The 51,466-nt window shown below is 58.3% G+C and carries 71 protein-coding genes and 1 tRNA gene (2 of these 72 running past the window's edge); 23 read left to right on the forward strand and 49 right to left on the reverse strand.

Going from position 1 to position 51,466, the window contains the following annotated elements; all coding sequences use genetic code 11:
* Nucleotides 1–128, reverse strand: partial view of a hypothetical protein gene (locus LOY38_RS19450; RefSeq protein ID WP_258696637.1) — the 5' portion only. It extends 58 nt beyond the left edge of the window; only the first 128 of its 186 coding nucleotides appear in the window; its start codon is at nucleotides 126–128; its stop codon lies off the left edge, out of view.
* A gap of 95 nt (nucleotides 129–223) precedes the next feature.
* On the opposite strand from LOY38_RS19450, the gene LOY38_RS19455 reads away from it, so the two are divergent.
* On the forward strand, nucleotides 224–610 hold the full coding sequence (locus LOY38_RS19455; RefSeq protein WP_258696638.1) for a hypothetical protein: 387 nt from the start codon (nucleotides 224–226) through the stop codon (nucleotides 608–610).
* Nucleotides 611–621: 11 nt separating this feature from the next.
* Here LOY38_RS19455 and LOY38_RS19460 read toward each other — a convergent pair whose 3' ends face one another.
* The gene (locus LOY38_RS19460; protein ID WP_258696639.1) at nucleotides 622–1,335 is read right to left on the reverse strand and encodes a TIGR02391 family protein; all 714 of its coding nucleotides are present in this window, start codon (nucleotides 1,333–1,335) and stop codon (nucleotides 622–624) included.
* 97 nt (nucleotides 1,336–1,432) lie between these two features.
* Between LOY38_RS19460 and LOY38_RS19465 the strand changes: the two genes are divergently transcribed.
* Genes LOY38_RS19465 through LOY38_RS19475 form a run of 3 tightly spaced genes read left to right on the forward strand, consistent with a single transcriptional unit; the run spans nucleotide 1,433 to nucleotide 2,462 of the window.
* On the forward strand, nucleotides 1,433–1,720 hold the full coding sequence (locus tag LOY38_RS19465) for a hypothetical protein (RefSeq protein WP_258696640.1): 288 nt from the start codon (nucleotides 1,433–1,435) through the stop codon (nucleotides 1,718–1,720).
* Nucleotides 1,721–1,767: 47 nt separating this feature from the next.
* Nucleotides 1,768–2,100 carry a hypothetical protein gene (locus tag LOY38_RS19470; RefSeq protein WP_258696641.1) on the forward strand — a complete coding sequence of 111 codons (333 nt, stop codon included), beginning with the start codon at nucleotides 1,768–1,770 and terminating at the stop codon, nucleotides 2,098–2,100.
* Nucleotides 2,097–2,462, forward strand: a complete 366-nt coding sequence (locus LOY38_RS19475) for a hypothetical protein (protein WP_258696642.1) — start codon at nucleotides 2,097–2,099, stop codon at nucleotides 2,460–2,462. The genes LOY38_RS19470 and LOY38_RS19475 overlap by 4 nt, the downstream gene beginning before the upstream one ends.
* A gap of 348 nt (nucleotides 2,463–2,810) precedes the next feature.
* On the opposite strand, the gene LOY38_RS19480 is transcribed toward LOY38_RS19475, so the two are convergent.
* Nucleotides 2,811–3,374, reverse strand: coding sequence for a hypothetical protein (locus LOY38_RS19480; protein WP_258696643.1), 564 nt, complete (start codon nucleotides 3,372–3,374; stop codon nucleotides 2,811–2,813).
* 120 nt (nucleotides 3,375–3,494) lie between these two features.
* On the opposite strand from LOY38_RS19480, the gene LOY38_RS19485 reads away from it, so the two are divergent.
* The 6 genes from LOY38_RS19485 to LOY38_RS19510 all read left to right on the forward strand — a co-directional run bounded on the left by LOY38_RS19485 (nucleotide 3,495) and on the right by LOY38_RS19510 (nucleotide 8,402).
* Nucleotides 3,495–3,707: a hypothetical protein gene (locus LOY38_RS19485; protein WP_258696644.1), complete on the forward strand. Its 213-nt coding sequence runs from the start codon at nucleotides 3,495–3,497 to the stop codon at nucleotides 3,705–3,707.
* A complete protein-coding gene (locus tag LOY38_RS19490) occupies nucleotides 3,707–4,819 on the forward strand; it encodes a tyrosine-type recombinase/integrase (protein WP_258700760.1) in 1,113 nt (370 codons plus the stop codon). The genes LOY38_RS19485 and LOY38_RS19490 overlap by 1 nt, the downstream gene beginning before the upstream one ends.
* A gap of 1,258 nt (nucleotides 4,820–6,077) precedes the next feature.
* Nucleotides 6,078–6,749: a hypothetical protein gene (locus LOY38_RS19495; RefSeq protein ID WP_258696645.1), complete on the forward strand. Its 672-nt coding sequence runs from the start codon at nucleotides 6,078–6,080 to the stop codon at nucleotides 6,747–6,749.
* Nucleotides 6,750–6,770: 21 nt separating this feature from the next.
* Nucleotides 6,771–7,268 (forward strand): PAAR domain-containing protein, encoded by a 498-nt coding sequence (locus LOY38_RS19500; RefSeq protein WP_258696646.1) that lies wholly within the window; start codon nucleotides 6,771–6,773, stop codon nucleotides 7,266–7,268.
* Between the two features lie 133 nt (nucleotides 7,269–7,401).
* Nucleotides 7,402–8,007 (forward strand): hypothetical protein, encoded by a 606-nt coding sequence (locus LOY38_RS19505; protein WP_258696647.1) that lies wholly within the window; start codon nucleotides 7,402–7,404, stop codon nucleotides 8,005–8,007.
* Nucleotides 8,004–8,402 carry a hypothetical protein gene (locus tag LOY38_RS19510; protein WP_258696648.1) on the forward strand — a complete coding sequence of 133 codons (399 nt, stop codon included), beginning with the start codon at nucleotides 8,004–8,006 and terminating at the stop codon, nucleotides 8,400–8,402. The genes LOY38_RS19505 and LOY38_RS19510 overlap by 4 nt, the downstream gene beginning before the upstream one ends.
* A gap of 88 nt (nucleotides 8,403–8,490) precedes the next feature.
* Here the strand turns inward: LOY38_RS19510 and LOY38_RS19515 are convergent, their stop codons facing one another.
* From LOY38_RS19515 to LOY38_RS19685, 35 genes are all read right to left on the reverse strand, one after another.
* Complete coding sequence (locus LOY38_RS19515; RefSeq protein WP_258696649.1) at nucleotides 8,491–8,961, reverse strand: lysis protein; 471 nt, start codon at nucleotides 8,959–8,961, stop codon at nucleotides 8,491–8,493.
* A 32-nt stretch (nucleotides 8,962–8,993) separates the two neighbouring features.
* Nucleotides 8,994–9,527, reverse strand: coding sequence for a glycoside hydrolase family 19 protein (locus tag LOY38_RS19520; protein WP_258696650.1), 534 nt, complete (start codon nucleotides 9,525–9,527; stop codon nucleotides 8,994–8,996).
* A gap of 55 nt (nucleotides 9,528–9,582) precedes the next feature.
* Complete coding sequence (locus LOY38_RS19525) at nucleotides 9,583–10,632, reverse strand: phage late control D family protein (protein WP_258696651.1); 1,050 nt, start codon at nucleotides 10,630–10,632, stop codon at nucleotides 9,583–9,585.
* A 95-nt stretch (nucleotides 10,633–10,727) separates the two neighbouring features.
* Complete coding sequence (locus tag LOY38_RS19530) at nucleotides 10,728–10,934, reverse strand: tail protein X (RefSeq protein WP_258696652.1); 207 nt, start codon at nucleotides 10,932–10,934, stop codon at nucleotides 10,728–10,730.
* Nucleotides 10,909–11,754, reverse strand: coding sequence for a phage tail protein (locus tag LOY38_RS19535; RefSeq protein WP_258696653.1), 846 nt, complete (start codon nucleotides 11,752–11,754; stop codon nucleotides 10,909–10,911). The genes LOY38_RS19530 and LOY38_RS19535 overlap by 26 nt, the downstream gene beginning before the upstream one ends.
* A 12-nt stretch (nucleotides 11,755–11,766) precedes the next feature.
* Complete coding sequence (locus LOY38_RS19540) at nucleotides 11,767–14,259, reverse strand: phage tail tape measure protein (RefSeq protein WP_258696654.1); 2,493 nt, start codon at nucleotides 14,257–14,259, stop codon at nucleotides 11,767–11,769.
* A gap of 144 nt (nucleotides 14,260–14,403) precedes the next feature.
* Nucleotides 14,404–14,715 carry a phage tail assembly protein gene (locus LOY38_RS19545; RefSeq protein WP_258696655.1) on the reverse strand — a complete coding sequence of 104 codons (312 nt, stop codon included), beginning with the start codon at nucleotides 14,713–14,715 and terminating at the stop codon, nucleotides 14,404–14,406.
* Between the two features lie 11 nt (nucleotides 14,716–14,726).
* Nucleotides 14,727–15,230 carry a phage major tail tube protein gene (locus LOY38_RS19550; protein ID WP_258696656.1) on the reverse strand — a complete coding sequence of 168 codons (504 nt, stop codon included), beginning with the start codon at nucleotides 15,228–15,230 and terminating at the stop codon, nucleotides 14,727–14,729.
* A gap of 12 nt (nucleotides 15,231–15,242) precedes the next feature.
* Nucleotides 15,243–16,409 (reverse strand): phage tail sheath family protein, encoded by a 1,167-nt coding sequence (locus LOY38_RS19555; protein ID WP_258696657.1) that lies wholly within the window; start codon nucleotides 16,407–16,409, stop codon nucleotides 15,243–15,245.
* Between the two features lie 102 nt (nucleotides 16,410–16,511).
* Nucleotides 16,512–16,916 (reverse strand): phage tail assembly chaperone, encoded by a 405-nt coding sequence (locus LOY38_RS19560; protein WP_258696658.1) that lies wholly within the window; start codon nucleotides 16,914–16,916, stop codon nucleotides 16,512–16,514.
* Between the two features lie 2 nt (nucleotides 16,917–16,918).
* Nucleotides 16,919–18,529, reverse strand: coding sequence for a phage tail protein (locus LOY38_RS19565; protein WP_309475854.1), 1,611 nt, complete (start codon nucleotides 18,527–18,529; stop codon nucleotides 16,919–16,921).
* A 22-nt stretch (nucleotides 18,530–18,551) separates the two neighbouring features.
* Nucleotides 18,552–19,163 (reverse strand): phage tail protein I, encoded by a 612-nt coding sequence (locus LOY38_RS19570; protein WP_258696660.1) that lies wholly within the window; start codon nucleotides 19,161–19,163, stop codon nucleotides 18,552–18,554.
* Complete coding sequence (locus LOY38_RS19575; RefSeq protein WP_258696661.1) at nucleotides 19,160–20,047, reverse strand: baseplate J/gp47 family protein; 888 nt, start codon at nucleotides 20,045–20,047, stop codon at nucleotides 19,160–19,162. The genes LOY38_RS19570 and LOY38_RS19575 overlap by 4 nt, the downstream gene beginning before the upstream one ends.
* Nucleotides 20,044–20,370, reverse strand: coding sequence for a GPW/gp25 family protein (locus LOY38_RS19580; protein ID WP_258696662.1), 327 nt, complete (start codon nucleotides 20,368–20,370; stop codon nucleotides 20,044–20,046). The genes LOY38_RS19575 and LOY38_RS19580 overlap by 4 nt, the downstream gene beginning before the upstream one ends.
* Nucleotides 20,371–20,375: 5 nt before the next feature.
* A complete protein-coding gene (locus tag LOY38_RS19585) occupies nucleotides 20,376–20,591 on the reverse strand; it encodes a hypothetical protein (protein WP_258696663.1) in 216 nt (71 codons plus the stop codon).
* Nucleotides 20,592–20,645: 54 nt separating this feature from the next.
* A complete protein-coding gene (locus tag LOY38_RS19590) occupies nucleotides 20,646–21,221 on the reverse strand; it encodes a phage baseplate assembly protein V (RefSeq protein ID WP_258700761.1) in 576 nt (191 codons plus the stop codon).
* Entirely contained in the window at nucleotides 21,221–21,736 is a 516-nt protein-coding gene (locus tag LOY38_RS19595) for a hypothetical protein (RefSeq protein WP_258696664.1), read from the reverse strand. The genes LOY38_RS19590 and LOY38_RS19595 overlap by 1 nt, the downstream gene beginning before the upstream one ends.
* Complete coding sequence (locus LOY38_RS19600; protein WP_258696665.1) at nucleotides 21,711–22,094, reverse strand: hypothetical protein; 384 nt, start codon at nucleotides 22,092–22,094, stop codon at nucleotides 21,711–21,713. Before LOY38_RS19600 ends, LOY38_RS19595 begins: the two co-directional genes overlap by 26 nt.
* Entirely contained in the window at nucleotides 22,094–22,408 is a 315-nt protein-coding gene (locus tag LOY38_RS19605) for a hypothetical protein (RefSeq protein WP_258696666.1), read from the reverse strand. Before LOY38_RS19605 ends, LOY38_RS19600 begins: the two co-directional genes overlap by 1 nt.
* A 66-nt stretch (nucleotides 22,409–22,474) precedes the next feature.
* Entirely contained in the window at nucleotides 22,475–24,535 is a 2,061-nt protein-coding gene (locus LOY38_RS19610) for a ClpP-like prohead protease/major capsid protein fusion protein (RefSeq protein ID WP_258696667.1), read from the reverse strand.
* A complete protein-coding gene (locus LOY38_RS19615) occupies nucleotides 24,474–26,003 on the reverse strand; it encodes a phage portal protein (RefSeq protein WP_258696668.1) in 1,530 nt (509 codons plus the stop codon). Before LOY38_RS19615 ends, LOY38_RS19610 begins: the two co-directional genes overlap by 62 nt.
* Entirely contained in the window at nucleotides 26,000–26,218 is a 219-nt protein-coding gene (locus LOY38_RS19620) for a primosomal replication protein PriB/PriC domain protein (RefSeq protein ID WP_258696669.1), read from the reverse strand. Before LOY38_RS19620 ends, LOY38_RS19615 begins: the two co-directional genes overlap by 4 nt.
* Complete coding sequence (locus LOY38_RS19625; RefSeq protein WP_258696670.1) at nucleotides 26,209–28,293, reverse strand: phage terminase large subunit family protein; 2,085 nt, start codon at nucleotides 28,291–28,293, stop codon at nucleotides 26,209–26,211. The genes LOY38_RS19620 and LOY38_RS19625 overlap by 10 nt, the downstream gene beginning before the upstream one ends.
* Complete coding sequence (locus LOY38_RS19630) at nucleotides 28,256–28,810, reverse strand: terminase small subunit (RefSeq protein ID WP_258696671.1); 555 nt, start codon at nucleotides 28,808–28,810, stop codon at nucleotides 28,256–28,258. Before LOY38_RS19630 ends, LOY38_RS19625 begins: the two co-directional genes overlap by 38 nt.
* 180 nt (nucleotides 28,811–28,990) lie before the next feature.
* Nucleotides 28,991–29,728: a hypothetical protein gene (locus LOY38_RS19635; protein WP_258696672.1), complete on the reverse strand. Its 738-nt coding sequence runs from the start codon at nucleotides 29,726–29,728 to the stop codon at nucleotides 28,991–28,993.
* A 27-nt stretch (nucleotides 29,729–29,755) separates the two neighbouring features.
* The gene (locus LOY38_RS19640; protein ID WP_258696673.1) at nucleotides 29,756–30,100 is read right to left on the reverse strand and encodes a phage holin family protein; all 345 of its coding nucleotides are present in this window, start codon (nucleotides 30,098–30,100) and stop codon (nucleotides 29,756–29,758) included.
* Between the two features lie 223 nt (nucleotides 30,101–30,323).
* Nucleotides 30,324–30,725: a hypothetical protein gene (locus LOY38_RS19645; protein WP_258696674.1), complete on the reverse strand. Its 402-nt coding sequence runs from the start codon at nucleotides 30,723–30,725 to the stop codon at nucleotides 30,324–30,326.
* A gap of 53 nt (nucleotides 30,726–30,778) precedes the next feature.
* Entirely contained in the window at nucleotides 30,779–31,168 is a 390-nt protein-coding gene (locus LOY38_RS19650; RefSeq protein WP_258696675.1) for an antiterminator Q family protein, read from the reverse strand.
* A 4-nt stretch (nucleotides 31,169–31,172) separates the two neighbouring features.
* Nucleotides 31,173–31,493, reverse strand: coding sequence for a hypothetical protein (locus LOY38_RS19655; protein ID WP_258696676.1), 321 nt, complete (start codon nucleotides 31,491–31,493; stop codon nucleotides 31,173–31,175).
* Nucleotides 31,465–32,793 (reverse strand): site-specific integrase, encoded by a 1,329-nt coding sequence (locus LOY38_RS19660; protein ID WP_258696677.1) that lies wholly within the window; start codon nucleotides 32,791–32,793, stop codon nucleotides 31,465–31,467. The genes LOY38_RS19655 and LOY38_RS19660 overlap by 29 nt, the downstream gene beginning before the upstream one ends.
* Nucleotides 32,790–32,999 carry a hypothetical protein gene (locus LOY38_RS19665; protein WP_258696678.1) on the reverse strand — a complete coding sequence of 70 codons (210 nt, stop codon included), beginning with the start codon at nucleotides 32,997–32,999 and terminating at the stop codon, nucleotides 32,790–32,792. Before LOY38_RS19665 ends, LOY38_RS19660 begins: the two co-directional genes overlap by 4 nt.
* Complete coding sequence (gene dnaB / locus LOY38_RS19670) at nucleotides 32,999–34,378, reverse strand: replicative DNA helicase (protein ID WP_258696679.1); 1,380 nt, start codon at nucleotides 34,376–34,378, stop codon at nucleotides 32,999–33,001. Before dnaB ends, LOY38_RS19665 begins: the two co-directional genes overlap by 1 nt.
* The gene (locus LOY38_RS19675; protein ID WP_258696680.1) at nucleotides 34,371–35,078 is read right to left on the reverse strand and encodes a helix-turn-helix domain-containing protein; all 708 of its coding nucleotides are present in this window, start codon (nucleotides 35,076–35,078) and stop codon (nucleotides 34,371–34,373) included. Before LOY38_RS19675 ends, dnaB begins: the two co-directional genes overlap by 8 nt.
* A 183-nt stretch (nucleotides 35,079–35,261) precedes the next feature.
* Nucleotides 35,262–35,684: a phage regulatory CII family protein gene (locus LOY38_RS19680; RefSeq protein ID WP_258696681.1), complete on the reverse strand. Its 423-nt coding sequence runs from the start codon at nucleotides 35,682–35,684 to the stop codon at nucleotides 35,262–35,264.
* 50 nt (nucleotides 35,685–35,734) lie between these two features.
* Nucleotides 35,735–35,989: a helix-turn-helix domain-containing protein gene (locus LOY38_RS19685; protein WP_258696682.1), complete on the reverse strand. Its 255-nt coding sequence runs from the start codon at nucleotides 35,987–35,989 to the stop codon at nucleotides 35,735–35,737.
* Nucleotides 35,990–36,072: 83 nt separating this feature from the next.
* Between LOY38_RS19685 and LOY38_RS19690 the strand changes: the two genes are divergently transcribed.
* Nucleotides 36,073–36,939, forward strand: a complete 867-nt coding sequence (locus LOY38_RS19690; protein ID WP_408980636.1) for a S24 family peptidase — start codon at nucleotides 36,073–36,075, stop codon at nucleotides 36,937–36,939.
* Nucleotides 36,940–37,031: 92 nt separating this feature from the next.
* The gene (locus tag LOY38_RS19695; protein ID WP_258696684.1) at nucleotides 37,032–38,450 is read left to right on the forward strand and encodes an ATP-binding protein; all 1,419 of its coding nucleotides are present in this window, start codon (nucleotides 37,032–37,034) and stop codon (nucleotides 38,448–38,450) included.
* Nucleotides 38,451–38,571: 121 nt separating this feature from the next.
* Here the strand turns inward: LOY38_RS19695 and LOY38_RS19700 are convergent, their stop codons facing one another.
* Nucleotides 38,572–38,883 (reverse strand): DUF1654 domain-containing protein, encoded by a 312-nt coding sequence (locus LOY38_RS19700; protein ID WP_258696685.1) that lies wholly within the window; start codon nucleotides 38,881–38,883, stop codon nucleotides 38,572–38,574.
* 460 nt (nucleotides 38,884–39,343) lie between these two features.
* Here LOY38_RS19700 and LOY38_RS19705 point away from each other — a divergent pair, with 460 nt between their 5' ends.
* A complete protein-coding gene (locus LOY38_RS19705) occupies nucleotides 39,344–39,706 on the forward strand; it encodes a hypothetical protein (RefSeq protein WP_258696686.1) in 363 nt (120 codons plus the stop codon).
* A gap of 81 nt (nucleotides 39,707–39,787) precedes the next feature.
* Entirely contained in the window at nucleotides 39,788–40,129 is a 342-nt protein-coding gene (locus tag LOY38_RS19710; protein WP_258696687.1) for a hypothetical protein, read from the forward strand.
* 349 nt (nucleotides 40,130–40,478) lie between these two features.
* On the opposite strand, the gene LOY38_RS19715 is transcribed toward LOY38_RS19710, so the two are convergent.
* A complete protein-coding gene (locus tag LOY38_RS19715) occupies nucleotides 40,479–40,781 on the reverse strand; it encodes a hypothetical protein (RefSeq protein WP_258696688.1) in 303 nt (100 codons plus the stop codon).
* Nucleotides 40,782–40,886: 105 nt separating this feature from the next.
* Between LOY38_RS19715 and LOY38_RS19720 the strand changes: the two genes are divergently transcribed.
* Entirely contained in the window at nucleotides 40,887–41,291 is a 405-nt protein-coding gene (locus tag LOY38_RS19720; RefSeq protein ID WP_258696689.1) for a hypothetical protein, read from the forward strand.
* Between the two features lie 14 nt (nucleotides 41,292–41,305).
* Here LOY38_RS19720 and LOY38_RS19725 read toward each other — a convergent pair whose 3' ends face one another.
* Together LOY38_RS19725 and LOY38_RS19730 are read right to left on the reverse strand one after the other, a co-directional pair.
* The gene (locus tag LOY38_RS19725; RefSeq protein ID WP_258696690.1) at nucleotides 41,306–41,488 is read right to left on the reverse strand and encodes a hypothetical protein; all 183 of its coding nucleotides are present in this window, start codon (nucleotides 41,486–41,488) and stop codon (nucleotides 41,306–41,308) included.
* Between the two features lie 74 nt (nucleotides 41,489–41,562).
* Nucleotides 41,563–41,958: a hypothetical protein gene (locus tag LOY38_RS19730; protein ID WP_258696691.1), complete on the reverse strand. Its 396-nt coding sequence runs from the start codon at nucleotides 41,956–41,958 to the stop codon at nucleotides 41,563–41,565.
* 58 nt (nucleotides 41,959–42,016) lie between these two features.
* On the opposite strand from LOY38_RS19730, the gene LOY38_RS19735 reads away from it, so the two are divergent.
* Nucleotides 42,017–43,639 (forward strand): DNA cytosine methyltransferase, encoded by a 1,623-nt coding sequence (locus LOY38_RS19735; RefSeq protein WP_258696692.1) that lies wholly within the window; start codon nucleotides 42,017–42,019, stop codon nucleotides 43,637–43,639.
* Nucleotides 43,640–43,650: 11 nt separating this feature from the next.
* Here the strand turns inward: LOY38_RS19735 and LOY38_RS19740 are convergent, their stop codons facing one another.
* Nucleotides 43,651–43,836, reverse strand: coding sequence for a hypothetical protein (locus LOY38_RS19740; RefSeq protein ID WP_258696693.1), 186 nt, complete (start codon nucleotides 43,834–43,836; stop codon nucleotides 43,651–43,653).
* Nucleotides 43,837–43,929: 93 nt separating this feature from the next.
* Between LOY38_RS19740 and LOY38_RS19745 the strand changes: the two genes are divergently transcribed.
* The 4 genes from LOY38_RS19745 (at nucleotide 43,930) to LOY38_RS19760 (ending at nucleotide 45,757) form a co-directional block, all read left to right on the forward strand.
* Nucleotides 43,930–44,364, forward strand: a complete 435-nt coding sequence (locus LOY38_RS19745; protein ID WP_258696694.1) for a hypothetical protein — start codon at nucleotides 43,930–43,932, stop codon at nucleotides 44,362–44,364.
* A 433-nt stretch (nucleotides 44,365–44,797) separates the two neighbouring features.
* Entirely contained in the window at nucleotides 44,798–45,130 is a 333-nt protein-coding gene (locus LOY38_RS19750; RefSeq protein ID WP_258696695.1) for a hypothetical protein, read from the forward strand.
* Nucleotides 45,127–45,519, forward strand: coding sequence for an ASCH domain-containing protein (locus tag LOY38_RS19755; RefSeq protein ID WP_258696696.1), 393 nt, complete (start codon nucleotides 45,127–45,129; stop codon nucleotides 45,517–45,519). Before LOY38_RS19750 ends, LOY38_RS19755 begins: the two co-directional genes overlap by 4 nt.
* 49 nt (nucleotides 45,520–45,568) lie before the next feature.
* A complete protein-coding gene (locus tag LOY38_RS19760) occupies nucleotides 45,569–45,757 on the forward strand; it encodes a hypothetical protein (RefSeq protein WP_258696697.1) in 189 nt (62 codons plus the stop codon).
* A 41-nt stretch (nucleotides 45,758–45,798) separates the two neighbouring features.
* Here LOY38_RS19760 and LOY38_RS19765 read toward each other — a convergent pair whose 3' ends face one another.
* Nucleotides 45,799–46,080 carry an excalibur calcium-binding domain-containing protein gene (locus LOY38_RS19765; RefSeq protein WP_258696698.1) on the reverse strand — a complete coding sequence of 94 codons (282 nt, stop codon included), beginning with the start codon at nucleotides 46,078–46,080 and terminating at the stop codon, nucleotides 45,799–45,801.
* Between the two features lie 110 nt (nucleotides 46,081–46,190).
* Between LOY38_RS19765 and LOY38_RS19770 the strand changes: the two genes are divergently transcribed.
* The 3 genes from LOY38_RS19770 to LOY38_RS19780 all read left to right on the forward strand — a co-directional run bounded on the left by LOY38_RS19770 (nucleotide 46,191) and on the right by LOY38_RS19780 (nucleotide 47,860).
* Nucleotides 46,191–46,469: a hypothetical protein gene (locus tag LOY38_RS19770; protein ID WP_258696699.1), complete on the forward strand. Its 279-nt coding sequence runs from the start codon at nucleotides 46,191–46,193 to the stop codon at nucleotides 46,467–46,469.
* A gap of 66 nt (nucleotides 46,470–46,535) precedes the next feature.
* Complete coding sequence (locus LOY38_RS19775; RefSeq protein WP_223538687.1) at nucleotides 46,536–46,748, forward strand: hypothetical protein; 213 nt, start codon at nucleotides 46,536–46,538, stop codon at nucleotides 46,746–46,748.
* Nucleotides 46,748–47,860 (forward strand): phage integrase Arm DNA-binding domain-containing protein, encoded by a 1,113-nt coding sequence (locus LOY38_RS19780; protein ID WP_258700762.1) that lies wholly within the window; start codon nucleotides 46,748–46,750, stop codon nucleotides 47,858–47,860. The genes LOY38_RS19775 and LOY38_RS19780 overlap by 1 nt, the downstream gene beginning before the upstream one ends.
* An 87-nt stretch (nucleotides 47,861–47,947) precedes the next feature.
* Here LOY38_RS19780 and LOY38_RS19785 read toward each other — a convergent pair.
* The 5 genes from LOY38_RS19785 to pheS all read right to left on the reverse strand — a co-directional run.
* Nucleotides 47,948–48,024 (reverse strand) — tRNA-Pro (locus LOY38_RS19785).
* Nucleotides 48,025–48,113: 89 nt separating this feature from the next.
* On the reverse strand, nucleotides 48,114–48,470 hold the full coding sequence (locus LOY38_RS19790; RefSeq protein WP_003179985.1) for a MerR family transcriptional regulator: 357 nt from the start codon (nucleotides 48,468–48,470) through the stop codon (nucleotides 48,114–48,116).
* A complete protein-coding gene (ihfA, locus tag LOY38_RS19795; RefSeq protein ID WP_002553164.1) occupies nucleotides 48,451–48,753 on the reverse strand; it encodes an integration host factor subunit alpha in 303 nt (100 codons plus the stop codon). Before ihfA ends, LOY38_RS19790 begins: the two co-directional genes overlap by 20 nt.
* Before the next feature lie 3 nt (nucleotides 48,754–48,756).
* Nucleotides 48,757–51,138 (reverse strand): phenylalanine--tRNA ligase subunit beta, encoded by a 2,382-nt coding sequence (gene pheT / locus LOY38_RS19800; RefSeq protein WP_258696700.1) that lies wholly within the window; start codon nucleotides 51,136–51,138, stop codon nucleotides 48,757–48,759.
* Between the two features lie 26 nt (nucleotides 51,139–51,164).
* Nucleotides 51,165–51,466 carry the 3' end of a phenylalanine--tRNA ligase subunit alpha gene (gene pheS / locus LOY38_RS19805; protein WP_007905876.1) on the reverse strand. It continues 715 nt past the right edge of the window, so 302 of the gene's 1,017 nt are visible here — the last part of the coding sequence; the start codon falls outside the window, past its right edge; it ends in the stop codon at nucleotides 51,165–51,167.

Here is a 51,466-nt window from a genome sequence, read left to right on the forward strand (position 1 = left end):
ATGATCTGTCGTAAGCAAATGACGACCTCCAGTTTCTGCTTGTCGTCGGGAATCCCCAACCGCTTCAGCATCATTTGAGCGTCTTCCTCGATTGCAGCGAGTGCATCGATATCGCTTTGCAGTCTCATGCCGGTCTCCCGTCTGGCTGAATTCGACATAGATACATAGACCACAAACTCACTTCACGCCAGCCGGCGAGGCAGGCGCTTGTTTGGAGAAACTCATGAGCACATTCGCAGTGTTTGGCATGACCCGCCCTGTCGCCTTCGCCGAAGCAAAAAAGCGCATCAAAGGGACCCGCAAGAATCTTCAGGCGCCAGGCGGCGTCGAGCAAATCCCGCTTGCTGAATGGCTAGTCTTGGTCGAGAGGAAGACCGAGCAAATAATGGGGGGTACGGTTCGGCAACTATCCCCGCTGTTTGATGCGCCTCAGTACGCCGAGCAGTTCATCGAGCTGGCCCGCAAGACGCTCCAATGCCGCGATATGCGGATCAGGTCAAAGGCAGTGCTGACCGACACCAAGGGTAAGCCGATCATCAACCCTAAAACGAAGGCGCCAAAGGTCGGCTTTGCTGAATGGCCACCTAAACAGGAAAGCCAAGCCGCCTGAGACGCCCTCACCTATTGCGCTGGAGTCTGTGCGTTTGCGGTTAAAGACGTTTCAGCCAAAAGCTCCAAATCCTTAATCAGCGTGTTTGCCATTTCCACAACGCCCCGCGCTTGAGAAAATGTTGGCTGATAGTCGCCATGATTTAGCTTGTTTCGATATGAGGCATAAAAACCCGCTACCAAATTGCGATAGGCAGTTTTTTCATCCTGCGGTAGCACTACCGGATTGGAGCCCAGGCCTTTTGTGAAAATGTCGTTCACCAAGTTTTCCCCGTCAGTTCCATCTGGGATTCCAAATATCCTTCGAAGGCGCGAAGAGAGCACTGGAAAGGTTGCTCGAATCACTGAGGCATAGTCTTCAATTTCGAAAAGCCTTGATGTTGCCTGCGCCAGGCGAGCATCTAAATGATCCGGGGTGGACGCCTGGAGCAACAGAAAGTCGGCGAAACTGGGCAGGTCTCTGTAAACAATATCGATTGCATCACTCTTACTAAAAACCTTCTCGCCGCGCCTCAAATACCTTTCCATGAAAGTCATATGCCGACCAAGGGCGCGACAGTTGTCCCATCCAGGGTCTGTCGTATCCACCAGCGGTTTAATTCGATTTGCGAAAAACTCAAACCGCCTCAATAGGCTGGGCTCATCCTCTTCATCCCAATTCTGAAGAATTTCCAAAGCACTTTTATATGCCTGGTGATACTCATTGAGTTGACTAATTCCGACCATAGCGTCTCCCCATTCCGGCACGTGCCGGGCAATCAACCAATAGCCCAAAAACACCTATCACGCCACCGCCCGGGCATGACCCGGCATAGGACGCCCCATGCCCACAGAAAACAATGCCACCGCCCGCGACGAGCGACTGGTCACCCTTCCGTTGTGGATTATCGAGGCCGTGCGCGCCGAGGTGCGGCTTGAGGTGCATGTCTGGACGGAGATGGAAAAGCGGGTTGAAGAATCGTTGGCTCGCGACGACCAGGTGCTGCCCTGCGATGTGAAGCTTCCACCCTGCACACTGTTCTGCAAAGGCACCAAGGTCAGCACGCTTATGCTCGGAATCCAGCAACGAGCCAGTTACCCGGCGCACGCCCGAGAGTTCGTAAAGCAGTAACTCCCTCCCCCTTCAAAGTCAGCCGCTATAGCGGCAAAGGAACAGTCATGCCCGAAGAAACTGTTTTGATTGATTCGCTTCCGGTCCATCGCGATACAAACGGCTGGTGGTCGCACCCTGGCTACCTCTCGGAGTTCGACGACGAAATCACCGAAGAGCAGTTCAGCGACTGGTGTAACCGCCACCAGGTGGAAACGAAGATCACCTACATGGAGAGCGACGTATCGACCGACGTGTTCAACGTCTACATGGAAGAAGGCCAGGTCGATTGTTCGGCGTGGGAGATCCAGCATCCCACCGAGCCGGGCTGGTTCATCCTGTCGATCCATGACGCCGAGGATGGCCCTGTCTGCATCTGGGGCCGGCGGGTGACGTCATGAGCGGCTGCGGCTACGAACATGGCGACTGGGAGTGTCGCGAAGGCGGGTTTCTGTTTGATGCTGGGTCTGGCGAAGGCTGGGACCCGCAAGATGAAACGTACATTTGTCCGCACTGCCGGACGCGGGACTACCTAGATGCGGCGAAAGATGACGCCGAGTCGTGCAGCAAATGGTCAAACTGCGGATCAAGCGGGACCGGTCTGGACATTTGGGCCGGCGCCGAATCCAGGGCACTGATTGCAAATGAGCCGGCGGCTCGAAAAGCGCTGAGTGAAATTGGTGTGGTGGGAACTCTCGTTACAGACCAGAGCACCGATGGATATTCCGTCGTGCTCTGCAACACGCAGCAGGTGACGCCATGATCCTCCTACCAATCGCAGCGCCGCTCTACATGCTCTGGCTCATCTACAAGGGGCCGAGGCGATGACGCACCTAGCTATTTGAGATCTGAGAAGCGGAACATCAATCGCCGCAACTAACTTAGTAGCTCGCTCTATTTATCAGTAGTAACTTCGTCATTAAACCGGTCTTCAAATAAGGACCATTGATGAAGTAAGTAAGCGATTTTAGGATGGGACACGGGCGCCCGAGCACGAATATCTTTTTCTACCAGTGTAAGCTGGTTGAAAATATCCGTCTTTCGATTACGATAATATTTCCACTTTAGGAAAATACTTATTAAATCAAACGCAGGCAACCCATCAAACCCTCTAGTTGCTTACTCCATCATATTTCATACCAGAAAAAATACTATTCAGAAAACGATAAGCACTTTCAGAAACAACAACTCTAGGATAGCTTGCCAGTTTGCTCTCGATTGCATAAGCCTCGTTCATAGCCGACCCAAACAAGGCCCCACCTCTCTTATGCACTAGCTTTCCAACTGTCATCCCACCACGCATTAACATGCCAAGGTTGAAAAAAAACGCAATTTTAATTATAGCGAGAGACCGAAATAACAGCTCACAAGATGCTGGATTGTTCATTGGTGCAGAAATAACAAAAGAATCAGAAAACTGCGTAACCACCAAATCATAATCACTATCTAGCCGAGCTATAACTTCATCCCCATAAATCTCGCCCGCAGAATTTAAGCCCCTGCCAGTCATATAAGGAACACTTCCATACATAAATCTTTCGAAGCCACCATCTCTGAACTCTTCGAAAACTTCGAAAAGCCTTTTCCTTACTTCGTCCTCCTGCTCCGATTGATCAATTGCATCTTTGAAGCCCAACAAGTCAATAAAGCAGATTAAACGCTCTTGGTACTCCATAGATACTCCTCAAAAAACATCACTTTACATGAATTTTATGATGAGTTTTCAAGCCCAAAGCGAATAACCGACTCTTTACCCCCCTCACCTTCTGCCGCCACGCGCGGCATGGAGCATCCAATGAAAAAAGAACTGATCAAGATCAGCGAGTTTCAGCGCCGGCGCTGGGGCGAAAACGGAACCCCACCCTGTCCCCAGGCGATCCGCAATCATATCCGCAACGGCATGGTCCCCGGCGAGCAGATAGGGAAACTCTGGTACGTTGACTGGACCGCATTCAACCGCTCGGACGGGAACGACCTGGTGGCGATGGTATTGAAAGGAGCTGCATGATGGTCCCACGGCCGCGCAACAAGGCGAACAAGAACCTCCCGCAGAACCTGTACTTCGATTCGCGGCGCTCGACCTATCGCTACCGGCGGCCTACCGACGGTAAGTGGTTTCAGTTCGGCAGCGACCGAATCAAGGCGATCGACGCCGCGAAACAGTTGAACCTGGAGTTCATACGCGGCGCAGACCTGATCGGCGCCGTGATGGGCAGTTCATCCGAGTCATTCGCTGGCTTCCTCGATACCTACGAGCGCGACGTTCTACCACCGCGCGAACTGGCAAAAGGAACTCTGGGCCTGTACGCGGTGCATTTTCGGCGTTTCCGGAAGCACTTCGAAGGAAAGGGCATCGACCAGATCACCATCCGCATGATCGCGGAGATGCTGGACACCCTCACCCCCCGCACGGCCAACCAGTGTCGGGCCCTGCTGATCGACATCTTTAACCACGCAGCGGCCAAGGGTCTTTGCCCAGATAATCCGGCGGCCAGCACCATCAACCGGATCGAGAAGAAGCAGCGCAAACGGCACACGATTGAAGGCCTGAAAGCTATCCGGGAGAAATCGCCGGTCTGGCTGCAGAACGCAATCGACCTTGCACTGATCACCGCGCAACGCCGCACCGACATCCTCAACATGCGATTCGATGGTGTTCGGGAAGGGTATTTGTATGTGGTGCAACAGAAGACGGCCAAGGCCAGTGACGCGGCGTGGATCCGGTTCAAAGTGACCGAAGAGCTTCAGACCGTGATCAGCCGATGCCGGGATGATATCGCCTCCCCTTACCTAGTCCATCGCCGTCCCGATCGCCTGAAACAGAAACAGGCGCAGACGAAGGATCACTGGACGCAGGTTGAAGAGCGGTATTTGACGCGGGCCTTCAAGGAGGCTCGGGAGTTGGCGGGTTGTTACAAAGGATGGAAGGAAGAGGAAATGCCGGGCTTCCACGAAGTGCGAGCGCTGTCGCTGCACCTGTACCAAAAAGCCGGAAAGGACGGGCAGAAAATCGCTGGCCATGCGAGCGAGAGCATGACCAAGAACTACCAGAAAGACCACGCAGAAATCGTCTGGTCGGAGGCAATTCCAGACCTGAATATCAGCGAAATCACCGGGTAGTTTTTGTGAGTTAGCAGCGGATTTGGCACCGACCAGGACCTTGCAAGAGATTCCGAGCTGACCGCTAGAGGCCGCGGCCGACGGATCTTTCGAGGGTTCAGCGGCACTCAATCGGTGCCAACTACCTGCAAAATGGTTTGTCACCAAACCAGCAAGAAATCGGGTCAATTTGAGGTCTGTTTGGCACTGCGGTTTGGGCCCAAAAACGTCGAATTTGGAGGTATGAGTCAGGCTCTCGGACGCGATGGTTTGATTCCAAATCGGCCCCTGGGCCTTGTGATCAAAGGGCTCGGCCGGCGACTAGAGACCTTCCACAGACCTGGCGATTGCCCAACCACCCTCCCCGCCCCCCCCGCGCTCTGTTCCGTTTCCCTAGCGCACAATCGGAAGTCCGGCTTTCGCTGCTTCCGTTTGTCTTCAAAGGCACGGCCCGCGTGACGTACAGCCGGTTTCGATGATTTGGGATGGTGACCTTTAAGAACGAAGAATCGGAACTGAGCTTCCAGGGTTTAGCGTCGCGGAGCGGGTGAGGGAAAACGCCCTAATTGCCCGGAAACAAGGCGTTAGGCAAGACCATCTGACATGCGAAAAAGCTGAGAAAGGAAGAGAAATATCAAACAGTATTGGTGCCAAAGGCAGCGCGAAAAAGGGCCAAAAACGGCGTGAACTCACACAAAGGCAGCGCGAAAAAGGGCCAAAAACGGCGTGAACTCACACAATTTTGAAGAGAAAGCAGGCATGAGAAATCGAGAAGTCACGCAAATGTCACGCACATGAAAAAGGCCAATGCTGTGAACATTGGCCTAAGTCATTGAATTATATGGTCGGGACGGAGTGATTCGAACACTCGACCCCTAGCACCCCATACTGGGGGCATAAAACACCTAACCTATTGTTTTTAAATAAATAAATGCCTTATTCAGTCGGGCAAAATATCCGTACTTTTGTGCTTATGCAAACGAGAAACCGTGGCCTCCAGCGGTGGTTTTGCGCGCCCCCCTCCCCCGGCGTCCTGCCGACCGAACACAATCACACCTCCCCCGCACCACCGCGGATGAACCTGCGTCACGAATGGGGCAACCACACCAGACGCTCCGCGCCAGGCTCGAACGCCAAGGCGGTACGGCCCACGAAATCGGCGATCATTGACTGGTTGTCAACCTAAACATTGTAAATATTGTTGAGCGCGACTTCTGCCTAGGGCATTCTTCGCGACGCACATTTACATGGACGGTAATATTTGATGCGCCCTGCACCTATGGATGTGCCCATCCCCTGCGCCTGCACACTCGATACCTCGCTTCATCCCAGCGGCCTAAAAACCTCATTACGCCTTTATGGGCTAGTTCGCATCGTCGGTTTCAGCGACATACCTGCGAGCACGCCGGTTGAAATTCTTTGCGCGGCGTCCGGCGAAGGCAAGGCGATTCGGGCCTTCGTTTCAAGGCTGGACGCTGAGTTGGTTGCCAGGTCAATGCCTGACTCAGGTTATCGTGTCGTACCGCTGGCACAATTCGACCCCACTGGATTTATCCAGCAACACCAGGGTTGGCTGACCGTCCACATCACCTGTGGTTTTTCCTCGCAGCGCGACACGTTACGACTTGCAGATGGTGACTTGCCAAGCTTGGGCTGGTTTATTTACGCCCAGACAGGCCCCTGGAGCCCGGGGCGCTTCATCCACTGGGGCGAAGAAGTCGCCGAGATATTGCTCAGTACCTACCGCAGCGTCGGCATGCCCAATTACAACGCTTGGCTCAACCAGCTTGATGGCTATTCCACCCAGGCCATGGACAACTGCGTCGAAATCGCCTGGCAGGCGTTATTGGCTTGCCGTCCCATGCGCGAAAACCACCGAGCACTGTTCAACCCTAGGGATGAGTGCTGGCGCTTTTCCGACTCGCCCATCGACCCTTATTACCCCATTTGAAACCTTGAAAAGGAACTTCCCATGAGTGGCAAACCTGCTGCCCGAGTTACAGATCCCACCAATTGTCCGCTTCCGGGACATGGCACGAATCCGATTGCCAGTGGCTCCCCCAATGTGAATTTCGATGGCCTTGCCGCCGCTCGCATGACCGATAAATCCGCATGCGGGAGCCCGATCACCGGTGCCGTCAGCTCGACGGTTCTCATCAATGGACTGAATGCCGCTACTCAAGGAAGTACAGGTGGCCACGGAAACGTGGTTATGGGTGGATCCGGCACGGTCATTATTGGCGACACCTTCGTACCAGCCCCCTTCAGCGGCCTGCTGCCGATGCCAGTGCACTTCAGCGACAAGTTCAGACTAGTTGACCAAGACTCGGGCGAGCCTCTACCCAATCTTAATTACGCCATCCAGCGCGCTGACGGCAGCATGGAACACGGTGTAAGTGATCCGATGGGGTATACGCATGTAGTGAGTTCGCACCTGTCCGAAACAATCAAACTGTTTCTGGAGGACTAAGGCATGGCAGCAGATGCCCTTCATACAACCGACTGCACACAATCTTCCCCAGACCAAAGAACAAGTTTCATTATTTCTGTTTGCCCAGAGGGGCAGACAGTGAGCGTCAAAATCTATATTGGTGACTTTCATCATGGCTGAAGTGGTTAGCAAGAATGGCAGAAAAATGTCTCCCGTAGCCACAAGAGCGGTGACGCCCGTCAAAGACTCCACCCCAAAAACTGTATCGCTGGACGCAAAGAAACAGGTAAGACGGGCCGAGAATGAGGAGTATTTGAAGAATAAAAACGTGAAGGCATTTTTGGTTGCCATTGCCGAATCTGAAGGCGGTAGCTACCACGCGAAATATGGTTATGGCTGGGCACCGGGTTTTAAAACTGGAAAATGGACTTTCACTGATGAGTCCACCCATCCGGGGGCAGGTCACGGCGGAAAAACTACGGCATCGGGCATGTATCAAATTACCATTGCCACTTGGCGCGAGTATGCCGAAAAGATGGGACTCACCGACTTTACGCCTAATACGCAAGACCTTATCGCGGTCGACATTCTGCGCACCCTCGGTGTGATCGACAAGATCAAGGCCGGCGACATCCCGGGAGCAATGCCGAAGGCGGCAACGAGGTGGGCGGCACTCCCCGAAGGGCCTGGTAAGAAAAATCATTATCCGCCGCAACCGTATGCCGAGTATCCAAAGTTTTTGGAGAGCTACAAATCGGCTGGAGGGACTGTCAAATGAAGTTTTCAATCCTCGCGCTCGTCGCACTTTATTGCATTGGCACCAGCGCAGCGTTTGCCGATGGCTCACAGGCGACAAGCGACAGGCGCGGGCCGGCAGGCATCGCCGTCGGTGAGCCCTTGGTCGCGGCCAGGGCCAAGCTGATCAAACAAGGATGGAAGCCGACGCGGATGCATACCACCGACGGCTATGAATATAGTGGCGTGGAGCGGGAGCTGGCTGCACACAAGTTCTTCGAGGTCGATGTCTGCTCTTTTGATAGTTCGCGTTGCATCTTGTTCTACTCAAAGAGCGGCACCTGTCTGCGCGTCGACACCATTGGGGAACAACTCAATGACATGACGGTTACGCGATGGACCGATGAGTGTCCTGACGCGCCTCCAAAAACCAAGTAAGCGCGGCGCGGGATAGCAACCGACCATTTTGAATGGGGCGACATTTGCCAGTACCTGGCCCCGCGCCGAAAATTGCGGTCATTCAACCTCAGTGTGATACCCCCCTCACATACGCTTGGCACGCAGCCAGGGCAATCAATCCCCGGTCGCCTTCATCGGTGATGGCGACAATTCGTTGAGCATGCGCTGGGTCAAGTTGGGCGCGCGCTCCTCCATGAACCACGCCGCTGGCTTCGGTACCGGCTGGCACTGAACAGCCACTGGCTGGATCCTCAGAAAGGAGGACTGACAGCCGCAAATCAGAAGTGGCAAGACGATCGCGCAGGCGGTCCTGGTCTTTTTGTGCATCGCTCAATTTCCTGTAGTGGGTTTGTTCGCTGACCGACAGACGCTGCTCGAGGGCCAGACGCTTGTCCTGCTCGGCCAGTTGCGCGGTGGCGGCTATCAGGGTCAGTTGATTGAGGGTTTCGGCTTGCAACCGCGCCTGCTCGGCCAGTTGCTTCCCGTAGCGCCAGCCTTGTAACTGCCAAGTACTGCCGGCTCCGATCAGAACCAGCATCAGTGCGCCGACCGCCTTCCACGGGACCGCAATCACAACAGCACCGCCCGCGCCCGCGACCAGATTTCCAGCCGGTCCTGCAAACCGTTCAATCCGCCGTTGATGCGTCGGGTTATGCTGTTGAATTGGTCCCGGTCGGCTAAGTCGTTCAATCCGTTCTGTTTCCAGAACCACGCCGCGGACATCGCAGCGTGCTGTGGTATTTCCAGCAGTTCGGGCTGCGCAATCAAGTCCAAGCCCAGCGCCTCACCGCATGCCGCGTAATTCGCCCGACCAGTGACCTGAATCAGGCCTCGCCCTCGGTATTTTGAGCCGTCACCGGGCTTGGTGTTGCCCAAGTCTTTCCGGCCTTCGTAACCAGACTGGGCTGAGGTTGGTCCCCAGACTTCGCGAACGTTGCGCAGTTGACCAGACTCATGGCCGATCTGGGCAATGAATGCGGCGATGCGCTTGCTACCGACGATCTGGTAGCGCTGCATGGCCGTATTTAGGACGGGTACAAAAACGCCGGCTTTGGCGCCGGCCTTCGGGAAGATCTGCAATAACTGTTGTTGTGTGAGAGACATAAAAACTCCATGCATAAAAAAGCCGCACTCGGCGGGTTATGGGTTCTCGGTAGCGTTACTTCAGGGATACGACTTTGACCGGCTTGGCCTCCTTCTTCTTTTTCTTGCCTTTGGCGTTGGCCTTGCCATTCTTGCCGCCGTTGCATTCGACGGTGGTCGACCAGCCGGCTTGGGTGTAGGTCTGTTCCACCGAGTCGGCCAGATATTCACCGTCGAGGCCGATCTTGAAGCCCTGGGCGATCACCGGGCGCTCGGCAAACAGGTCCGTACGGCCGGGCATTTCGAAGCGCACGCCGGCGGTCGAGCGATTGAACGCCGCCAAGCGTGCCTTGGCCGCTGCTTCGGCCGCCGTCTTGTTCGGGTGAATGTGCCGATCGGTATGCACCGCCGGCAGTCCCGCCGGCGCGTCGTCGTTCTCCAGGGACACCACGACGACTTTTCCGGTCTTCTTGTCCTGGTGCTTGGCCCCGACCGCCTTGTGCGAATCACGATCCTCGAAGTTGAACTGCCAGCGGCTGACGTCTTGGCGCGTGATCACGATCGGCGCGAAGGCCTTACCGCTCGCACTCTGTCCGCCCTGACGCGGCATCACCAGCAACTTGCCGTCAGCGACCTTCGCCGTGCAGTCGTACTGCTTGGCCAGTCGCGTGATGAAATTGAAGTCGGATTCGTTGAGCTGGTCGGCCCGCGCCACCTTCGTACTGACCGGACACACCGGCGACCAGCCGTTGCGCGCGGCCACGTCGGCGACGATCTTCGACAGCGGCACGTTTTCCCAGCTTCCGCTACGAATGGTCTTGCCGCTGCCGCGCATGTCGCTGGCCTTACCCTTGATCACGATGGTATCCGGCGGTCCGGACACAGAGACACCGTCCGCCACGTAGCGGCCCAGCCGGACCAGCGACGTCTCAAGGTAGCCCAGGTAGATCTCGATCCCCACGCCTTTGCGCGGCAACGTCACCCGCCCGTCGCGATCGTCAATGCGCAGTTCGAATTCGTCGGACTCCATGCCGGTCTTGTCGGTGACACTCAACTGAATCAGCCGGTCATTCAACAGCGCCGTGATGTCGTTGCCGTCGGCCACAATACGGAATCGGGGGGTCATGGATTTTTTCCAAAAGAAAGCCCGCACGGGGCGGGCCAAGTCAGCGGAGCGTTACGCGTAACGCGAGAGGTCGCCGGCGGCGCCGGCGGACGGGATCAGTCCCACAAGGTGATTGCCTCGGCCACCGGGTGCGCCAGATCCGGCAGGACGATCACCACGCCGGCACGGTAGGGCTGTTCCTCGTCGGCCAGCCCCTGATTGGCATCCAGCACCGCCTCGACGCAGCCATTCAGGTGGCCGTAAAAGTTGTGACAGATGGTATCCAGCAGATCCCCGTCAGACGTTCTGCATGTCGTCGCCATAGCGCACAAACTCCAAGGTAAAGGCCTGCTTGCGCGGAATGCCGCCGGCCATCAGCGAACTCTGTTCCTCGTCCACACTCTTGAGGCACCAGGTTCCCAGCACGTCGCCATACCCCGTGGTCAGGGTCAGCGGCTGAAGCTGGGCGCCGAGTGCGCGCAGGGTGTCGAGCTGCTTTAGCCCACCCTTGAAGCCCGGGAAGATCGCCCCCTTGAGGGTGATTTTCTCGTCGCCGATGCCCACCGCCTGCTGCGCCGGACGCCGCGACAGGCGCTCCTGCGAGGCCCAGCGGAATTCGGTCGAGCGGCGCAGCTCGTCAAAGGCGGCCGTGTCCAGGTTGAAGGTGTACTGCGGCGCCTTCGGATCTTGCGGCTGGATGATCAGCAGGTGCGGGAACGGCTTCACCGCTTCCGGCGCCGGCGTCTGATCCGTGGCAAAGGCGCCGGTGGGCAGGATGTTGGCCAGCGCCGGGCTGGCCTTGCCGGCAATCTTGTTGATGGCCGTGGCAGCCCGGCCGGCCTGTTCCTTCAGCACCCCCAGGCGCTCGTCAATCTGTGCGGCCGCGCGGGTGGCCGTGCCGTACATGGCCACCACTCGACCAACCTGCGCCTGTGCCGCATTGACCCCACGCATCACGCGCTGAAGCTTGGCCCCGATCGCCGGCCCGACAAAGGGCAGGCCCTCCAGCTCGGACGCGGCGCCGGTGATTTCTCCGATCGCGCCATTCACCGGCGCCATCATCCCATCAAGGCTGCGCCGGCCCGTCTCGCCGGCCGTGGCCAAGTACTTCATCCCCGATTGCAACTGCCCCAATGCTTCCATGAATCCCCCTGATTAAACGTGCGGCGCATCAAACAGCTTGCGGTTTTCCTGCTGCTTGGCGAGGTCGCGGTAGTGCTGATCGAGCATCGGCTTGAGCTTGTTGTAGAGCGCGTTGGCGTCCTGCACGTCGCCCTGCACGGTCAACGAAAACGGCGCTTGAATGTCCACCCTGGCTTCGATGTTGGCCGGCGGCGCAGCGGTCGGCGCTGGCTTGGCCAACGGCCCGGCCTTGGCGTCGGCACTGGCTTCCGGCAGCAGCATCGAGCGCCCGGCATCGCCGATCTGCGCCGACGCGGCCGGCGCCGGCGTCTGACCCGGCAGCGACATCATCAGCGGCGCCGCCCCCGACGGCTTGGTGAACGATTTGGCGATGTCGCCCATCACCGGCGGGATGTCCTTGCCGGCATTGCTCATCATCAGCGGCCCGGCGGCCGGCATCCGCTTCAGCTCGTCGGGCGTGCCAAACATCGACTTGCCGATCGCACCACCCAGCGCGTCACCGCCTTGGCTGCCGAGATATCCCCCAATCAAGCCGCCTACAAAGGTGCCAATCACCGGCAACACCGCCGTACCGATCGCCGCTCCAGCGGCGGCACCGGTCAGCGTGCCTGCCAACCCACCCGCCGCCGCGCCGTAGCCTTCAGCCTTCTCGTCCTGCGTTTCTGCGTTCTGGTAGGTGTCATAGGCCTTGAACCCGGCGTCAGCGACAGCGAACACCGCCGCCCCCTTCACGACGTTGCCGACACCTCGACCCATGCTGCCACCCCGGCCTCCCTTGCCACCACCCTTGCCTTTCTTGCCCTTCTTGTCGTCGCCGGCATCGAGGTCGCCGCCATCCAGCCCGCCGGCACCACCGGCCGGCAGGTTGGTCACAATCACCTTTTGCGGAATGTTCGGATTGCCCATCAGTGAGCCGCGGCCGATATTCATCAGCCCCTTGGCCATCTTGAAGCCACTCACCGCCGCCGACAGACCGATCAAGCCGGCAGTGGCCAGACCGATGCCTGTTACCAGCCGGGGCGATTCGTCCGCCAGCTTCGCCAGCCCGCCAGCCACGGACGTGATGCCGCCAACCACCGCATCCGTCACCGGCCGCATGGCATCGCCAATGGCACGCATGGAATCATCAAGGCCTTGCACCATCTCGGCCTGTTTCTGCGCCGAGGATTCCCGACGCTCAGCCAGGTTCTTGTCCAGAATCCCGGTCGCGCTGGCCGACTCCTTTTTCAGCTTGTCGTACAGATCCTTGTTCTGCATGTACGCGGTCAAGGCGCCCTTGACCTGCATGTCGGCGAACAGGTCGCCGGTACGCAGCGCCGATTCAAGGGAGGCGATCATGGCCTTGGCTTTCTCCGGATCAGACTCCTTGCTGATCGCGGCCGTGGCTTTCGCCATTTCGGCGGCCTTCTTCGGGTCGGTCGCCTCGATGTACTTTTGGGCCAGCGCAAAGCTGGATTCCAAGGTGGACTTGCCATTCTGCAGGCCGGTGTTCATCGATCCCTGATAGTCGATGCCGGCCTTCTTGTACGCCTCGACGGTGTCACCGGAGCCGATTTTCTCCATCCAGTTCTTGAGGTTGTTGGCCGCTTCATCCGAACCGCCGGCGGTCTTCATCTGCACCTGAAGCATCGACCCCAGTTGCGTCACCGAGTCCATGCCGGTAATGCCCAGCTTGCCCATGCCCGCCAGCAGCTCAGGGAACCAGCGCGCCATGTCGGCCGCCTCAAAGCTGCCCGCCTGCCCTTGGTAGGCGATCGCCTCCAGTGCCTTTTGCATGACCACGGGGTCGGTGATCTTGGCGTTCTGCCCCAGGGCGTTGATCATCTTGGCGGTTTCGGTGCCGTCCGATCCCTGCCCGACGGAGAACTTGGCCGCCGTTGGGGCATAGGCCAGCGCCTTGTCCAGCTCCATGCCGGCGCCCACCAGGGCGTTCACCACCTCGGCCACCTGATTGCGCGCCATGCCGGTGTCGCGTGACGTGTCGATCACGGTCTTGGACAGCGTCGCCTCTTCGGGCGTGTTTGCAATGTTGGCCTTGATCGCAATGTCACGAATGATCGCGCCATAGTCCGCGCTGATCTTCGCCGGTATGACCATGGCCGCCGTGGCCGCCGTGGCTTGGCCGATGCTGCTTTTCATCTGCTGCTTGCCGGCGTCGAGCTGCATGTGGCCCTTGGCTTTCAGCTCGGCCGCGCGCGCCGTGTTGCCCATCTGGGTGTAAGCCTTGCCCAGATTGCGTACCTCGACGCCCTGCTTCTTCAGGGCGGCCAGATTGGCCTCCAGTCGCGTGCGCAACTTGTCGGCGCCCTTCTCGCCCTCCCTGTGCGCCTTCAGCCACTCTTCACGCAGGCGCATGGTTTCGCCGATAGACTTTTCCAGCACCCGGGCTTTTTTCCCGGTTTCTTCCAGCTTCTTGATGCGGCTGGAAACGTCCTTGAAGGCCGCCCCCACCGTGGAACTGACGGCGCCGCCAATAACCAGCCCGAGCGCAAGTTTATTGCTCATGTGCGTGCCCTATTCGTCGAGTCGAAAGTGGCTCAATCCGTGAGCCACCACAGCATCCGATCAAAGCTCATGGCCTCGATCTCGGCGGCAGAGAAACCTGTCTCTCTCGCCAAGCGCTTGGCCGCGATCCTTTGCGTTTCGGCGTTAAAGTTCGTCCTCTTCGACCAGGCGAAAATAGCCCGCCTGCAAGCGGTTGTAATTGCGCAGACTGAGCGCCGCAATCTCCGGTTCGGTCGCCATCAACAGGCTGCACAACATGTTGATTTCGATCTGCTCGTAGTCGCCCTTCGCCGTCGCATTGGCGGCGCGCTGGTCGCGTACCGTCGGCGCGCGCATGGTCAGCTTGTCCACCTTGACGCCACCAATCTCGACGGCGCCCACCATGCTGATTACTGCACTCTCGTCGCTGACAGCCAGCCACTTCGGGGTCTTTTTGCTTGCATTTTCTTGAGTCATTTTCTGAGTCCTTAGAGGCCGAGGGCCGAACGTTCGGCGGCCAACTGGTCAACGCCATCGACAACCATGATCATGTTGAGCGGATCGATCTCGTACATCACACGCCCGTCGATTTCGAGCTTGTAGTAGGTGATCTTTACCCCGTGCTTGATTTCGCCAACGGTGGCGGGCTTCCAGTCGCCCATATCCACCTCTTTCACGCCACCGCGCAGGGTGACAATCACCGGCACCACACGGCCTTTCAGATCCGCAAACGCACCACGGAACACCAGACTGGTCGCCGTCTGGTCAGCCAGACCAAAGAACTTCAGCGACTCGCGGCGCACGCCGTTGGTGGTAAATGCTGACTCCAGCTTTTCCATGCCCACGGCGAATTCGATCGGGGCGAACATGCCGCCGCCCTGATAGTCCTCGACTTTTTGGGTCAGCTTGGGCAGCGACAGGGTCGGCACGTCGCCGGAGAAACTGACGCCGTCCACAAACAGGTTCATGTTCTTAAGAACTTGAGGAATCATCGGTTAGCCCCCTTAGGCTTCAAGCACTTCGGTCAGCCACTCGTTGGTGACCTCGATCAGGAAATTCGGGTTTTCGGCCGGCGGCACGTCGGTGAAGCGGATACGCCAATACACCTTGCCCTGCTCGATCTGGCTGGCCGTGTTCATTTCGGTGTCCGGATAGACTTCGAAGTTGATGATCGCGCCGGCGTTCTTCTGGTCGCGCATGAACGCCTGAAGGCCTTCGGTGACGTCCTTGACGTAGGTCTTGGTGATCGAGCGGTCGACTGCCCACTTGTGGCCCGCCTGAATCGCATCCATGAGGATGTCGCAGGTACGCACGCGGGTGACGAACGCCCATTTCGGATCGCTGGACAGCGTGCGGTTGCCCCACAGACGGAAACCGCCGTCGCGAATGATCGTGGTGATGTTCGCGTTGTTCAGCAGGTTGGCCCGGCATGTTTCGTCACCGTCCAGGTACTCGATCGGGCGAGTGGTGCCGGTGATGCCGACAAACTCCTTGTTCGACGGCGACGCCCAATAGCCGTAAGTCGCATCCGTCCAGGCAAACAGACCCGCCGTCCACGCCGAACCCGGTGCGTCGATCGTCGCGCTCTCGATGGTGTCCCAGAACTGCACCCCCGGATCGACCAGAAACAGCCGCTTGCTGCCGAAGTTCAAGGCATAGGCCATGGCGGCCTCATCGGTGGTATTCGGCCCGTCGATGATCGCCATCGCGCGCAGCTTTGCGGCCAGCGCATCCATCGCGGTCGCCACCGCCTGGGTCGCCGAATGCCCCGGGGCGATCAGCAGCTTGGGCTGGGCGTTGTGCTTGCTCTTGCCGTCCAGCAGCGCCTGAAGGCCGGTACGCTGGCCATCGGCGAGAACGCCACCGATGATGGCCGAGGTTTGCAGCGCAGCGTCCTCGAGCTTGGGCACGCCGACAGCGACGATCACCGCCTTGGCCCGCACGTAGATTGCAGCCGCCGCCTTGGCGATGGCCGAGCCTGCACCGAACGCCGCGATGGCTTCGCGCTCGGAGGTGATCAGCTTCAGCTCGCCGGCCTTGGCCGTGCCGCCGCCGAGAATACCGGGGATGAAGGTGTCGCACAGACCAATGATCGAGGACGACGGCAGCGAGATAGTGCGCGCACCGGTTTCGATCAGCGTGGTCGTGACGCCGTGAAAAAAACCACTCATAAGGGTCAATCTCCAGAAACGAAAAAGCCCCGCATAAGCGAGGCTGTGAGGGTGTTCGTGTTACGCGTAACGGAAAAGAAAACGCCCCGTCAGTGCGGGGCGTCAGGGGACAATGATTGTTGCGAGCCAGTCCGGCGCGACGGGCCGGCCCGCACTCTCGGGAAACGCTGAACCTTCGGGCCAGTCGCGCAACTGCTTGCGGTACACAAGCAACGCCGAAAACTGCTCAGTTGCCAGCGTCGTCGCCTCGCCCATGTCCTGTTCATCACGATGCCGGGCGACCAGCCATTCATTACCCGCCAGTTCACTGTCACGCCAAAACCGCTCGCTGGCGGCCAGGGCCTCCGCAGAAAGGCCCGCAGGAGGCGAAAAGGTGCCGCTACTAAATGTCCAACCCAGCCCGACAGCCGCCGGGCAGGCCTTCCAGACCCATGACGCGTGATAGCGACCCGCCGGATCAATGTCGGTCACCTCAATGACGCGACCGCTTTCAATATGTGCCCACATACTCACCACCTTATGCTGACGGAGCCGGCCGCACCGGCACCAGAAAGACCGCCGTTGTCCATCCGCCCCCCACCGCCACCGCCCGGACCTTGGCCACTTCTGAGCGGGGACTGACCGACACCAGCCGCGTCGACCGCTGCGCCGGCGCCACCTGGCCCGCCACCGCTGCCCGGAAAACCATACGATGTCGCATTTACCCGGCCGCCGGATTGACCATCGCCCAAGCCCCAATTTTGATCCCCACCCGTGCCCACGCCACTTTTACCACCGCCACCGCTGGAGTCACCGCCACCGCCCCCAGTGGCCGACATGAAGCCGCCGAATGAGGAACCGCCACCGGCAAGGCCCGGACCGCCACTCACGCTGTAGGAAACTCCCGCGCCGCCAGCGCCGACCGTGATCGTAATGACGGCACCCGGCACCAGCGTCACCAAGCCTTCAGCCACCCCGCCACCGCCACCGCCCGGACCGAAGAGCTGGCTGTTGCGCCCACTCCCCCCCGCCCCTTTGACGATCGCGTATCCCTTTGTCACACCCGCCGGAACCGTCCACGTATAGACCCCCGCTACAGCCCAGGAAAGAAACCCCCGGTAGGGCAAATCGGCAATCGCGGCGCGCGTCGCGTCAGTCGGATGAACGTGATCAGAGCGTGCCACACGCTTCGACACGCCCGGCGCTGCCGCGCCATCAACCTTCGGGTTCTCGTCAGACGCTTGACCCAGCACAAACTCGCAGGAAGCAATCTGTGGCGACCCGGTGTCCTTGGCGGCCGTCGGCGTCTCGGGAACACCGGTCAGTTTTGGCGATGCCAGCGGCGCAAACCCGAAGGTCACGTTTTGAAAGGTCAGCGCCGTGGTGCCCAGCACAATCACGGCGTCGGTGATTAACTGCCAGCGCGTATCGGCCAGCGTGACCCCTTGCTCGACGGACACCAGTAACGCCGAGGTCACTTCGGCATTGGTGTCAGCATCTAGAGCCCGCGACCAAGCACCCGCCGCCACCACATACAGGCCGTTGTCTTTGGCCGTTGTCTGGTTCTTCACCAGCACTCGATCACCGGCCACCACTGCGACCCCATCGACCGTCTGAAGACCTGACAGCACGATGTTCGCGGTAGTGGCCACGCGCACCGATTGTTTGCTGTCGAGCTTGTACAGTTCTTCCAGAATTCTGGAGTCGACGTATTCGCGCGTTGCCAGCACAACACTCGGATCGATTTTCAACTGAATGTTGGCGGTGCCATTGGTGATGATGTGCATCCGCACCACCTGGTTGCGGCCCGATCCCTGGGACAGCAACGGCTTATAGCTGGGAGCCGGGTTGGCCACGGCTGAAAACACGCCGTCCTTGTCTTCCAGCGCCAACTCTCGCATCCACCAGCCACCCACATCCGGTGGTAGAACCACCTCGGCGATCAGAATGTTCGAGTCCGTCGGTGACACACGCAGCTGATTGAGCTGGGCGCGATGCACCTGATGGATCAGCGCCGTCTGCGTGGGACTTGGAACTGGATCGGTGCCGTTTGCATCACCGATCAACAAATACTTGGGCTCCCACGGAATACCCAGCGCGTCGCAGTTGGTTTTCTTTGCCGCCCCTAGATTCGTGAGCATGCCGCCAAAAATAGTGTTCGTATCAACCATGGGGGTACACGTCCAATTCGTCGAGTATGTAATTGCTCACGCCGCTATAACCCTGAATCACCACGTCGATATCCGGGTTGCTCCATGGGTAAACATCGATCTCATCGCCGTCATAAACGGCGAAGCCAACGTAAGCGTCGCACCGGGTTTCAAGAATGATGTCCAGCCCTGTCAGGTGCCGACTCACAGGCTTGGCGTCGTCAATCAGGCGCTCAAGCTCCTGATACATTTCCTCGGTGATCCCGGTATCCAGCACGCCGACCTTCAGCGCAAAGGTGCCCGGCACCCCCTCAGGCACAGTCTTGAACCACTCGACAATCTCGATCAGATAGCCCAGCGGCTCGACCACCCGACGCAGCGCGCCGATCGTGCCCTTGTGCTTGTGGATGTAGAACGAGGCCTTGATGGCGGCGCGCTTGGTCGCTTCAGACCACCGATAATCCCAGCGGTCGACCGACCATGCCCACGCCAGATGCGGCAGCAGATGAACCGGACAGGTGTCGGGGTTGTACAGCGTGCGCAGCGGGACAATGGTGCGCTCATAGAAAGCCGCCTCAATCGCCCGCTCCAGTGGCGTGCTATTGCTCGGCAGCAGGCTTTTCATGTCGCCCCCGCCATCGTTACGCTGTAACCCGTGCAATAAGCCGCCTGCGCCTTCGTAGGCGCCAGATCAACCCAGCCGGGCAGCTCGACCCGCGAAACGCCGGCAACGTGCAACTGGGCGTCTACGGCCGACCGTGCCACCTCGACCCCCAGCCGTTTACGCGGATTGATCCACGCCGCCAGTCGCTTGATGGCCTCGGCCAGACTGGCATCCCCTTCAGGGCCGGCGCTGCTCATATGCAGAATCGCATCAATGCGGTAGTCGAGGATTTCCGCACTTTGCACCTTGACCCGATCACCGACCGGGCGGGTATCTTCATCGTCCAATGCCGCCGCGACGATGGCCAGCAGCTCGGCGCCGGCCTCACCCTTACCCTCGGTACTCAGTACCGTTACCGTAACGTTGCACGGGGCCGGGCTTTCAGCGGTGGCGTCGGCCACCAACCCCGAGGCGTTGCGCGTGTGCAGGATGTAGCTGTTACGCGGGCCGGCCGTGGTCAACCCCTCAAAGGCCAACTGGATGCGCTCGCGGTAGGGGTCGTGTTCTTCCATGACCTCGGGCACTGGCGGCACAGCCGTCAGATCCTCGGCCTGAATCACCAGGCGTGGCAGATTGACGTTGGCCCCAAGCTGATCGAGGTCACTCCCGGTCGAATAGGCCAACAGTTGCGCCTTGGCCGCGTCGTTGACCCGGGCACGGTTGCCGAGCTTGATATACGCCCCGACCTCCAGCAGCTTGACCACCGGATCGGACTCCAGGTTGGCCGTCCAGTTGTCGCCCATGTGTCCGCGAAAGATGCTCAGGCAGTCGTCATAGGTCAGCTCATAATCCAGCGGCTCCAGCACGTCCGGTGCCGGCAGCGCTGACAGATCCAAGATACTCATGCGCTCACCTCGACCACAAAGCTGTCGCCCAGGTACTCGCCGGCAACAACCAAATCAATTTTCCCGCCCAGCACGGCCACCACGCGGACACTCTCCAGCTTCACGCGCGGCTCCCACATGCCAATCGCGCGCGCCGCCTCAGCCTGCACCGAGCTTTTCCAGCCGGCGTTTACCGGCAAATCCACGTAGGTGCGCAGCTTGCTGCCGTAGTCCGGGCGCTCCCGACGACTACCCAGCGGCGTGCCGAGAATGTCGGGGATGGCCTGAAGCACATGCTCGATGCCGGAAATGGGCTGGCCGGTGTGGCGATCCATTCCGATCATCTACGTCACTCCAGGGCTTCAAGTTCGGGATGGGCTTTCAGGTAACTGACAGCCTGCTCATCGGATGCCGACACCTCGACAATGGCCTTGGCCACCGGCAGCGTGCGCTCCGTTCCGGGGATGCACAGGGTGCGCGAGGTAAAGAGCTTGTCGCTGAATTTCAACAGCAGATCCGCCGCCGGCGATTGGTCGGCGACAGGTGTTGCAGTGGTCTTGGCCATGTTTCCTCCGGGCACAAAAAAGCCCGCACTTGGGCGGGCTGGTTGAATGATTGATTAATGCGTGTGGTGGTTGTCGCTATTACCGGCCGCCATGATGTTGCCGGCGCCGCCGATGTTGCCCGTTACGAGTAACGGCCCGTCGATCTTCACCGGCCCTTTGATATTCACAGTCGCCTCAAGGTCGATCGTTCCAGACTTCACCGTCACCGCGTTATCCGTAACGACGACTTCTGTGCTCCCTACCTTGATCGTCACCGTGCCGGTCGGCAGGGTGACGGTGTAGCTCTTGGCCTGCCAGTCGTAGACCAGCGAGCCGCCATCATCGAAACGCCAGACCTCGACGTGGTCGCGATTGTCGGGCTGGCCGCCCGCATCGCCGTACAGCCCGGGTACAAAGGTGCCCATGCCGGCCTGTCCGCTGGGGTTGAACAGCACGCCCTGCTCTCCTAGGCTCGGCGCCCGCCAGTGTCGTGCCTTGCCGGCCGCGAGGCTGTGCCAGCGAACCCAGGCACTTGTCCACTCGCCATTCGACACCCGCACCGCCGGCGCCGCCAGATCCACCCCCACCACCACGCAAGGCATCAACATGGCCGCAATCATGCGGTCATGCTCAGCCAGTGCGTAGGCAATCATGGCGGGGATTCCGGCGGAAAGAACTCTTCTTTTGAAGCGTCAGCGAGGCCCAGCATCAGCGAGCCCGGCGGCTCGTCCGGCCATGGCCATTCGAACTCTCCGACCTCAAAGGCCTGCGTCCATTGCACCGACCACATGACAAACTGCTCAAGGTCTTGCGCAGGCGCCTCGGGCTGGGCGTGGATGTTCTCCGGCGGGCCGGTGACAATGTCATCCAGCCCCCAATACTGATAATTCAGAATCACGGTCAACTGTGACGCCAGAATGGCCGCCTGTAGCGAAGCCTTCGGCCGTGTCGCGTCGATCAGAATGCACGACTGAAAACGGCCGATCAGCGCCGTTTTTCCTTCGCCGCGCTGATCGCCAAGGGTCATATCCGTCAGCCCGTACAACAGCGCCGGCACATCGACCATCTGCCCCACTTCAGGGAATTCCTCGACGTGCAGAACTTTGGGCATCGCCGCCTTGATCGTGGCGGTGATGGCGCTATGTAATGTCGTCAGTTCGCTCACTGCTCACCCCCAACACCAGATCAACCATGCCCGCGCCGTCAGGCTTCAACCGGCTGACCTTGTAGCGGCCACCGCCCAAAAGGGCCGGCAGTTCGACGGTAAGAAAGTCCCCCGCCTTGACCCCGACCACATCAATCACACGAACCGTCAGCGTTGGCTCAAGCACCGCATCGGCGTTGATGGCCGACCCCAAACGCACCGCCCCACCCTTGCCACCGCCGATTTCGGCACCGACAAAAGGCGAGGCAAATGCCCCCTTGATCGGGCGGCCGTCGGCCAGCGTCGCCGGGTCGCCCAAGCGCTCTACCAGCACTGCGTCCATACGTGCCGCCAGCTCACGAAAGCGCCAGGCGCTCATCACTGGATCAACAACGCAGTGGCGAAGCCGCCAGAGGGATCAGAAGTCAGCTTGCCGAACGGCACCGAGTCGGCGACGGCCGGGGCCACCAGCACGCCCGCCAGAACATTAACCTTCTGGCCCAGCTTCAGCGCGCCGTCCACCGGCAGGCGCCATTCTTCGGCGGTGATGCCCACCATCTTGGCGCCCTTGGTGCCAGTCGACGTGGGAATCACCACCATGTCGTTCAGCACCAGCGGCACGCCCGCGAATGCCCCGGCAGTCGGGGCGATAAAATCAACGGTCATGCCTGTACCGGCGTAGTTCTTAGCCATGGTCAATTTCTCCTATACATAAACAACAAACCCCGCACTTGACGGGGTTTCGAGAGGATCGGCGAGTTACTTGCCGAGGGACTTGTTCAAGCCGCGAGAATCGAGCGGCGCCACGCCGGCATCGATCCGCACCTTGCTGACTACGCCGTCGACGGAGAAGCCTTGGGTCTGCTCGATGTACGGCTGATCAACGCCATCCAGATACGCGACCTCAATGGTGTCGCTGCCCTGTCTGGCGGCCATGTACCACTCGATCGAGGAAACATCATCCAGACGCGGCTCGGCGATCACCTCGGCGAAGTTGCGAATCGGGTTGTCGATGCCGGCATTGCTGTCGGCACCCGGCACCGAGGCGGAGCGGATCAACTGATTGGTCTTGTCTTCCAGGCACACCGGCACCAGCACATACGCCGGACGAATGTTCAGGGTGCGCGACTTGACGCCTTCGGCTGCCGGCGACTTCTGCAACGCCATAGCGGTCTTGGCCGCACTCAGCGCCTCGATCGACATGGCCGAGACGGCGCCTTTGAACAGGTTTTTCCGGGTGGCGTCGTACAGCGCCTTGCCGTCGCTCAACGCCGGGCCGGTGGTCAGTACGTCATAGACCAAATCGCCGATCGTGCCGCGCGCCGCCAGACCCATGCCGTAAGGCACGGTGCTGAGCTGATCGAGGTCATCGTTGATGATCGCCTGACGGGTGATGCCGAACAGCTCGCCGTAGGTGGCCAAACGGATCGCCTCACCGCGATCGCTGGTAGTGATGTACTTGTACTCCGCACCCGGGCGAACTTCACGCAGGCTGCCGAAGGCGCCGAGGCCCACACGCTTGACGGTCTTAAAGTCGCTGAGACGGCCTTTCTTCGTCCACTTGTCGAAGGTTTCCGGCGCTTCGTCCCAGCCCAACAGCACCGACTTGCCGGCGATGTCCAGCAGGATGTTGCCGAAGTCGCTGGAATCGTGAGTAAACGCCAGACCCACCATCTGTATCGGGTTATACGACGCCACGAGAATGCCGCGATCGGTAAGCGACGCCCGGGCCAGCTCGCGCAGGCTCATGTAGTTATAGGCGTTGTCCTTCTGCACCTCGGCCTGACCGATGCGACTGGCGATCGATGCACGCACCGAGTCACCCACCAGATTGCCGTTGGAAATGTGGCCGTGAATGATTTGCGAACCGGTCGGAGTGGTGCCGGCACCCATCGCGGCCAGCAGCTTCGCGTTGGCCGTTTCGATCGAGCAATTCACGTCATTCAGGCACTCGGGCAGCAGCGCCGCGTGAGGCGCAGCAAACGGCGCGGCAAACGCGGCAGTGATCGCCGTGCGACGCGCGCCCTCATCGGCCAGCGCCTGAGCGCGGATCTGGTCAACCGTCTGATTCGCCGGTGCCGGTGCTGGAGCGGTCGCTGGAGCCGGGGCAGGTGCTGGAGCCGGCAAAGTGACCGAGCCGCGCGGGGTCAGCAGTTGTTTGAAAGCTTGTGGCATGTTGGTGAACTCCTGCATGCGGTGCGAATTGATTTGAGCGAACGCTTTGAGCGGCTCAAGAATTTTGTCTGCGAAACCGGCTTCCACCGCTTCGCTGCCGAACATCCACGTTTCCGCGTCGAGCAAGGCGTGGACTTCTTCGGCGGTCTTGCCGGTAGCCTCGACATACGCCTGCACCAGCGAACCCTCGACCTTATCGAGCAGCTCGGCATAACGCCGCATGTCCTCAGCATCACCGCCCTGAATCCCCCAGGGCTTATGGATCATGATCGCCGCGTTTTCGGGAATGCTTCGCGTGTCGGCGGCCATCAAAATCACACTACCCATTGAAGCGGCGAGACTGCCCACCACCGCGTCAATGCGGGCCGGGTGATGTTTGAGCATGTTGTAAATCGCGATCCCGTCGAACACCTCGCCGCCGGGTGAATTCACATACATATTGATTTGTGACACGTCACCGAGCGCTTTGAGGTCTTTGGCGAACTGCTTGGCGGTGATGCCCCAGGCGCCGATTTCCCCTTCAATGCGCAGCTCACCGATGCTCGCCGACAGCGCGCGCATCGAGTACCAGCTTTCACCGGCGTCAGTCGTCGTCGCGACCGACCCCCTTGGCCGCATCAGCGGCAGGTTTTCGCGTTTGTTCATTGGTCTGATTTTTCCCGTAGAACTTGTGATAGGCGTCCGAGCTGAAGACCAGCCCTTTATCCCGGTTGGTTTTAATCTCCGCTTCGCGCGAACGCTTCAGCTCCTGCGGATTGCGCTGACGTGCCCGGGCCACTTCGGCCTCATCGGCAAAGCCACTCTCAACCAACAGTTCCCATGCCGTAGCCTCATGAACCGGGTTGATCCACGGCATCACCGGGCCTTGATAGATCGCCCCGTAAACGGTCAGAGGATCGACGTCATACGGCACCTTGATCACGCCGCTCATGATCGCCACGCGCAGCCAGTTGCGATAAACGCGACGGCACCAGTAGTCGATAAACTCGTGCTGCAACAGGTCGTAACCCAGCTGAGCCTCAACCAGCTCCTGACGCTGCGCCGAATAGGTGCCGTCGTAGCTGCGCGCCAGACTCGAATATCCAATCCGCGCACCGGCAGCGACAGCCTTTAGCTGCCCGTTTCGAAAGCCCTCAAGGAAAGGGTTCGGCCGATCGCTTTTGATCATGCCGACCTCTTCGCCCGGCAACAGGGTGTCGATCACCATGCCCGGTGACATCTGGAACGTGCGGGCTGTGCCATCCTTCGGGGCCACATAGTCGTCTGGGGAACCCTTCTTGATGTACATGGCCAACGCGGCACTGATTCGCGCCGCGACCCGCTCGCTTTCCTCGTAATCCTTGATATCCGCGAGGCGGGTAATTACAGCGTGTAGCAGCGGCTGGCCCCGGTTTTGACCGATGCGTTTACGGTAAGCAATGTGAATCATCTGCTCAGCCGGCACCCGCTTGGTGTCGAGCGACAGCCCCCGCCCCAGCGAATCGCCAGGATGCTGTTTCAGCAAGTGAAACGCCGTGACCCGACGCCATGAATTGCGCTCAATACCTTGGACGATGCCCTGTGATTCGTCGTTTTTCTCCCAGGGCAGGAAGTCATTCTCAAGCAGTTCCAGCGAGTACGGCACCGCGTGTAGATGCTGAAAGTTTGGAATTCCCCCTACCAGCTCCTGAGCCAGCGCCTCACCATCGCGCAGCCATGTGCGGCAGATGATTCGTTCCATCTGCGGCCGGGACAACTCGCCGGCGGCTTCCGGTTTCAGCGACCACTCCGCCCAGTGCGATTTGATCAGCGCGGCAAATTCAAGATGCACATCACCGGTCAAGGTCAGCGGAATCGGCTCGACGGAAATGCCCGGGCCACCCACCACACGTTCTTCCAGCCGGTCAAACAGCCCGGTGACAATGTCGTGGTTTTGATCCAGTGCCCGGCACTGGTCGCGCATCGACTTGCCGGCATGCTGCAACGCACGGTTTGCCCCGCGCGTCTCGCGCTTGGCCTTGTGCGTGCGGCTTGGCTCGGCCGCCTCGAAAGCGCGAATAACGTGCCGGGCTTTCAGGCGCTCCATGACCATATGCGGGAAGAACGGCGCCAGAGCCTTGTCCAGCACGTTCACGGGAACACCGCCAACGCGTGCCCGGGCCGGCCAGTGTCCGCCGCGTTCTGAGCGGCCACACGGCGCTCCCAGAACAGCCGACCTTTCTGGATGTCGGCCAGATCCGACATCACCACCTTGCGGCCCTGAAAAAACGTCTCTTTGCCATCCAGCACGGCAATCTCTGCCGCCAGATAGCGATCCACCATGTCTTGCGCCGTGGGTGCTACAGCCATGCGCCTTGTCCTTTCGTGATCCACGCGCCGGCCTCGTCCGACGACGATGCAGGTTGTGGGGGTGATGGTTCAGCCGTTACGGGTAACGGCGCAGGTTCTGCGGCTTCCGGCTCGTCGTCCGGCTCGGGGTCATCCTCGGCCGGCGGCACATGCCACACACCGCTCGGCAGTTGCCGCGCGAGTAAGTCCAGATCCAGACCGAAGCGCGCCTGACTGATGCGCAACGCGGCCAAGGCATACACCAGACAGTCGAGCGCTTCGTTTCGGCGACCGCCCGCGTCCCAGCGCTGCACGCGCCGATGCTTGACGATCACCCACTTGCGCCGCTCGGCCGTCAGTTGCCGCAACTCGTCCTCGCCACACAACTCATCGTTGGCAGGCAAGTGAAGACAACCAGGAACACGAATCCCCGGCGCGTCTGGCTGAATCGTCAGGCGGTTGTAAATCAGTTCCTTGGCGTTATCCGTACCGACCTCAACGAGGTAAATCCGGCCGCCCTTGACCTTGGTCTTCTTGCGGGGCCACGTCGCGATCGGCTTGCCGTAGGTCGATGCACCAAACACCGGGATGATCCAGTTCACCCCGTGCTTGATGCTCTCTTCGCGCACTTCGTCCGAGTAGTGCCCGCCCTGATCCCAACACGCCCGCTCCAGCGTCATCACCGTGCCATCGGCGCGGACGAAACGCTTTTTCAGCTCAATGCCGACCTTCTTGCGCAGCTCGACACTGGCCGGATCGCCCTGCAGGACGAACTTGTGGATTAACCAGGCTTCCTCACCCGCGCCGAATCCCCAAAACCGACCCTCGTAACGATCGTCTTGAGTGTCGATGCCACCGAAGATGGCGACTACCCACGGCGGCACTTGGGCATATACCTCGCGGCGGGCCTGTAGGTGCTGCCATTCCAGTTGCTCGCCCTGATCTTCCTCCCAAGCCTCGCCCAACGTGGTGTTGATAAAGGTCTTGAGCTTGCCCCGGTCTTTTTTGACCTTGATCCATTCGCTGACGACTTCCGCCCAGGTGACAAACTCCGAATACACCGTCCAGATATGGAACGTCACCGAGCGCGGCGCCTGCATGGCCTTGCCCGCACTGGTGAACCACTCCATGCCGTCGCGCGTCCAGATACCGGAACGCTCGCAGATGTAGCGACCGCTGGCCGACGCCGCGATCATTTCGTGGTATTCGAACGTGCAACCGTGGCCGGACTCGCACGCATACCACGCCTTTTCGACCTGCTTGAGGTCGTTCAGCAGCCACTTGATGCCGAACGGCGTATCGGGGTCGCCCCACTTCAGATGCTGTTCCGTCTGGCAGTGCGGACACTTGATGTTGAAGCGCAGCAGGTGCGGCGAATCATCCGCCGCCCGCGTGATCTGACAGCCCTCACCCGTCGTTTCCTCGCCTTCAACAGCGGGCACAATGGTGGTCGGTGTAGATCCTCGAATCGACTTCTTGAACGTCGCGCCTTCCAGACGCTTGTCGCCCAGGATGGTCGGGGCGCCCTCGCCTTCAATGTCCGCGTCGAACTTCGACAGTTCGTCGTAGATCACCTCGTCCGGGCTTTTCTCGCGGTAGTTCTTCGCCGCTGTCCCGCCGAGACACCACAGCATCTTGGCGTTATCGAAACGCTTTTCATCGAGCGTGTTATCTCGATGCTTCATGCCCAACCATGGGGCCAGCGCCTTCACCACCGGCACGTCACGGATCATCGTTTCGATGTGCCGCTTCATCATGCCGTCAGCGTCGCCGTCAGTCGGGCACCACGTCAGCACGTTGCGTTTCTTGTGCTGGATCTTGTAGCCCATGTTGGCCACAAGCATTTTCGTATAGCCGACCCGGGCCGATTTCAGCACGTTGACTTCACGAATCAGGTCGTTGCCCATCGCGTTCAGAATCGCGACCTGAAACGGGGCGGTGGTCCATTTGCCTTCTTGGTAGGACGATTCCGACGACAGATAAAAGTGTTTGTCTGCCCATTCCGTCGCGGTCAGCGGCGGCTCTTTGTAAAGCCCCTCAAGACCTTTACGGACACTGTCAATCAGCGCCCTCATCCAAGGAATCGACGAACTCATCAAGTAACTCCGGCAGTTTGTCCGCCAACTTGACGGCGTCGTTTCGCGCTATGGCGACCTCGCGCTGTACTGCCTCAAGGTGCCGCACTTCGATGTCCGGGCATTTGCGCTTTACCTTGGCATGCACGGTGTCGAGCGTTGAGCCGAGCATTGCGCTCAACTTGCCCAGGGCGAACACGGCAAAATCGACCGGCACCAGCTTTTTCGCCTTGACCTGATTTCGCATTGCCTGCCCGTCGGCTTGCTCGGTTGTCAGGCGCAATTTCTGCTGCGCCTGTTTGTACTCAATGAGCGGATCAATCGGATTGCCGTCATCGTCTACAGGTTGTTCTTTCGCGCCCTGATGCTTGAGACGATTTGCCAACACCGACTTGGCATCGAAAAACGCCTCGCGACCGATACGCTGCACCGGCTCAACCTTCCATTTATCAAAGGCCTGCACGGTAATTCCGAGGCTCGCGGCCATGCGCGACTTGTTCAGCCACCCCGGCTGCTGAGCAATGGAATTCGTTTTCATGATCTAAACAACAACCTCAATCCAAAAATGGGTCATATGTAGCGAAGCAGCGGGGCCCGAATTACCCCCTATGGGGGTGGGGTCCGGGAGTACCTTTTGGATTTGCCCCACCCCCCCTGTCAAGCGAAAAACCAACGGAAAGCGGCCTTTTTTCGACATTTTTTCAGCCTCGACGCCCGATCAGCGCGCCGTCGCCCGCGCATCGGCGAATGCCTGGGCGAACTCGGCCGCGTGATGCGCCTTTACGATGTTCTCGCCGATCTTGAAGAACGGGAAAATGACGCGGTAGCGCGGGGCGGAAGCACTGAAGACAAAGACCGGACGAACTTCATCGCCCTTGCCCATCACCTTGCGCTCCCACACTGCCCGCGTGCCGTCGACCTCACCGGAGAAGAACCGATGGGCATTGCCCTTGCGCTTGCTTCGTTTGCTGCCCGTGGCATTGGCCTGATAGCCCGACCGCGTCTCGGCCGCACCCAACCCCGACAGGATCTTGGTCATGGTGCCGCGCGAGACGTTGCCGTACTGATTCATGAATGGGGTGGTGGGCACCGCGTACTCACTGGCCTGCATGATGCCGCGAGCGATCAGCGCCTTCTCGAAACGCTTGTGGGGCCGAATGCCGCCGCTGACCGCCTGCTGTAGATAGGCATCTGCCGGTACACCTGACGCCCATGAGTCCTTGAAATAGACCTCGGCCGCCTTAACCTTGGTTGCCTTGTTCACAAACAGGCTGTTCATCGTGGTAGGGGTCGGCCGATCAAGCCTGGCCTTCATCACCGGCAACATGCCCTTCTTGACCCGCTGAGCCAGCCGGGTCGCGGCCAGCATCTGCACAAACGGCAATTGCCGATGCTCGATGTCGTCCAGTTCCCAAAGAAGGGGAGCTGAATCCAATCCAAAGCCTACTTTGAACACTGGATCGCCCTCCCCTCATTCAAGGCCTTACTGATCGCGCACATTGTTCGTTGTCGATGGGCTGCTAACACCCGCCTTCCTTGCCAAAAACTGCGTGTAGAGGCCGCCCGCAACATCAGCACCAATAACCGCGATGACTATGCCGAGTCCGGCTGCCAGGTACAGGTTGCTCCAAAGGGCCATTGCGAGCAGCAAAGTGGCCATACCCAAAAGACCAGATGCCAGAAAGCGCAAAGCCACGCGCTGCAGGATCTGACGCAGTCCAAGATCGCTACCTGATGCCCTTAGCATCTCCCCAGACAAACCGGCCATGCTCAACAACACCAACAGCCAAAGGGGCACATCGGCGAGAGCTTGATGCTCTGTGTTCATCTGTCGTCCTCAAATAGGTTCGGCCTCCATGTCACTGTCATCCGCGCAGGGCAAAGAGCCAGGCATGGGGCCGAAAACGAAAAAGCCCCGCTCAATGGCGGGGCTTGTAAGTAGGTACAAAAAACCCGACTCGATGGCCGGGTTTTTGAAAGCGTCTCGCTGCGTTCACAGCAACACACGCTGCTATAAAAACAAATCTATTCCGCGCGGAAAAGCTTTTTTATCAACGACCCCACAGCCTGTCGCGGCCCTCCTGCGTGATCACATATCCATCCGAACCGTTTGACTCAAGAAAGCCTCGCTTTACAAGCGAATCAACTGTCCTCGGAGGGTAAATTTCTACCTCGTCAGGGTTCTGCAGTGATCGACCATCAGCAAAGATTGTGTAGCCTAATACAGCAGAAGCGAGCGCTGTCTCTTGAAGGTCTGTCAGTCTGATCCTGGAAGCTGGGGCCGACGGTGGCACCAATGGTTCCACCTGCGAAACCTGTGCCGCTTGCTCCACCTGCTCCAGCTCCCCCTCTCTCCAGTCACTAGCCTCGACATTCCCGGTCTTTTTTCTAAACCGAAGCACTACAAAAGCAATCGCGACCAAAACCAGTACACCTTTTACATACGCATCCATGTGAATGTCTCGATGTTAAAACACTGATAATAGCCAGCAATAGGCCATCAAGGTCAAGCGGCCACCCTCATGTCACTTACCGCGCAGTCAACCCATGCCGCTCCTGCTCTGGCCAACTCCCGCGCCTTTCCTTCACTGATACCAAAGTGTTTTCCCACACGTACCATTGGCCATTTTGCACCGTAGTACAGCCAGATAACGTCACCCATTTGTTGATCTCGATGCGCAAGTTTGGCTACGGCATTGTCGATAGCAATGGCCCAATCATCAGTAATGCAGTAGTTCTTGCTTGCTGCTGGCTGTGCCACCGCTTGGCGCATCAGCGCTAAAGTCGGGGATGTGTAGCCATGCATCCCCATCCCATCCATCCGCCACCAACCCCATTGTTCGAGCAGGTATTCGGTGTCTCCCAACGGACGACCTGCTGGCTTACGAATCATCATGCTCTCAATCCCCTGTGTAGTTTGTGCCGCCCGCCCCCAGGCGGTTCGCTTTATCGTTTTGGCTTTGGAACCCGTCCAACTGGCTAGGACTTTTCAGAGCCAAAATTTCACGCTGAGCATGCTGCAATTTGAAACTCAACTGGGTCACCAACTCGTCGGAAGAAAGCACCAACTTGCTGCCCCTAACAACCCAACCTGAGCCGTTGCAGTCAGTGCATATCAGCTCATAAAACAGCCCTTTCACAACCGCTTTTCCCTCGCAGATCGAGCAGGACTCCAGCTCGACCCGTTCTCGCTTAAAGCCAGGCACTCGTCCCTTCTGCATGATTTGAAACCTCGCCCTTAACAAATTGCGGAATTGACTCGCAGGCCACGCTATTCAAGGCGTCTACGAGGTTTTGCGAATCTTCATATCTAACGCCTGTCTGCTCATGAATCGCCTTGAAGCCGCGCCCATCTAACCAGTTGTGCCACTTCACCAGCGCCAGTCGACGCTGTTCCTTGGCCTGGGTGTTGATGTAGGTCGAAGCGATCTTGCCGAGGGAATGGTTCAACAGCATCTCGCCGATATGGCCGTCGACGCCCAGGTCGGTCCACGCGGTACGGGCCACCTTGCGCAGGTCGTGACTGGTCCAAGCGCCCTGCCCCAGCCGGGTAAACACGGCACTGGCCTGGTTGTCACTCAGCACCTTCCCTCGACGGGAAGGGAACAGAAATGGACCCTCGTAACCTTGGGCGGATTGTTGATCACGGTAGCGGCGAAGCAACGCGCATACTTGGTCGGTCAGTGGTACTCGAAGCTCGGTCTTGCTCTTGGTGTGTTCGGCCGGCAGGAACCACTCACGTTCAGGCAGCGTAATGTCGGCCCAGCGCGCCTGGCGGGTTTCGCCAATACGGGTGCCGTGGCACAGCATCATCAGGGCCAGCATGGCGTCACCTGGCGCACTCTCGAAGCGCTCGGTCAGCTGCGCCACCAGCTCGGGCAACTGGACATCGCGCAGGCGGGCCGGTTTCGGCAGAATGCGTGCTGTGGTGAAGTTGACGAACTTGAGTTCTGCCAGCGGGTTGGCTGGGATCAGGTCCAGCTTACGGGCCTGACGAAAGGCCACAGCGAGCAGGCGGTACAACTGCTGGACGTACGACAGCGACAACTCTTCCTGAGCCGGCCACATCAGCAGCTTGTCGAGGGTCTGGGCACTCACATCGCGAATCAGCAGATCCCCCAGGCGCGGCTTGAGCTGGCAACTGATGGCCGACTTGCCAGCTGAACGACGCTTGGCTGAGAGTGCGCGGGAGCGGGCCATGCGGTCGCCAAACCAGTCCAGCAGCTCGCCGACGGTCACCCACCCCGAAACGCTGGCAGCACCATCGGCCGCCACTCGCAAGCGCACCGCCGGTAAGGCCGCAACTACCTGCTTGGTGGAAAGGTCGGGAAAGGCGCCGATGCGGTGCCACTTGCGTTTATTCAGCAGGTACCAAGACCCGCGCGCACGATTCTTCGCATAACGAAAATGCAGCGCGGGGTGACTGGCATCACGCAGGTCGCGCACATGCTCAAGCTTGGCGTTGCGCTGAATTTCGGCGTCTGACAGCTTCACGGTCAGGGTTTTGATCAGGACGTTCAATCGGTCGCCTCCGGTTGGGCGAGACGGTCGACCACCTCGAACGTTGAAGGCCACATCCACGCACCATAACGCTTGGCCATGGCCTCGTCGGCGAACAGCGCCAAGGCCTGGTCTGGTGTGCTGCTCAAATCCATTTTGAAAGAGCAGCAGAACACCGCGAAGCGGTAGGTGGACGGCTCGGGAACAGCGAGTCGCTGAGAATCCATCAGAACGATTCCTTTTTTCGGTAACGGTTGGCCAGGCTGGTGACCTTCTCCGGCTGCTCGACAGCCTCCGGCTTCCACCCGGCAGCAAGGTTTTCAAAGCGGTTGTACTGCCCAAGAAATGCCGTGCGGACCGTGCCCATCTCGATGTCGCGGCCCTTGCCGATGATGATTTCGGCAATCCCCTTGGCTTCGGTGTTTTCGTGATAGACCTCGTCGCGATACACGAACAAGATCACGTCGGCGTCCTGCTCGATGGCGCCTGACTCCCTCAAGTCCGAGGGGATCGGCCGCTTGTTCGGGCGCTCTTCGCATTTGCGGGAGAGCTGACTCAGCAGCACGACGGGAATGCCCAACTCCTTGGCAAGCAGCTTGCAACCGCGACTGATGCTGCTCACCTCTTCAGTCCGATTGCCGCCCTCGCCTTCTAGCAGCTGCAGGTAATCGATCATCAGCAGGTCGAGGCCGTAACGCAGCTTGTGGCGGCGAGCCAATGAGCGAATGCGCCCAATCGACGAGCCCGCCCGGTCGGCGATGTACAACGGGGCACGACGCAGCACTCCGGCCGCCGCGGCGAGTTCGGTGCCGTGGCTCTGGCACGCCGTTCCGTTCTTCACCAAAGTGAGCGGAATACGACCCTCCGAAGCCACGGCCCGATCCAGCAGCTGACCCTTGTTCATCTCCAGGCTGATCACAAGTGATGACTTACTTTGGCGTACGGCCGCATCGACAACAAAGCCCATCGCCAGCGTGGTCTTGCCCATGGCGGGACGCCCAGCAACGATGTACAGATGATCGGGTTGCAGGCCGCCGATCTTCTCGTCCAGGTCTCGCAGGCCGGTCGATAGACCGATCAGGGTTTCGCCACGGGCATGACGATCATGGCGCTCCTGCCACACCTCCAGCTGATCGACCAGCACATCACCCACTTTGACGATGTCGTCATCACCGGACCCGCAATCAATGGCCATGGCGGCGGCCTGGACGGCGGCGATTTTCGCCTGCACATCCTGATCGCTGTGCGCGATATCCATCGCTTGGCCGCCGAGGTCGAACAGGGCTCGTTCGATTGCACGCTCGCGCACAATTCCCGCGTAGGTCTTGGCGCTGGCTACGCTGGGAGTACCGTTGACGATTTCAGCGCAGTAGGCAAAGGCCGGGGTGCCATCCGGCAAAACGCCAACGTGGTCACCCACAGTGAGGAAGTCGACAGCTTTGCCAGCCGAGAAAACCGCCATGATCCCACGGTACACCTCGGCGTTTTCGGGGAAGTAGAACGATTCGGCGGACAGGTCGTCGCTTAGGGAGTCGATCAGTTCAGGGCGCTGCATCATCGCGCCGAGCAGGCCGTGTTCAGCCTCGACGTTGTAGGGGTCACGCATTGTAATTACCCTCGACGACCTTCACAAAGTTGCTCGGCGCGATCAGCCAATCGAAGTTGCAACGGAAAGGGTTACCCCCAGCAGCGGCTACCTCCCCCATCAGGAACTTGCTCGAACGCACCAGGGCGAAGTACTCAGCCCAGAAGCTGAGATCCTGGTGTACGTAGCTCTCATTCCAGCGGGCATTGATCTTGGCGATGCGATCCTTGGTCAGCATCACGACTCGAGGAAACTCCGGAATTGTCGCGTTGAACAAATCAACGATTGCCTGAGTCGGGCACTTCGGCTTCGAGATCTTCGGTGGCTGCTCATCGTCAACAAGAGGTGACGGTTCACTTGATGGTTCTATTACGGTTCTGGGTGCGGCTGCTGCGGGGGTTTCTGTCGTGAGCTGCGGGGGTGGTGGTGCATCTGCTGCGGGGTGCGACTCTTGCGGGGGTGCATATGCTGCTGGGGTTAAGGTGTACATCGTCGAGCGACCCATCCGCTCGCGAACTGACAACAGCCCCACTTGGCCAAGCCACTTGATTGCGGTCTGGACCGTTCTTTCGGCAAGGCAAGTACGTTCCGAAATACGTGCAACGGATGGCCAGCAAACGCCCTCATCGTTTGCGTTGTCCGCCAACGAGATCAGCACAGCCTTTTGTGGGCCACTCATACCCTGAAGCGGCCAGCACAAGCTCATGATTATGGTGCTCACAGCTGATCTCCAGTCTCGGATACAGCTGTGACGCAGAGTCGTGACACGTTTTCCGATTGATCGAAAAGTGTCACGTCATGGCGGGTATTGCCGGGAGTAGCGATCGTGTCCATAATGGCCCCACTGTGTTTTAAAAGTTGTTGAAGAAGCCGGGTTGCAGCCCGGCTTTTTTGTGTCTGCGATTCAGGCGGCCTTGAGCGACTCGCGAAGAACCTGAAGCGCGTCGATTGCCTCAAGGATGGCTTTCTCGCCTTGGGCTTTTTCGTGTTGGCTGATGTGGTTGTCAGCAGTCGCGTCGAAGATCAATCGCCCAACGTCGCCGCACTCGGCTGACAAGTGACCCAGCGCAACCATCAAAGGCTTGGCGACTGGCTTCTCGCGAGCCACCAGGTCAAAACCGAATTGTTCGGCGAGAGCGATCAACGGGCGCATGTCACCGGTGTGCAGCAGAATCCCGAAAAGGTGCTCAATCGTCAGGTGATGGGCATCGTTGTCGGGGTTGGCACGTTGCAGCAGGCTTACATGGGGGACGCCCATCTGGCTGGCCAGCACCTTCGCTTCGTTGTCGAGGACCGCGCTTTGGCAAGCCCGCAGAAATTCGTCCATTCGTAAAACCTCAGTTTTGTTTCCGTAGATGCCCGGCAGTGCCTGGGCGATCATTTGTTCAGCGGCTTATGCGACTGATTTTTGGGGTGCGCTTCAGCGAGGAGCCAATCGGTTTCGAACGGCTTGCCTTTCGCGGCGGCTAATTCAGCAATTTTTTTTGCGTATTGGGTTTCGCCCGTGTACTCAGTGCGCGGCAGTGAATCCGCCACTAGCCACTTGTAAATAGCTCTCGGAGTTTTCCCGCAGGCCAAGGCCACGGCAGGGACGCCGCCAGCATCATCAATCGATTTCTTGAGCGGCCGCATAAGGCCTCCGAGTCAAATATGAACTTACGGTACATATTATGTCGGAACTGAAAGTACACGCAAGGGCATGCGATGCTGAACCTATGGTTCACATAGAAGATATTCGCGCTGCATTTGTAGTCCGGCTTAAAAAAGCCTTGGCCGCCCATGGCATTGATCAATGGGGGGCCGGCGCTCGCCTTGCCGAAATCGCTAAAGTCACACCGAAGGCTTCGAGCAAATGGCTGAATGGTGAGTCCCTGCCCGGCCCGGCCAAGATGAGCGCGGTGGCTGATGCGCTTGGTGTGAAGATCGAATGGCTTCAGCATGGCGCGGGTGATGAGCCCAGTTTTTCAAAACTCCCTGTGATGGAAAAAGGCGCCGCTGAAGACCCCGTGCTTTCGGCAGCGGAAGTAGTTCGGAGCATGCTCGCCACGCAAGGGAAAGGCCTATCTGAAGATGCTCGGAGGCGGCTGCTTGCTGTTGCGGAAGCCGACGATGGCGGTGGTGTCATCGAGCTCGACTACTACCGCCCCGGTGCCATGGGCGATGAGGTTTGGATCGCGCATTACGACGTCCGCGCGGCAATGGGTGGCGGGCAGATCCCACACGACTATCCCGAGATGTTTCAGGACGTGCGCGTAAGCCCGCAGCATCTGCGAGAAATGGGCGTTGAATTCAAGGAGCACTTTCATCTCAAGATGGTGACAGGTTGGGGGCAATCGATGGCGCCGACGATAAAGCACCGCGACCCGCTCCTCGTCGACGTCAGCATTCGCGAGTTCGCAGGCGATGGGATCTACATGTTTTCCTGGGAGGGGCACCTGTATATCAAGCGCCTCCAGTGGATGGGCGAAGATCGCTTAAAAATGATTTCCGACAACACCAGGCACCCGCCTGAAACGATCAGGGCGGATGAAACCTTCATCCAGGCTCGGGTGCTGCTCGTGTGGAATGCACATTTGGTTTGAGAGTTCTTCTAATCCGCTTAGAGGAATCTCAACTGTTAATTACTATTGAACTACAGATGGCAGGCTTGGCTAATACTTAACAGGGAAATAGCATGTATCCAGTCTATAGAATATCAGATGAGCAAGCTGCAAACTTTCTAAAAATAAAAGAAGACTTCCTAAATGATGTGAAGGCCAAAGAAATCAAGCCTTCAAAGCTCTCTGAGACGATATCAGCTTTCGCCAACGCTTCTGGTGGTGATGTCTATATTGGCATTTCGGAAGACAAAAGCAGCAAAACTAAATCATGGGTTGGTTTCGCGGAGCCTGAGGAAGCGAACGATATACCTCAAGTTCTGCTTCAAGCCCACCCATTTGGCAATCACCTGATATTCGAATACTTAGAGTGCGACGTATTTCCTGGATTGGTCCTCCACATCACCGTGAAGAAGGTGAAAGAGTTAGTTAAATCGTCATCCGGCGATATTTATATCCGTGTTAACGCTGGAAAACAAAAAATCGATACCCCTGAAGCGATGAGACGGCTCGAGCTTGACAAAGGCATCGTGACTTTTGAGAACGAGTGGGTGGAAATATCTGAAAAGCGAATTGAGAACAGTCTGTCCATCCTAAATTTTTTGATGAACATTATTCCGAACGGCGAGCCTAAAACGTATTTGGAAAATCAAGAGCTGGTTAAGCCAGGTCATGCCAAAGTGTGCGGAGTATTGTTATTTTGTGACGAGCCGGCGATCTATCTCCCCAAAAGAAGCAGCATTAAAATAATGCGCTACAAGACAAAAGAAGAAGATATCGGGAGAGAATTTTTAGATGGTAATCCATTAACAATAGAGGGAGATGCATATAATGTTATTTTCGATTCTGTCAGAAAGACAAAAGAAATTTTAGAAGGCATCCAAAAATTAAACGAAAATGGCCTTGAAACCATAAAATACCCAGATGAAACGTTACACGAAGTAATTACCAACGCTGTATTACATCGAGATTACAGCATTGTAGCTGACGTACAGATTAGAGTATTCGATAACAGAGTAGAGGTTGAAAGTCCTGGCAAGCTCCCCGGCCACGTAACAATCAAAAACATTCTGCATACTCAAAGTGCGCGAAACCCTTCGCTCGTAAGGCTTATTAATAAATTTCCTGACCCGCCCAACAAAGACGTGGGAGAAGGATTGAATACCGCCTTTAAAGCAATGGAGATGCTTCGATTAAAGAAACCAATAATCTCCGAGGCTGAAAACTCAGTAATAGTAATAATCAGGCATGAATCCTTGGGCTCACCTGAGGAAATCGTTATGGAATATATGAGCCGTAACGACGAAATCACGAACTCTACAGCGCGCGAACTAACCGGAATAAAAAGCGAAAATTCGATGAAAAACGTATTTTTGCGCCTGAAGAACAGCAATCTGCTTGAGCCAATACCGGATAGAAAGGGCTCAGCATTTGCGTGGCGGAAAGTTGTCAGAGAAGATCCAGAGCCGCCTGCACAGTTACAGTTTGATACCTAACCGGTTAGCTTCCAAATACTAACCGGTTACGTTGGCAAGCTAACCGGTTAGGCAAAAAAATTGAAAATAGCGAAGCGCCAGTCCCTGCCTCTTTCAGTTCGACCATCGGTGTTCCTGCCAGTCAGAAAGGCGCCAGCTCCTCGACTGGTTCCATCACCTCTACCGGCCGATCTTCTTCGGCGCTCGCCTCCCACTTGAGCGTCACCGACTCATCGTCGTTGAACGTCATGTCTATGCCATCCGTCTCGTTTAACAGCCCCATCACCTCCTCCCACTCCCGATCGCCGTCTGTATCCAAGCGATGGATCGTTACCCAGCGCTGAATCTGCGCTACGGGGTGATTGATCATCGACGATACGCGCAATCCGAGCCTTTCAATTCCGCTGATCTCATGCCGCGCTACGGGCTTATCTGTCTTCTTCGCCTTCGCCATTACCACCCCCAAATGCTGTATATATATCCAGTACAAAGCGAACTATAGCGAAGCTATCACCCACGGTAAATCCCTAGGCGTCGGGCCGCGCTTTTTCATGGATTATGTACTTTTGGTACTTGACCTATTGTGAACTATTAGTTCATATTTAACCCATCGCAGCGACACACAGCTACTGCGAAGCACCACCGCTCTTTAACAATCAGGAATCTTCGCGGATCGATCCTCGGCAACGGGAACAGCGCGAAACATAAATTTCGATCTCCATGCCAGCTCTGGAACTGGCCGGGCTCCCCAATGAGAGCACGCGAAGTTGCACAGCCACCCGATGCGACGCCAGTTGCGGCAGCGGGCAGAGAGAGGACTCCGGCGGACGTGCAGCGAGAGAAACAGACAGCATCACTGCTGCACCTTGGCGACAGGGTGCATCGGGATGTAATCCCAACCCAGAGGAATCGCCATGAACCAAACCATCAGACAGAGCCAAGCAATTCTCCACGGGTTGCGGCTTAGAACTTCGTTGGCCACCGCGGAGATGTACCAGCGAATCGGTCGAGATGAGCCCGTCCGCGCTCCACGCTTCAACGTCGTACCCCGGGGCAGCAACACGTTCGAAGTGATCGAGCGCTCCACCGGCACGGCAAAGGGCGAACGGTTCGGCCATGACAGCGCCTGCCAGCTCGCCCAACAGCTCGAGGACAACGCCGACTTCTTCGCCGCGAGCTGCAAGTCGATGAAGAAGTTTTCCCGCACGCTTCTGCGCTGGACTGCCGGCGCGGCTCTGATGCTAATCGTGTTCGCCTACTACGGATCGGGTCATTGAGGCGCATCAACAACCAGGTGCGCCAGCGCCGACGACAGACATGGCTGGATCTACCAGCCCGCGGAATTGAAGAGGTTGGCCATGGCCAAGAGTGGAAAAGAGCGATCAACCAAGGCTGCCCAGAAGCGGATCGAGTACGACGAGAAGGAGTTGCGGCACCGCTGCAGGCTCGGCACCCGTCAGAAGCTTGATGAGGTGATGGCCTGGAACGGCATCGAGGAAATCAACGAAGCGGTGCAGAACCTGATTCTGAACGCCCATGCGCTCGGGCCGACCCGTTCATATCAGGCGATGGAAAGCCCGCGCCACAAAGTGCAGATAAGCGAAAACGTGGCGCGGATGTTTCGGAATGAAAGCTTGGTGGAACTGAAGCGGGATCCGGGTGACGAGGTCGTCGAACCAGCTCAGACCTTGGTGGACTGAGTGAAAGCCCAGCCAAAGGCGACAGCTGCAATAATCGGCCGGATTAGGTCCGTTGCTGGAGCTTGTCCGTTAAACACCTGCAGGCCAAAGATTACGAACACTGCTACCGCAGCAAGAACGCCCAGGACTGAAATCCAGCGGAAATATCTTGGAAACATCGAGTCACTCCCTTGAAGAAGGGTGCGATCGTAATTGCAATTTACCACCACATCAAGCCATCGCCAGCTCGGGCCGCAACGCCGAAGAGTCCGCCCGTTTCGCCAGCATGTCGCGACCTGAAATCACCATTAGGAAAAGTGGTCGCGGCAGCTTGAAGCGTTCGCCGCGACCGGCGTAGAGGCATGATCAATCAGAAGTCTGATTTAACAGGGCCAGCAAATCGAACTGTATTTTGAAGGCCGATCTCAAGCGCTGCCTCTGGCAAGACTCTTATCACGCCGAGGTTTTGCCTGAGCGTTTGCTCGTCGAAATGTTGCTCCGCGACGATGCTTCCGTCTTCGTTATAAATCCCCACAAACATTGCCTCGACAATGTCGTGCACCTTTCCAAGGCCAATTTCTGAGGTGCGATCGCTCTCATGAAGCTGCTGGCGGAAGTCCGTTCGTGGATAACGCTGAATGAATCCTCGGTATGAATCCGAACGATCTGGCATTTGAAACTCCTGATCCGGCGTCATGCCGGGCCATCAAGCAATAGCTCACAAACACATATCTCGCCACCACCGGTCACGGAGGGCGGCGACTGACTGGTGAAATCCATGAGTCACAACTGCGCATACGTCCGGCAGCACTATCAGGTGCCCGCCGAAATCGGCCGGCGCGTCATCGCTTACGGAAAGCCCGGCATTATCCTGGCTGATCGCGGCCACTACATCGGCGTGGTATTGGATGAAGACCCCAAGAAGCGAATCAGCAACTATCATCCGACCCACGAAATGCAATACGGAGAAATGGCCGAGACTCTCCCCCTCAAACAGTGGAAGGTCATCCCGCCATGGGTCGACTGGTTTGATGTGGAGCTTTACATCGGGGACGCTCGCCACTGGGTGCATACCGTATGGGCCGCAACCCGCAGCCAGGCCAAGTACAAAGCCTATGAAGAGCTGCAGGACAACTGCCACGATTCAAAGGCGATGTGCTACTTCAAGGTTCGCCGCGCCTGACCCACCCTCACCTATTACGCTGAATGGTCTGTAAATAGGTCAATCGCCTGCCTGTAGGTAGCAAGCTCAATTATCTGCCGCAAGCAAATAACGACCTCAAGCTTCTGCTTGTCGTCAGGAATTCCTATTCGCTTCAGCATCGCTCGGGCGTCTTCCTCGATCGCCGCGAGTGCATCGATATCGCTTTGCAATCTCATGTCAGTCTCCCGTCAGGCTGCATCGAACATAAACCAATTAGCCCACAAACTCGAATCACGCCAGCGGGAGAGGATCAGTTGAGACCAAGGATCAAAAGGAGCAGCAGTGCATCATCGAGCGATTTAACCTTAATTGCCCAGTGCTCATCGTCGGCTTTGTGCGCGTCATCAGTGAAGCTGTTGGGAAACTGCACCTTCAGCCTGTCCTTCTTGTACCTCTTCATTTTGATCACCGGCGGGCGCCACTGAAAAACCAGCTTCTTGCGAGAAGGCATGATCGAAAAGCACCACTTCCCATCCAGATCGACCGCAATAGATCGGACTTTCTGTGAGGTGGTCACCCTGCAAGAAACACCTTTCAGGCAAGTGAAAGTTCCAACCAGTAAGGCGAAAGCCTCTTTGACCTCGCCGTCCTGAATGTACTCATAAAACTCAGCAATCCGCTCCGAATCCTCTGCACCTTTCAGCATCGCGCATTCCTCCACCCCAACCATAAACACTGTAGCCGTTTGGCGACGAGGCACCCCTATGTCTGCACAACTGAACCGAGCCACGCAACAAATTACATATGGCTCGGTCTGCTCGGGCATCGAGGCTGCGACCATGGCCTGGCATCCGCTGGGCATGCGCGCCACCTGGTTCGCCGAGATCGAAGCCTTTCCCAGCGCGGTGCTGGCCCAGCACTACCCGAAAACGCCGAACCTCGGCGACATGACCAAGCTCGGGGCCCTGGTCCTGGCTGGCAAGATCGCAGCGCCCGACGTGCTGGTCGGCGGCACCCCGTGCCAAGCCTTCAGCGTTGCCGGTATGCGCCAGGGTCTGCTCGACCCGCGCGGCGCCCTCACCATCAAATACGTGGAGCTCGCAGATGCAACTGACTATGTTCGCGCCGGCAACAGAAAGCCTCCCTGTGTCATCGTCTGGGAAAACGTCCCCGGCGTCCTCAGCGACAAAGGGAACGCCTTCGGATGCTTTCTTGGCGCGCTTGCTGGGGAAGACTGCGAACTGCAGCCTTCAGGGAAAAGGTGGCCAGACGCTGGTTGTGTGTATGGACCCAAAAGAACAATCGCGTGGAGGGTCCTGGACGCCCAATATTTCGGCCTGGCCCAACGACGCCGCCGTGTGTTCGTTGTCGCAAGTGCTCGAGACGGATTCGATCCCACCGAGGTACTTTTTGAGCGCGAAGGCGTGCGCCGGGATACTGCGCCGCGCCGAGGCGAGGGGCAAGACGTTACCGGAACAGCTCCTTTCGGCCCTGCGCTCCAGTGCGGATGTGGCCAAGTGTTCGGCGAAGAGCTTGGACCGTACGGCTGCGTGAACTGCGAGGGTGATGAAGGCCCGGCGGTATCGATGTTCGGCGGGATCCCGGCATTTGGCGGGCACAGCTTGGAAGGTTCGGTCGAGCGCTCGGCGACGTTGACCGCGAAAGACAGCAGGCTCGACATGGAAAGCGAGACGTTCTTCGTTGCGCCGACACTCGCCGGCGGCGGACGGAAGTCCGGAGGGTACTCGCTCGACGACATCCCTATCACTGCTCCCGCACTTCGAGCCCAGGCACAGTGCAGCCATCGCGCCGACTCCGAAGCATTCATCGTGGCCGGCACACTGCAGGCCAACGGCAAAGCTGCCGGCAGCGCCACTCAGCAGGATGCGGAATCAGGCCTGCTGGTCGTACACGGCACGCAAGACCCAGGCGTCAGCAGCTCTACCGCTTTCGCGCTTGGCCGAAACAACGGTCAGGAAAACGCAGTGCTCGCTTTCAGCTGTAAGGACCACGGCGCGGATGCAGGGGCAGTATCGCCGACCCTTCGAGCAATGAACCATTCCGGCAGCCACCCGAACGCCGGCGGCCAGGTTGCCGTGTGCATTACTGGCGACATCACCCACACGCTGAAAGCCGACGGCTTCGACGGCAGCGAGGACGGCACTGGTCGTGGTCAACCAATCACTCCGGGCGGTTCTGGAGTTCGCCGCTTGATTCCCCGCGAGTGCGAACGCCTCCAGGGTCAGCCCGACGACTACACGCTGATCCCGTGGCGCGGCAAGCCTGCCAGCGAGTGTCCGGACGGCCCGCGCTACAAGGCGATCGGGAACAGCAAGGCGGTCACCGTCGTTCGCTGGATCGGACGCCGCATCCTAAAACAGCTCTGACCCACCCTCACCTATTGCGCTGAATGCTCTGCGGCACGGTCGATCTCCTTCCTGTAGGTCGCAAGATCGATGATCTGCCGCAAGCAAATGACGACCTCCAGCTTCTGCTTGTCGTCGGGAATCCCTATTCGTTTGAGCATCATTTGAGCGTCTTCCTCGATTGCCGCAAGTGCATCGATATCGCTTTGCAATCTCATGTCGGCCTCCAGTAAGGCTGAACTCGAGATAGATACATAGACCACAAACTCAAATCACGCCACCGCCCGGGCATGACCCGGCATAGGACGCCCATGCCCACAGAAAACAAACTCACCCTGAAGATGCGGCGTGCCGAGCACGTCAATCAGGCGATCCGGATCATCGGCGACCACGGCCGCCGATTCTTCTTCAGCCAGGCCAGCGGCCGCTACGCCAGCATGGTGGTCGACCAACGCGGCAAGATTTGGTTTGTCGACGACTACAGCGGCAAGCGCATCTTCACGCATGAAACGGCGTGGGGTGGCCGGTGGCGAGGCTTCAGCCACGGCGGCACGCTGCGCCGGATGGTCGAGGAATTCCGCGACTATATCCGCACCGGTGACCCACTGAGCCCGTTCTACCTGGGTCCTGAGCGATCGTTCGATGAAAGCAATATCTGGGGTTACGACGCGGAGGGAATGCGCGCCGTGCGTGAGCAGGCTGGCGCCCTTCCCGTCTTTCGGCAGCCTGAGCAGGTAGCGGCATGACGGTTGTGAATGCCCATGATCTGGTATCGATGGAGGCTGCAGGATGACCCGGCAGATGGGGCAAGCAGCAATCTCAGACAGACGGGCTGTTGATCGACGCGCTTAGAAAGGAACTCCAAACTTCACAAGCATCGGAATGCCTTTTAGTGGCCTTATCCCACTCAGGCCCTGAGGCATGTCGTGAAGAAACCAGCATCATCATGCTCGTCGTAGCAGCGTCCAACTCAAGAAGCAGCTTGTACGACTCAAACCTGAACTCGTCGACGGATATCATGGTCGTTGTCCCCGAGTAGTACGCACCATCACTGAGAGGCGATTGACCCTCGTACGGTTGAGTGTGTGCGAATCAAGTAGTTCAACGAAGGGTCACGACTGACCCGCAGTAACTCCCTCCCCCTTAAAAGTCAGCCGCTATAGCGGCAAAGGAACAGTCATGCCTGAAGAAACTGTTTTGATTGATGCGCTTCCGGTCCATCGCGATGCGGACGGCTGGTGGTCACACCCTGACTACCTATCGGAATTCGACGACGAAATCACCGAAGAGCAGTTCAACGATTGGTGCAAGCGCCACCAGGTAGAAACGAAGATCACCTGCATGGAAAGCGATGTCGACGCCGATGTGTTCGATGCCTACATGAACGACGGCCAAGTCGATTGCTCGGAGTGGGAGATTCAGCACCCCGCCGAACCTGGCTGGTTCATTCTCTCGATTCACGACGCCGAAGATGGCCCTGTCTGTGTTTGGGGGCGGAAGGTGACGCTATGAAGGCGCTTTCAATTCGCCAGCCCTGGGCCTGGCTGATCATCCACGGCGGCAAGGACGTCGAGAACCGCTCATGGCACACGAAGCACCGTGGCCGATTTCTGGTGCACGCAGCACAGGGTATGACGCGTGCCGAGTACGCCAACGCTCACGACTTCGCCCTTGATCGCGGACTGCTACTGACGCCGTTCGAGTTGCCGTCGTTCGAAGAGCTGCAGCGCGGCGGAATCATTGGCTCCGTCGTATTGGCCAATAGCCGCGATACGAGCAAGTCGCCTTGGTACATGGGAGAAAAAGCTTTCCTCCTGGCTGACCCGAAGCCCTTGCCGTTCGTACGGCTCAAGGGTCGGCTCAACTTCTTCGAAGTGCCTGACGAACTGGTGACGCCATGATCGCCCTCGCCTGGTTCGCCTACGTGTACTGCTACAAGGGGCCGTGGTGATGATTCCTCGCAAGGGATTGCTCCGGCGCAAGCTCGAAGCGCTGTTGATCCGCCTGGCCATCGCAATTCTGATGGGCCGGAATGTCACCCGGGCCATGGTCGTTTCCCGGCGAGACAACAACGCGATGTGGGGCATGGCTGAGCAGCTTGAAGGCATCGCCCAACGTATCAGCAAAAACTACCAGTAAGCCCTCTTCCACCTACCAGCCTGCCGGTGAGCGGCAAGTTGTCACCGGCACCACTGCGCCTCACAGGGTCTTCCGTCGTTGTCGCCGTCCATTTCCACTCCTGGACAATTTTGCAGAAAGTTTTTGGCCTCTGCGCACGAGGTCATCTGCGAGCAATATTTGCGCCCATCACATTTGAATGGAGCCGAAACAGGCTTCGGCGCAATCGCGACTGTAGAGGTTCTTTTTGGATTCGATAGCCGAGCCTCAGCCCAGGACTGTAATTCAGGGGAAAGTTTCCAAGCCAACAGACCAACAACAAGCACAACCAAAATCAGTTTCATTTTGATCCATCCCTGATGAGAGACCATTTGCATTCTCACGCTGCCTGCTTTCCAGCGTAACCCACAAATCCACACACAGCCTGCCAATGAATGGCGGGCGAGGAATCCTCATGTCAAAAGAAAATGTGTACGACGAACAAATCAGCCCTCTGGTCCATCAGATCATCAACATCTGCAAAGAGCACAACATCGCGTTGCTGCTCTCCGCTCAGCTCCAAGACGAGGACGACGAAACGCTCTACTGCACAACCATCCTCCCGGGTACTGACGATGTCTCTGATGAGAAGTTTGTCCAGGCACTGAACATCATCAGGCCGCCCAGCCGATCCGTGATGCACATGACCACTACCCATGCCGACGGCAGCCAGACGCTGACCGCAATCATCTGACCATCCCCACCTTCTGCCGCCACGCGCGGCATGGAGCATCAACGCCCGAACCGGGCAGAGGATTTAATGAAGCGAGAACTGATAAAGATCAGCGAGTTTCAGCGCCGGCGATGGGGCGAAAACGGAACGCCACCCTGCCCCCAGGCGATCCGCAACCACATCCGCAACGGCATGGTGCCCGGCGAGCAGATCGGAAAACTCTGGTACGTTGACTGGACCGCATTCAACCGCTCGGACGGCAACGACTTGGTGGCGATGGTATTGAAAGGAGCTGCATGATGGCGCCACGGCCGCGCAATACTGCGAACAAAAGCCTTCCGCAGAACCTGTACTTCGATGCGCGGCGCTCGACTTATCGCTACCGGCGGCCGACCGACGGGAAGTGGTTCCAGTTCGGTGCTGACCGCATCAAAGCGATCGACGCCGCGAAGCAGTTGAACCTGGAGTTTATGCGCGGTGCTGACCTGGTCGGCGCCGTGATGTCCGCTTCATCGGAGTCGTTCGCTACCTTCCTGGACACCTACGAGCGGGACGTCCTGCCGCCGCGGGAATTGGCCAAAGGCACGCTCAGCTTGTATGCGGTGCACTTCAGACGTTTCCGTAAGCAGTTCGAGGGCAAGGCCGTCGACCAGATATCCATTCGGATGGTCGCGGAGATGCTGGACGCTCTCACCCCGCGCACGGCCAACCAATGCCGCGCACTGCTGACGGATATCTTCAACCATGCGGCAGCCAAGGGCCTGTGTCCGGACAATCCCGCGGCTAGCACCATCAATCGAATCGAGAAGAAACTGCGCAAGCGCCATACCGTTGAAGGGCTCAAGGCAATTCGGGCAAAGGCGCCGGCCTGGCTGCAGAACGCAATCGACCTGGCACTGATCACCGCCCAGCGGCGCACCGACATTCTGGATATGCGCTTCGATGGCGTTCGGGAAGGGTTTCTGTATGTGGTGCAGAAGAAAACAGCCAAGGCCAGTGATGCGGCATGGATTCGATTTCGGGTGACGCCGGAACTCCAGGCAGTCATCAGCCGTTGCCGAGACGATGTCGTCTCGCCGTACCTGGTGCACCGCAAACCGGATCGCCTGAAACAGAAGCAGGCGCAGACGAAGGATCACTGGACGAAGGTTGAAGAGCGGTATTTGACTCGAGCGTTCAAGGACGCCCGGGAGGCGGCGGAATGCTACAAGGGATGGAAGGAGGAGGAGATGCCTGGCTTCCACGAAGTGCGAGCGCTGTCGCTACATCTGTACAAGAAAGCCGGAAAGGATGGGCAGAAAATCGCGGGCCATACGAGCGAGGGCATGACCAAAAACTACCAGCGGGACCACGAGGAAATCATCTGGTCCGAGGCAATTCCGGACCTGAATATCAGCGAAATCACCGGGTAGTTTTGCGCCAGTTTTGCGCGGGTTTTGCGCAGACCTGAAACGAGAAAGGGGATCAAGCCGCTAAGTGCTTGATCCCCTTACGAAATATGGTCGGGACGGAGTGATTCGAACACTCGACCCCTAGCACCCCATGCTAGTGCGCTACCGGACTGCGCTACGCCCCGACTAGGCGTTGACTCTGTTCCTCATCTCGAGGAACGCTCAAGAATATATCGCAAGCTTTTGAAAACTGGAAGTATTTAAAAGCAGGAATTTATTTCTTGAGGACTACCAGAACATCTTCCAGCTCCGCGATCATCTGGCGGATCATTTGTTTGTATTGGGTGGTGTCGTCTTTGGCTTCATCGCCGGACAAACGCAGGCGCGCGCCGCCGATGGTGAACCCCTGATCGTAAAGAAGCGCGCGGATCTGCCGGATCATCAGCACGTCCTGGCGCTGATAATACCGGCGGTTTCCGCGGCGTTTGACGGGGTTGAGTTGAGGAAACTCCTGCTCCCAGTAGCGCAGCACGTGCGGCTTTACCGCACACAGCTCGCTGACTTCACCAATGGTGAAGTAGCGTTTGCCCGGGATGACGGGTAGTTCGTCGTTATGACTTGGTTCCAGCATAAGCCTCAACTCGGGCCTTCAACTTCTGCCCTGGACGAAAGGTGACCACACGGCGAGCCGTGATCGGGATTTCTTCTCCCGTTTTCGGATTGCGGCCAGGTCGCTGGCGTTTGTCCCGAAGGTCGAAATTGCCGAAACCGGACAATTTGACTTGTTCGTTGTCTTCAAGAGCGTGCCTGATTTCTTCAAAAAACAGTTCGACCAATTCCTTGGCTTCCCGCTTGTTCAGGCCCAGCTCTTCATACAGACGTTCCGCCATCTCAGCTTTCGTCAAAGCCCCCATACGTCACTTCCTTAACGTGGCGTTCAACCTTTGTTCGAGCGAGGTGAGGATGTTTTGCGTCGTGGTATTCACCTCATCGTCATTAAGAGTGCGCGATGGATGCTGCCAGGTCAAGCCAACTGCAAGGCTTTTTCTATGCGGATCAATGCCTTTACCCTGATACACGTCAAATAGCCTGAGGTCCGTTAGCCATTCGCCTGCATTTTCACGGATTACGTCCAGTACGGCAGTGGCCGCAATGTCTTTGTCCGCCAGCAGTGCAAGGTCACGACGCACTTCAGGAAAGCGCGATAACTCCTGGAATTTAGGCATTTTGCCCGAAGCCACTTCGGCCAGAACCAGCTCGAAAACGAAGACCGGACGGTCGAGACCGAGGGTTTTCGACAATTCAGGGTGGATGGCGCCGACATAACCTACCAAACGACCATCACGCTCGATGCGCGCGGTTTGACCCGGGTGCAACGCAGGGTGTTTACCTGGCACGAACGTGAACGAGTCCAGCGCACCGGCGAAGCCAAGCACCGCTTCCACATCGGCTTTGACGTCGAAGAAATCCACGACATCGCGACCTTGTGCCCAGCCTTCCGGCAGGCGGCTACCGCATACCACACCGGCCAGCATCGGCTCTTGCTTCAAGCCTTCCAGCTGACCGACGAAGCGCAGGCCGCTTTCGAACAGGCGGACGCGATCCTGCTGGCGGTTCAGGTTGTGCTGAAGTGCCTTGACCAGACCCGGCCACAGGGACGAACGCATCGCAGCCATGTCGTTGGAAATCGGGTTGGCCAGTAGCAGCGGCTCGACACCCGGATTAAACAACTCGAATTGTTTCGGATCGATGAAGCTGTACGTGATCGCTTCCTGATAACCACGGGCCACCAGCAGACGACGCAGCTCTGGCAGATCGCTGCGCGCTTCAGCCTTGGCTTGTGGCGCCAGACGGGCTTGCGGGTAACGAACCGGCAGGCGGTTGTAACCGTACAGGCGGGCCAGCTCTTCGATCAGGTCAACTTCCAGACTGATATCGAAACGGAAGCTTGGCACTTCTACGCGCCACTGCCCTGCCCCATCGGCAGAAATGGTCAGACCCAAAGCGCTGAGCAGACGCTCGACTTCGACCGAATCCATTTCCATGCCCAACATCTGGGTGATGCGCTGGGCACGCAGGGTGATCGGCGCGATCGACGGCAGGTGCTGCTCGCTGACGGTTTCGACGATCGGGCCGGCTTCGCCACCGGTGATTTCCAGCAGCAGGCCAGTGGCGCGCTCCATGGCTTCACGGGCCAGCTTCCAGTCCACGCCACGCTCGTAGCGGTGCGAAGCGTCGGTGTGCAGGCCGTAGGAACGAGCCTTGCCAGCGACGGCAATCTGGTCGAAGAACGCGCTTTCCAGGAAAATATCGCGCGTGGTCGCGGTGTTGACGCCGCTGTGCTCGCCGCCCATGACGCCGGCGATAGCCAAGGCGCGGGTGTGGTCGGCAATCACCAGCGTATCGCTACGCAGGCTGACTTCCTGACCGTCGAGCAGCACCAGCTTCTCGCCTTCTTCGGCCATGCGCACGCGAATGCCGCCATTGATTTCGGCGAGATCGAAGGCGTGCAGCGGCTGACCCAGTTCCAGCATCACGTAATTGGTGATGTCGACGGCGGCGTCGATGCTGCGCACGTCGGCACGACGCAGGCGCTCGACCATCCACAGTGGTGTAGGTTTGGACAGGTCAACGTTACGGATCACACGACCCAGGTAACGCGGGCAAGCGTTTGGCGCCAGCACTTCGATCGAACGCACTTCGTCGTGTACGGCAGGAACGCTGGCAATGGCCGGGCGAACCACCGGGGCGGCATAAAGCGCACCGACTTCGCGGGCCAGACCGGCCAGCGACAGGCAATCACCGCGGTTCGGGGTCAGGTCGACCTCGATGCTGGCGTCGTCGAGGCTCAGGTATTCACGAATGTCCTGACCGACCGGCGCATCGGCCGGCAATTCCATCAGGCCGTCGTTGCCTTCGCCGATTTGCAGTTCGGCCTGGGAGCACAGCATGCCGTTGGATTCAACGCCACGCAGCTTGGCTTTCTTGATTTTGAAATCGCCCGGCAGTTCGGCACCGATCATGGCGAACGGGATCTTCAGGCCCGGGCGCACGTTGGGCGCACCGCATACGACCTGGAAAGTTTCCGCGCCACTGCTGACCTGGCAAACACGCAACTTGTCGGCGTCCGGGTGTTGCTCGGTGCTCAGCACCTCACCCACCACCACGCCACTGAATTCACCGGCGGCCGGCGTAACACTATCGACCTCAAGACCGGCCATCGACAGACGAGCAACCAGCTCGTCGCGATTTACCTGCGGGCTTACCCAGCCACGCAGCCATTGTTCACTGAATTTCATCCTGCTCTCCTAAGAATTCGTTACGACTAGCGAAATTGCGCGAGGAACCGCAAGTCGTTGTCGAAGAACAGACGCAAGTCGTTCACGCCGTAACGCAGCATGGCCAGACGCTCAACGCCCATGCCGAAGGCAAAGCCCGAAAACTCTTCCGGGTCGATCCCGGACATACGCAGCACGTTCGGGTGAACCATGCCGCAGCCCATGACTTCCAGCCAGCCAGTCTGCTTGCAGACACGGCAACCTTTACCGCTGCACATCACGCATTCCATGTCGACTTCGGCGGATGGCTCGGTGAACGGGAAGTACGAAGGACGGAAACGCACAGCCA

Source organism: Pseudomonas sp. B21-015 (assembly GCF_024749285.1).
Taxonomy (GTDB): Bacteria; Pseudomonadota; Gammaproteobacteria; order Pseudomonadales; family Pseudomonadaceae; genus Aquipseudomonas.

Excerpts from the sequence above, each read along its gene's own strand:
- LOY38_RS19455 (WP_258696638.1), top strand. The coding sequence starts at position 224 with ATGAGCACATTCGCAGTGTTTGGCATGACCCGCCCTGTCGCCTTCGCC.
- LOY38_RS19460 (WP_258696639.1), bottom strand. The coding sequence starts at position 1,335 with ATGGTCGGAATTAGTCAACTCAATGAGTATCACCAGGCATATAAAAGT.
- LOY38_RS19465 (WP_258696640.1), top strand. The coding sequence starts at position 1,433 with ATGCCCACAGAAAACAATGCCACCGCCCGCGACGAGCGACTGGTCACC.
- LOY38_RS19470 (WP_258696641.1), top strand. The coding sequence starts at position 1,768 with ATGCCCGAAGAAACTGTTTTGATTGATTCGCTTCCGGTCCATCGCGAT.
- LOY38_RS19475 (WP_258696642.1), top strand. The coding sequence starts at position 2,097 with ATGAGCGGCTGCGGCTACGAACATGGCGACTGGGAGTGTCGCGAAGGC.
- LOY38_RS19480 (WP_258696643.1), bottom strand. The coding sequence starts at position 3,374 with ATGGAGTACCAAGAGCGTTTAATCTGCTTTATTGACTTGTTGGGCTTC.
- LOY38_RS19485 (WP_258696644.1), top strand. The coding sequence starts at position 3,495 with ATGAAAAAAGAACTGATCAAGATCAGCGAGTTTCAGCGCCGGCGCTGG.
- LOY38_RS19490 (WP_258700760.1), top strand. The coding sequence starts at position 3,707 with ATGGTCCCACGGCCGCGCAACAAGGCGAACAAGAACCTCCCGCAGAAC.
- LOY38_RS19495 (WP_258696645.1), top strand. The coding sequence starts at position 6,078 with ATGGATGTGCCCATCCCCTGCGCCTGCACACTCGATACCTCGCTTCAT.
- LOY38_RS19500 (WP_258696646.1), top strand. The coding sequence starts at position 6,771 with ATGAGTGGCAAACCTGCTGCCCGAGTTACAGATCCCACCAATTGTCCG.
- LOY38_RS19505 (WP_258696647.1), top strand. The coding sequence starts at position 7,402 with ATGGCTGAAGTGGTTAGCAAGAATGGCAGAAAAATGTCTCCCGTAGCC.
- LOY38_RS19510 (WP_258696648.1), top strand. The coding sequence starts at position 8,004 with ATGAAGTTTTCAATCCTCGCGCTCGTCGCACTTTATTGCATTGGCACC.
- LOY38_RS19515 (WP_258696649.1), bottom strand. The coding sequence starts at position 8,961 with ATGCTGGTTCTGATCGGAGCCGGCAGTACTTGGCAGTTACAAGGCTGG.
- LOY38_RS19520 (WP_258696650.1), bottom strand. The coding sequence starts at position 9,527 with ATGTCTCTCACACAACAACAGTTATTGCAGATCTTCCCGAAGGCCGGC.
- LOY38_RS19525 (WP_258696651.1), bottom strand. The coding sequence starts at position 10,632 with ATGACCCCCCGATTCCGTATTGTGGCCGACGGCAACGACATCACGGCG.
- LOY38_RS19530 (WP_258696652.1), bottom strand. The coding sequence starts at position 10,934 with ATGGCGACGACATGCAGAACGTCTGACGGGGATCTGCTGGATACCATC.
- LOY38_RS19535 (WP_258696653.1), bottom strand. The coding sequence starts at position 11,754 with ATGGAAGCATTGGGGCAGTTGCAATCGGGGATGAAGTACTTGGCCACG.
- LOY38_RS19540 (WP_258696654.1), bottom strand. The coding sequence starts at position 14,259 with ATGAGCAATAAACTTGCGCTCGGGCTGGTTATTGGCGGCGCCGTCAGT.
- LOY38_RS19545 (WP_258696655.1), bottom strand. The coding sequence starts at position 14,715 with ATGACTCAAGAAAATGCAAGCAAAAAGACCCCGAAGTGGCTGGCTGTC.
- LOY38_RS19550 (WP_258696656.1), bottom strand. The coding sequence starts at position 15,230 with ATGATTCCTCAAGTTCTTAAGAACATGAACCTGTTTGTGGACGGCGTC.
- LOY38_RS19555 (WP_258696657.1), bottom strand. The coding sequence starts at position 16,409 with ATGAGTGGTTTTTTTCACGGCGTCACGACCACGCTGATCGAAACCGGT.
- LOY38_RS19560 (WP_258696658.1), bottom strand. The coding sequence starts at position 16,916 with ATGTGGGCACATATTGAAAGCGGTCGCGTCATTGAGGTGACCGACATT.
- LOY38_RS19565 (WP_309475854.1), bottom strand. The coding sequence starts at position 18,529 with ATGCTCACGAATCTAGGGGCGGCAAAGAAAACCAACTGCGACGCGCTG.
- LOY38_RS19570 (WP_258696660.1), bottom strand. The coding sequence starts at position 19,163 with ATGAAAAGCCTGCTGCCGAGCAATAGCACGCCACTGGAGCGGGCGATT.
- LOY38_RS19575 (WP_258696661.1), bottom strand. The coding sequence starts at position 20,047 with ATGAGTATCTTGGATCTGTCAGCGCTGCCGGCACCGGACGTGCTGGAG.
- LOY38_RS19580 (WP_258696662.1), bottom strand. The coding sequence starts at position 20,370 with ATGATCGGAATGGATCGCCACACCGGCCAGCCCATTTCCGGCATCGAG.
- LOY38_RS19585 (WP_258696663.1), bottom strand. The coding sequence starts at position 20,591 with ATGGCCAAGACCACTGCAACACCTGTCGCCGACCAATCGCCGGCGGCG.
- LOY38_RS19600 (WP_258696665.1), bottom strand. The coding sequence starts at position 22,094 with ATGAGCGCCTGGCGCTTTCGTGAGCTGGCGGCACGTATGGACGCAGTG.
- LOY38_RS19605 (WP_258696666.1), bottom strand. The coding sequence starts at position 22,408 with ATGGCTAAGAACTACGCCGGTACAGGCATGACCGTTGATTTTATCGCC.
- LOY38_RS19610 (WP_258696667.1), bottom strand. The coding sequence starts at position 24,535 with ATGAACAAACGCGAAAACCTGCCGCTGATGCGGCCAAGGGGGTCGGTC.
- LOY38_RS19620 (WP_258696669.1), bottom strand. The coding sequence starts at position 26,218 with ATGGCTGTAGCACCCACGGCGCAAGACATGGTGGATCGCTATCTGGCG.
- LOY38_RS19625 (WP_258696670.1), bottom strand. The coding sequence starts at position 28,293 with ATGAGTTCGTCGATTCCTTGGATGAGGGCGCTGATTGACAGTGTCCGT.
- LOY38_RS19630 (WP_258696671.1), bottom strand. The coding sequence starts at position 28,810 with ATGAAAACGAATTCCATTGCTCAGCAGCCGGGGTGGCTGAACAAGTCG.
- LOY38_RS19640 (WP_258696673.1), bottom strand. The coding sequence starts at position 30,100 with ATGAACACAGAGCATCAAGCTCTCGCCGATGTGCCCCTTTGGCTGTTG.
- LOY38_RS19645 (WP_258696674.1), bottom strand. The coding sequence starts at position 30,725 with ATGGATGCGTATGTAAAAGGTGTACTGGTTTTGGTCGCGATTGCTTTT.
- LOY38_RS19650 (WP_258696675.1), bottom strand. The coding sequence starts at position 31,168 with ATGATGATTCGTAAGCCAGCAGGTCGTCCGTTGGGAGACACCGAATAC.
- LOY38_RS19655 (WP_258696676.1), bottom strand. The coding sequence starts at position 31,493 with ATGCAGAAGGGACGAGTGCCTGGCTTTAAGCGAGAACGGGTCGAGCTG.
- LOY38_RS19665 (WP_258696678.1), bottom strand. The coding sequence starts at position 32,999 with ATGGATTCTCAGCGACTCGCTGTTCCCGAGCCGTCCACCTACCGCTTC.
- dnaB (WP_258696679.1), bottom strand. The coding sequence starts at position 34,378 with ATGCGTGACCCCTACAACGTCGAGGCTGAACACGGCCTGCTCGGCGCG.
- LOY38_RS19680 (WP_258696681.1), bottom strand. The coding sequence starts at position 35,684 with ATGGACGAATTTCTGCGGGCTTGCCAAAGCGCGGTCCTCGACAACGAA.
- LOY38_RS19685 (WP_258696682.1), bottom strand. The coding sequence starts at position 35,989 with ATGCGGCCGCTCAAGAAATCGATTGATGATGCTGGCGGCGTCCCTGCC.
- LOY38_RS19690 (WP_408980636.1), top strand. The coding sequence starts at position 36,073 with ATGGTTCACATAGAAGATATTCGCGCTGCATTTGTAGTCCGGCTTAAA.
- LOY38_RS19695 (WP_258696684.1), top strand. The coding sequence starts at position 37,032 with ATGTATCCAGTCTATAGAATATCAGATGAGCAAGCTGCAAACTTTCTA.
- LOY38_RS19700 (WP_258696685.1), bottom strand. The coding sequence starts at position 38,883 with ATGGCGAAGGCGAAGAAGACAGATAAGCCCGTAGCGCGGCATGAGATC.
- LOY38_RS19705 (WP_258696686.1), top strand. The coding sequence starts at position 39,344 with ATGAACCAAACCATCAGACAGAGCCAAGCAATTCTCCACGGGTTGCGG.
- LOY38_RS19710 (WP_258696687.1), top strand. The coding sequence starts at position 39,788 with ATGGCCAAGAGTGGAAAAGAGCGATCAACCAAGGCTGCCCAGAAGCGG.
- LOY38_RS19715 (WP_258696688.1), bottom strand. The coding sequence starts at position 40,781 with ATGCCAGATCGTTCGGATTCATACCGAGGATTCATTCAGCGTTATCCA.
- LOY38_RS19720 (WP_258696689.1), top strand. The coding sequence starts at position 40,887 with ATGAGTCACAACTGCGCATACGTCCGGCAGCACTATCAGGTGCCCGCC.
- LOY38_RS19725 (WP_258696690.1), bottom strand. The coding sequence starts at position 41,488 with ATGAGATTGCAAAGCGATATCGATGCACTCGCGGCGATCGAGGAAGAC.
- LOY38_RS19730 (WP_258696691.1), bottom strand. The coding sequence starts at position 41,958 with ATGCTGAAAGGTGCAGAGGATTCGGAGCGGATTGCTGAGTTTTATGAG.
- LOY38_RS19735 (WP_258696692.1), top strand. The coding sequence starts at position 42,017 with ATGTCTGCACAACTGAACCGAGCCACGCAACAAATTACATATGGCTCG.
- LOY38_RS19740 (WP_258696693.1), bottom strand. The coding sequence starts at position 43,836 with ATGAGATTGCAAAGCGATATCGATGCACTTGCGGCAATCGAGGAAGAC.
- LOY38_RS19745 (WP_258696694.1), top strand. The coding sequence starts at position 43,930 with ATGCCCACAGAAAACAAACTCACCCTGAAGATGCGGCGTGCCGAGCAC.
- LOY38_RS19750 (WP_258696695.1), top strand. The coding sequence starts at position 44,798 with ATGCCTGAAGAAACTGTTTTGATTGATGCGCTTCCGGTCCATCGCGAT.
- LOY38_RS19755 (WP_258696696.1), top strand. The coding sequence starts at position 45,127 with ATGAAGGCGCTTTCAATTCGCCAGCCCTGGGCCTGGCTGATCATCCAC.
- LOY38_RS19760 (WP_258696697.1), top strand. The coding sequence starts at position 45,569 with ATGATTCCTCGCAAGGGATTGCTCCGGCGCAAGCTCGAAGCGCTGTTG.
- LOY38_RS19765 (WP_258696698.1), bottom strand. The coding sequence starts at position 46,080 with ATGAAACTGATTTTGGTTGTGCTTGTTGTTGGTCTGTTGGCTTGGAAA.
- LOY38_RS19770 (WP_258696699.1), top strand. The coding sequence starts at position 46,191 with ATGTCAAAAGAAAATGTGTACGACGAACAAATCAGCCCTCTGGTCCAT.
- LOY38_RS19775 (WP_223538687.1), top strand. The coding sequence starts at position 46,536 with ATGAAGCGAGAACTGATAAAGATCAGCGAGTTTCAGCGCCGGCGATGG.
- LOY38_RS19780 (WP_258700762.1), top strand. The coding sequence starts at position 46,748 with ATGGCGCCACGGCCGCGCAATACTGCGAACAAAAGCCTTCCGCAGAAC.
- LOY38_RS19790 (WP_003179985.1), bottom strand. The coding sequence starts at position 48,470 with ATGCTGGAACCAAGTCATAACGACGAACTACCCGTCATCCCGGGCAAA.
- ihfA (WP_002553164.1), bottom strand. The coding sequence starts at position 48,753 with ATGGGGGCTTTGACGAAAGCTGAGATGGCGGAACGTCTGTATGAAGAG.
- pheT (WP_258696700.1), bottom strand. The coding sequence starts at position 51,138 with ATGAAATTCAGTGAACAATGGCTGCGTGGCTGGGTAAGCCCGCAGGTA.